At 38.6% G+C, this 57,671-nt stretch carries 39 protein-coding genes and 1 riboswitch (1 of these 40 running past the window's edge); of the genes, 20 read left to right on the top strand and 19 right to left on the bottom strand.

From position 1 onward, the window contains the following. Positions 1 to 294: the 5' end (the start) of an N-acetylmuramoyl-L-alanine amidase gene (locus tag ACEW8O_RS19650; protein WP_373496331.1), read on the bottom strand. 507 nt of this gene lie to the left of the window's left edge; the window shows 294 of its 801 coding nt (coding positions 1-294); the start codon lies at positions 292 to 294; the stop codon falls past the left edge of the window. Positions 295 to 410: 116 nt separating this feature from the next. On the opposite strand from ACEW8O_RS19650, the gene ACEW8O_RS19645 reads away from it, so the two are divergent. Next, a complete protein-coding gene (locus ACEW8O_RS19645) occupies positions 411 to 3,122 on the top strand; it encodes a putative LPS assembly protein LptD (protein WP_373496330.1) in 2,712 nt (903 codons plus the stop codon). A gap of 17 nt (positions 3,123 to 3,139) precedes the next feature. On the opposite strand, the gene ACEW8O_RS19640 is transcribed toward ACEW8O_RS19645, so the two are convergent. Beyond that, positions 3,140 to 4,765 carry a PQQ-dependent sugar dehydrogenase gene (locus ACEW8O_RS19640; RefSeq protein ID WP_373496329.1) on the bottom strand — a complete coding sequence of 542 codons (1,626 nt, stop codon included), beginning with the start codon at positions 4,763 to 4,765 and terminating at the stop codon, positions 3,140 to 3,142. Positions 4,766 to 4,903: 138 nt separating this feature from the next. On the opposite strand from ACEW8O_RS19640, the gene ACEW8O_RS19635 reads away from it, so the two are divergent. Both ACEW8O_RS19635 and ACEW8O_RS19630 read left to right on the top strand, forming a co-directional pair. Beyond that, positions 4,904 to 6,628, top strand: a complete 1,725-nt coding sequence (locus ACEW8O_RS19635) for a thiamine pyrophosphate-binding protein (protein WP_373496328.1) — start codon at positions 4,904 to 4,906, stop codon at positions 6,626 to 6,628. 93 nt (positions 6,629 to 6,721) lie between these two features. Then, the gene (locus tag ACEW8O_RS19630) at positions 6,722 to 8,242 is read left to right on the top strand and encodes a M20/M25/M40 family metallo-hydrolase (protein WP_373496327.1); all 1,521 of its coding nucleotides are present in this window, start codon (positions 6,722 to 6,724) and stop codon (positions 8,240 to 8,242) included. 377 nt (positions 8,243 to 8,619) lie between these two features. On the opposite strand, the gene ACEW8O_RS19625 is transcribed toward ACEW8O_RS19630, so the two are convergent. After that, positions 8,620 to 9,378 (bottom strand): YdcF family protein, encoded by a 759-nt coding sequence (locus ACEW8O_RS19625; protein ID WP_373496326.1) that lies wholly within the window; start codon positions 9,376 to 9,378, stop codon positions 8,620 to 8,622. A gap of 222 nt (positions 9,379 to 9,600) precedes the next feature. On the opposite strand from ACEW8O_RS19625, the gene ACEW8O_RS19620 reads away from it, so the two are divergent. Further along, positions 9,601 to 12,549, top strand: coding sequence for an FAD-binding and (Fe-S)-binding domain-containing protein (locus ACEW8O_RS19620; protein ID WP_373496325.1), 2,949 nt, complete (start codon positions 9,601 to 9,603; stop codon positions 12,547 to 12,549). 89 nt (positions 12,550 to 12,638) lie between these two features. On the opposite strand, the gene ACEW8O_RS19615 is transcribed toward ACEW8O_RS19620, so the two are convergent. The 3 genes from ACEW8O_RS19615 to ACEW8O_RS19605 form a co-directional block, all read right to left on the bottom strand. Further along, positions 12,639 to 12,953 carry a nucleotidyltransferase domain-containing protein gene (locus ACEW8O_RS19615; RefSeq protein ID WP_373496324.1) on the bottom strand — a complete coding sequence of 105 codons (315 nt, stop codon included), beginning with the start codon at positions 12,951 to 12,953 and terminating at the stop codon, positions 12,639 to 12,641. Beyond that, positions 12,926 to 13,333 (bottom strand): HEPN domain-containing protein, encoded by a 408-nt coding sequence (locus ACEW8O_RS19610; protein ID WP_373496323.1) that lies wholly within the window; start codon positions 13,331 to 13,333, stop codon positions 12,926 to 12,928. The genes ACEW8O_RS19615 and ACEW8O_RS19610 overlap by 28 nt, the downstream gene beginning before the upstream one ends. Positions 13,334 to 13,486: 153 nt before the next feature. Further along, entirely contained in the window at positions 13,487 to 14,998 is a 1,512-nt protein-coding gene (locus ACEW8O_RS19605) for a S8 family peptidase (RefSeq protein ID WP_373496322.1), read from the bottom strand. Here ACEW8O_RS19605 and ACEW8O_RS19600 point away from each other — a divergent pair. From ACEW8O_RS19600 to ACEW8O_RS19585, 4 genes are all read left to right on the top strand, one after another. After that, positions 14,997 to 15,173 (top strand): hypothetical protein, encoded by a 177-nt coding sequence (locus tag ACEW8O_RS19600; protein WP_373496321.1) that lies wholly within the window; start codon positions 14,997 to 14,999, stop codon positions 15,171 to 15,173. The two genes, ACEW8O_RS19605 and ACEW8O_RS19600, sit on opposite strands and share 2 nt — an antisense overlap. 147 nt (positions 15,174 to 15,320) lie before the next feature. Further along, the gene (locus tag ACEW8O_RS19595; protein WP_373496320.1) at positions 15,321 to 18,548 is read left to right on the top strand and encodes a UvrD-helicase domain-containing protein; all 3,228 of its coding nucleotides are present in this window, start codon (positions 15,321 to 15,323) and stop codon (positions 18,546 to 18,548) included. A gap of 433 nt (positions 18,549 to 18,981) precedes the next feature. After that, positions 18,982 to 21,840 (top strand): PD-(D/E)XK nuclease family protein, encoded by a 2,859-nt coding sequence (locus tag ACEW8O_RS19590; RefSeq protein ID WP_373496319.1) that lies wholly within the window; start codon positions 18,982 to 18,984, stop codon positions 21,838 to 21,840. A gap of 162 nt (positions 21,841 to 22,002) precedes the next feature. Next, positions 22,003 to 22,908 carry a hypothetical protein gene (locus ACEW8O_RS19585; protein WP_373496318.1) on the top strand — a complete coding sequence of 302 codons (906 nt, stop codon included), beginning with the start codon at positions 22,003 to 22,005 and terminating at the stop codon, positions 22,906 to 22,908. An 11-nt stretch (positions 22,909 to 22,919) separates the two neighbouring features. Here ACEW8O_RS19585 and ACEW8O_RS19580 read toward each other — a convergent pair whose 3' ends face one another. The 3 genes from ACEW8O_RS19580 to ACEW8O_RS19570 all read right to left on the bottom strand — a co-directional run bounded on the left by ACEW8O_RS19580 (position 22,920) and on the right by ACEW8O_RS19570 (position 27,882). Then, positions 22,920 to 24,422 (bottom strand): glycoside hydrolase family 32 protein, encoded by a 1,503-nt coding sequence (locus tag ACEW8O_RS19580; protein WP_373496317.1) that lies wholly within the window; start codon positions 24,420 to 24,422, stop codon positions 22,920 to 22,922. Positions 24,423 to 24,579: 157 nt separating this feature from the next. Beyond that, positions 24,580 to 26,718, bottom strand: coding sequence for a glycoside hydrolase family 97 protein (locus ACEW8O_RS19575; protein WP_373496316.1), 2,139 nt, complete (start codon positions 26,716 to 26,718; stop codon positions 24,580 to 24,582). Positions 26,719 to 26,802: 84 nt separating this feature from the next. After that, the gene (locus tag ACEW8O_RS19570; protein ID WP_373496315.1) at positions 26,803 to 27,882 is read right to left on the bottom strand and encodes a site-2 protease family protein; all 1,080 of its coding nucleotides are present in this window, start codon (positions 27,880 to 27,882) and stop codon (positions 26,803 to 26,805) included. Between the two features lie 345 nt (positions 27,883 to 28,227). Here ACEW8O_RS19570 and ACEW8O_RS19565 point away from each other — a divergent pair, with 345 nt between their 5' ends. The 5 genes from ACEW8O_RS19565 to ACEW8O_RS19545 all read left to right on the top strand — a co-directional run bounded on the left by ACEW8O_RS19565 (position 28,228) and on the right by ACEW8O_RS19545 (position 36,283). Next, a complete protein-coding gene (locus ACEW8O_RS19565) occupies positions 28,228 to 31,608 on the top strand; it encodes a methylmalonyl-CoA mutase family protein (protein WP_373496314.1) in 3,381 nt (1,126 codons plus the stop codon). A 99-nt stretch (positions 31,609 to 31,707) separates the two neighbouring features. Beyond that, the gene (locus tag ACEW8O_RS19560) at positions 31,708 to 32,124 is read left to right on the top strand and encodes an OsmC family protein (RefSeq protein WP_373496313.1); all 417 of its coding nucleotides are present in this window, start codon (positions 31,708 to 31,710) and stop codon (positions 32,122 to 32,124) included. After that, on the top strand, positions 32,121 to 32,360 hold the full coding sequence (locus ACEW8O_RS19555; protein WP_373496312.1) for a hypothetical protein: 240 nt from the start codon (positions 32,121 to 32,123) through the stop codon (positions 32,358 to 32,360). Before ACEW8O_RS19560 ends, ACEW8O_RS19555 begins: the two co-directional genes overlap by 4 nt. Positions 32,361 to 32,387: 27 nt before the next feature. After that, positions 32,388 to 33,392 (top strand): Cache sensor protein, encoded by a 1,005-nt coding sequence (locus ACEW8O_RS19550; RefSeq protein ID WP_373496311.1) that lies wholly within the window; start codon positions 32,388 to 32,390, stop codon positions 33,390 to 33,392. Further along, entirely contained in the window at positions 33,389 to 36,283 is a 2,895-nt protein-coding gene (locus ACEW8O_RS19545; RefSeq protein WP_373496310.1) for a response regulator, read from the top strand. Before ACEW8O_RS19550 ends, ACEW8O_RS19545 begins: the two co-directional genes overlap by 4 nt. A 9-nt stretch (positions 36,284 to 36,292) precedes the next feature. On the opposite strand, the gene ACEW8O_RS19540 is transcribed toward ACEW8O_RS19545, so the two are convergent. The 7 genes from ACEW8O_RS19540 to fmt form a co-directional block, all read right to left on the bottom strand. After that, positions 36,293 to 37,594, bottom strand: a complete 1,302-nt coding sequence (locus tag ACEW8O_RS19540) for a dihydrolipoamide acetyltransferase family protein (RefSeq protein ID WP_373496309.1) — start codon at positions 37,592 to 37,594, stop codon at positions 36,293 to 36,295. Between the two features lie 83 nt (positions 37,595 to 37,677). Then, on the bottom strand, positions 37,678 to 38,943 hold the full coding sequence (locus tag ACEW8O_RS19535; RefSeq protein ID WP_373496346.1) for a competence/damage-inducible protein A: 1,266 nt from the start codon (positions 38,941 to 38,943) through the stop codon (positions 37,678 to 37,680). Continuing rightward, complete coding sequence (locus ACEW8O_RS19530) at positions 38,930 to 39,433, bottom strand: dihydrofolate reductase (RefSeq protein ID WP_373496308.1); 504 nt, start codon at positions 39,431 to 39,433, stop codon at positions 38,930 to 38,932. The genes ACEW8O_RS19535 and ACEW8O_RS19530 overlap by 14 nt, the downstream gene beginning before the upstream one ends. Positions 39,434 to 39,662: 229 nt before the next feature. Continuing rightward, entirely contained in the window at positions 39,663 to 40,583 is a 921-nt protein-coding gene (locus ACEW8O_RS19525) for a DUF4412 domain-containing protein (RefSeq protein WP_373496307.1), read from the bottom strand. Between the two features lie 73 nt (positions 40,584 to 40,656). Next, positions 40,657 to 41,121: an RES family NAD+ phosphorylase gene (locus ACEW8O_RS19520; RefSeq protein WP_373496306.1), complete on the bottom strand. Its 465-nt coding sequence runs from the start codon at positions 41,119 to 41,121 to the stop codon at positions 40,657 to 40,659. Beyond that, positions 41,118 to 41,543, bottom strand: coding sequence for an antitoxin Xre/MbcA/ParS toxin-binding domain-containing protein (locus ACEW8O_RS19515; protein ID WP_373496305.1), 426 nt, complete (start codon positions 41,541 to 41,543; stop codon positions 41,118 to 41,120). Before ACEW8O_RS19515 ends, ACEW8O_RS19520 begins: the two co-directional genes overlap by 4 nt. A 126-nt stretch (positions 41,544 to 41,669) precedes the next feature. Beyond that, positions 41,670 to 42,593, bottom strand: coding sequence for a methionyl-tRNA formyltransferase (gene fmt / locus ACEW8O_RS19510; protein ID WP_373496304.1), 924 nt, complete (start codon positions 42,591 to 42,593; stop codon positions 41,670 to 41,672). A 427-nt stretch (positions 42,594 to 43,020) separates the two neighbouring features. On the opposite strand from fmt, the gene ACEW8O_RS19505 reads away from it, so the two are divergent. Beyond that, entirely contained in the window at positions 43,021 to 43,215 is a 195-nt protein-coding gene (locus tag ACEW8O_RS19505) for a hypothetical protein (protein WP_373496303.1), read from the top strand. Between the two features lie 507 nt (positions 43,216 to 43,722). Here ACEW8O_RS19505 and ACEW8O_RS19500 read toward each other — a convergent pair. Both ACEW8O_RS19500 and ACEW8O_RS19495 read right to left on the bottom strand, forming a co-directional pair. Further along, positions 43,723 to 44,793, bottom strand: a complete 1,071-nt coding sequence (locus tag ACEW8O_RS19500) for an alpha/beta hydrolase family protein (protein ID WP_373496302.1) — start codon at positions 44,791 to 44,793, stop codon at positions 43,723 to 43,725. A gap of 134 nt (positions 44,794 to 44,927) precedes the next feature. Next, positions 44,928 to 45,161 carry a hypothetical protein gene (locus ACEW8O_RS19495; RefSeq protein ID WP_373496301.1) on the bottom strand — a complete coding sequence of 78 codons (234 nt, stop codon included), beginning with the start codon at positions 45,159 to 45,161 and terminating at the stop codon, positions 44,928 to 44,930. A 122-nt stretch (positions 45,162 to 45,283) separates the two neighbouring features. Here ACEW8O_RS19495 and ACEW8O_RS19490 point away from each other — a divergent pair, with 122 nt between their 5' ends. Both ACEW8O_RS19490 and ACEW8O_RS19485 read left to right on the top strand, forming a co-directional pair. Further along, positions 45,284 to 49,612 carry a PAS domain S-box protein gene (locus tag ACEW8O_RS19490; RefSeq protein ID WP_373496300.1) on the top strand — a complete coding sequence of 1,443 codons (4,329 nt, stop codon included), beginning with the start codon at positions 45,284 to 45,286 and terminating at the stop codon, positions 49,610 to 49,612. A gap of 63 nt (positions 49,613 to 49,675) precedes the next feature. Beyond that, complete coding sequence (locus ACEW8O_RS19485) at positions 49,676 to 50,983, top strand: hypothetical protein (protein ID WP_373496299.1); 1,308 nt, start codon at positions 49,676 to 49,678, stop codon at positions 50,981 to 50,983. On the opposite strand, the gene ACEW8O_RS19480 is transcribed toward ACEW8O_RS19485, so the two are convergent. Continuing rightward, positions 50,980 to 51,537: a RidA family protein gene (locus ACEW8O_RS19480; protein WP_373496298.1), complete on the bottom strand. Its 558-nt coding sequence runs from the start codon at positions 51,535 to 51,537 to the stop codon at positions 50,980 to 50,982. The two genes, ACEW8O_RS19485 and ACEW8O_RS19480, sit on opposite strands and share 4 nt — an antisense overlap. 189 nt (positions 51,538 to 51,726) lie before the next feature. Beyond that, positions 51,727 to 51,828: riboswitch (SAM riboswitch) on the top strand. Positions 51,829 to 51,892: 64 nt separating this feature from the next. Here ACEW8O_RS19480 and ACEW8O_RS19475 point away from each other — a divergent pair. The 4 genes from ACEW8O_RS19475 (at position 51,893) to ACEW8O_RS19460 (ending at position 57,618) form a co-directional block, all read left to right on the top strand. Then, entirely contained in the window at positions 51,893 to 52,936 is a 1,044-nt protein-coding gene (locus ACEW8O_RS19475) for a homocysteine S-methyltransferase family protein (RefSeq protein ID WP_373496297.1), read from the top strand. Next, on the top strand, positions 52,929 to 55,637 hold the full coding sequence (metH, locus tag ACEW8O_RS19470) for a methionine synthase (protein WP_373496296.1): 2,709 nt from the start codon (positions 52,929 to 52,931) through the stop codon (positions 55,635 to 55,637). The genes ACEW8O_RS19475 and metH overlap by 8 nt, the downstream gene beginning before the upstream one ends. A gap of 3 nt (positions 55,638 to 55,640) precedes the next feature. Next, positions 55,641 to 56,594 (top strand): methylenetetrahydrofolate reductase, encoded by a 954-nt coding sequence (locus tag ACEW8O_RS19465; RefSeq protein WP_373496295.1) that lies wholly within the window; start codon positions 55,641 to 55,643, stop codon positions 56,592 to 56,594. A 175-nt stretch (positions 56,595 to 56,769) separates the two neighbouring features. Further along, a complete protein-coding gene (locus tag ACEW8O_RS19460) occupies positions 56,770 to 57,618 on the top strand; it encodes a hydroxymethylglutaryl-CoA lyase (RefSeq protein WP_373496294.1) in 849 nt (282 codons plus the stop codon). Positions 57,619 to 57,671 lie beyond the last annotated feature (53 nt).

Raw genomic sequence — 57,671 nt, 5'->3', positions numbered from 1 at the left:
CCTTTCTTTCAGATCAATAAAAACATCAGACTTTCGGGTATAAATTACTTCCACCCCGGGAAGCAACTCTTCCACGTATTTCCCGACCTGAAGCGCGACTTTGAGGGCCACATCTTTTTCGCGGGATATGTTTCCAACCGTCCCGGGGTCTTTGCCACCATGGCCTGCATCAATTACAATGCGTCTTAGTTTGAATTCCGGAGCCCTAGATCCTGTTGGCACAAATCCGGCAAATAGCATGGATATGGTCAACAATGAAAATAAGAGAATATTTTTAACTTTGAATCGTTTCATGCGTATTGAATCCTATTAACTTTGCCCGAGCAAATTTCATAAATTTTTGAACAAATCAATATTATTAAGTGCGGAATAACCGGTTCCATTTGATTGTCTTTATTCTACTTTGGGTTATGCCCCAATTTAGCTTTTCACAAATAAGGAGCCAAACAAATGTGGAGCAAAGAATTATTGCCCCTGATACTTTGCTGAACCGTCCCGAATTATTGATGCCTTCTTTGGATTCTCTTGCCATTTTGTCCAGAGACACCATCCCAAAGACTGACACTACCCAGGTGGCTCCCAAGAGTGATATTCAGACTACCATCAATTATTACGGTGAAGACAGTATAATAACTGACTTTGTGGCCAATAAAGTATATCTGCATAAAGAAGCTTGGTTTGAATATGGTAATATCCGTTTGGATGCAGACCTGATTATCATTGATTGGGAAAAAAGCGAGTTGTTTGCTTCAGGGGTTGCAGATACTTTGGGAAACATAGCTGGCAATCCGGTTTTTAAGGAAGGTGAATCAACTTATGAGATCCGCAAAGAAATGCGGTATAATTTCAAAACCCAAAAGGCCATTATCAAAGATGTGGTCACAGAACAGCAAGATGGTCTCTTGCGCGGACAGACCATTAAAAAAGACCAGGACGGTAGTATTTATATGGACCATGGTTATTATACTACCTGCAATTTGGCAGAACCACACTGGCATATCAGCGCAAACAAAATCAAGTCTATCCGGGGCAAACAGGTGGTGACGGGACCATTTAATATGTATTTCAACGATATTCCTCTTCCGGTTGGATTGCCATTTGGAATTATCCCCGATACTCCTGATGAAAAAGCTTCAGGTATAGTCTTTCCTTCTTATGGTCAAGAACAGATAAGGGGCTTTTTTCTCAGAAACTTTGGGTATTATTTTGCTTTCAATGATTATGTACATACCCGGGTGACAGGGGATATTTTCACAAATGGTGGATATGGGGGCAAAGCCGCGACTATTTATAAAAAGCGATATAGGTATAACGGGGGCTTTAATATTGATTACCAAAGGTTTAAAAGCCCTGAAACCGAGCTGAATCCTGTGGATTATAATACCATTTGGGTCAATTGGCAACATAGTCCCGAGTCTAGGGGCAATTCACGTTTCTCGGCCTCTGTCAATGCTGGTACCACCAATTACAATAACGTGGTGGTCAATCCCAACAGTTTTGTACAGAATGTCAATTCGGAATTTTCTTCCAACGTATCCTATAGCAAGACATTTACAGGTACACCATTTAGTATGTCGGCTAACCTGAGGCATTCCCAAAATGTGCAGACGGATGAGGTCAATTTGATTTTGCCTGACATTGCAGTCAACATGAACCGGCAGAACCCATTTCAAAATGTCAAATTCGAGCCTTTGAAGACCTTAAATATTGCCTGGAACTTTAACATGCAGAATTCAATCAATAACAGGATTACCCCTCCATTTGGTGTCCAAAATGAAGTGCTGCAGCAAGGACAGGGAATCAGTACGGATCAGAATATCATTCCTTTTAATTTGGCCAACCTTCCCCAATTACTTAGAGAAGCAGATAATGGTGCCAGAAATACAATCCCCCTTACTTCCAACTTTACCCTTTTCAAGTATTTCACAGGAACCGCCTCGATGAATTATACAGAGCTATGGTACACCGAAAAAATCAATTTCTTTTATAACCCGGTTGAACGGCGGGTTGACAGGATTTTGGAAAATGGATTCAACCGGGTCAGTTTTTACAATACTTCCTTCAACATGAACACTAACGTATATGGTTTTTACAATTTCAAAAGAAGCAAAAAAATTGAAGCTATCAGGCATCACATGCAGCCCTCTTTTGGTTTTAATTTCAATCCTGATTTCTCTAAATCAGTCTTTGGGTATTACCAACAGGTGCAGGTAGATGAAAGTGGCAGGACACAGTTTTTTTCCAGACATCAGGGTTTTATATTCCAAGGTGCACCACTTGGGGAATCCAGGGCGCTTAGCTTAAGTATCCGAAATGTAGTGGAAGCAAAACTAAAAAAACAAGATGACGATGAAGAAGCAACTACCAAGAAAATTCCTTTATTGCAGTCATTGAACATCTCAACCAATTACAATTTTGCTGCTGACTCATTCCAATTGTCGCAGATCAATTTCAATACAAGAACTTCATTTTTTGAAGACAAGTTGTCGATAAACCTTTCCGGTAACCTCGACCCATATGCCGAGTTGGTCCGGACTAATCCAGAAACGGGTGCAGTAACCGCTCGAAGACTTAACCGCTATGCATGGCAATCAGGGCAGGGCGCCGGAACCGTCAGAAGTATCCAAATGAACGTCAACGGAAGTCTAAATCCCAGAGGTGCAAGCAAATCTGCCGGAGAAATGAGAGAAGATATGACTAATGACTTTTTGCAGCAAGGTGGGCAATTGAATGAATTTGTCGAGGATGAAATCAACAGAGTCATCAACGACCCTACTCAATATATTGATTGGGAAATTCCATGGAATTTGGGTTTTGGCTATAACATCGCCTATAACAATCAGCCGGGAAGACCCTCCAACATTACCACCGCCATCAATATCAACGGTGATCTGAGTATTTCTGACAAGTGGAAAATCAATTTCAGTGGAGGATATGATTTTATCACTGCCCAGTTGACCCAGAGTATGATAGGAATTGCCAGGGACCTTCACTGTTGGCAGATGAATGTAAGCTGGATTCCATTTGGGAGGTTCACTTCCTATAACCTTGACATCCGTGTGAAATCATCGATTTTGCAGGATTTGAAGGTGTCCAGGAGAAGGAGTTTCTTTGATAGGTAGGAGTGGTTCCTGACTATTTAATCATTTAGACTCATCAAATAATCCAGCAAGGCATTGACCTGTATTTCAGAAAGGGATCTGGTAAGGCCTTCATACATCAATGATTTTTCCTCATCTTGTATTGCCATTATTTCATCACGGTTTATTTTTACCACATTGTTTCCTACCAACATCATTGAAATATCATTTTCATTTGAATTGACTATTCTGCCTACCATTACCTGTCCATTATTTTTTGTGATTTTTACTCCCTTCATACTGGGCTTGATGATTTGGGAGGGGTTTTCGATTTCATACAGAATTTCTTCTCTTGAAAATCTTATACCAACATCCTTTAGATTTGGTCCTAATAGTTCGGTGGTCCCGTCCACGGAATGACAGGCAAGGCAGGCATATTCAGCATATAATTGTTTGCCCATTTCAACTGAGCTGGCCGAATAGTCCTTAGCTTTTTCCAATCTTGATTCCATTGGTAGATATTTTGCGGAAGGATCATGGATAAGTTTATAAAAAGCACCCTCGTTTTCGTAAATCGCATTATACCAATAATCTGCTTTTCCATGTTGGGAAACATACAAGCTCCCATCCTTTCCAAAGGCCAATCCTGAGAGCTTGGGTATTTCTGCTATAGGGTATTCCCGAAAAATATATTCCCCATTGCCGGATGGCTCAATTTCCAGTCGCCCTATAGCACCTCGAGTCCATCTTTCACCCGGGCCATAATAGGCTATGAATAGATTTCCGGCTGAACCACCGAAATCATTATCATTTGGATTGAATACCATTCCAGAAGGTGCTATCTCAGTTTGTAATGAAAATATGGGATCAATTGCCTTGTCAAATTTATACTTTCTGGGATTGTGTCCATAATAACTATCACTGACCAAAATATTCAACTCTTCAGTTGGATTGCCTCCTCCCTCATTGTCCGTAAAAAACAGGTCTCCGTGGGGATTGAACTTCATTCCATAAACGGAACGGATTCCTGTTGCGACAACTTTTACTTCCTTACCGTCAGGGGAAATTTTCAATATTGACCCACGGTATCCTTTTGGGTCAGGGGAAGGTGCAGCATTCCATGAATCAGTCGCCAAGGCCAAATATAGACTGCCATCCGGCCCGAATTCCAATCCGGTAGACCATTCATAGGGATGACCGCTTTCCGGGATATCATCAAAATACACCCAACTTGTATCAGCTTTACCATCATTATCCAAATCAATGAAAACCCTGATCTGTTGGGCAGTTCCTATATAAACGGTGTCACCCCTGTAAGCAAAGCCGGCCGGAGACCTTAACCCAAAATCACTGACATTGCAATATAGAAGTGCTGTGTCCTCGATCCCATCTTCATCAGTATCCCTCAGGGTGTAGATTTCACCCGTTTGATTTGAGGCAAATATTAATCCGCCGGGTCCAAGAGAAACCTGGAGGGGATTAGAAATTACAACTCCATTTTTAATGGGCAACTTGATGGCTGTATATGGCCCGTAAACAGGGATATCGGGCTCGATGAATTGCGAGTAGGAGCGGTTGGTTTTTTTGGAATCGCAATTTGAGAAAAGTAGAAGCAAAACTACTAATGATAGGGACTGCAATCTTGTGAAAACAAACTTTTTGAGAAGTTTTTTATGTCTTGCCATTGGTGATTTTGTTAGTGGTTTATAAATTTATTCCTTTTTTCCTTTTAATCATCTTGGGATCAACAACTTAATTTTTTTAACTTAACAAGCATCAATTTTCAGTAATTGATCTTAAATCAAACCTCATTAATATAGTTTATGAACGGAGGAGAAATCATAGCCCAAGTACTCAGAAATCATGGAGTAAAAATCCTTTTTACGCTATGTGGTGGCCATATCTCACCGATTTTTGTTGGAGCAGAAAAGCTGGGAATAAAAGTCATAGACACCCGAAATGAAGCTACGGCGGTATTTGCCGCTGATGGAATTGGAAGGCTTACAGGGAAACCAGGAGTGGTGGCGGTGACAGCTGGTCCAGGATTGACCAATACTGTCACAGCCATTAAAAATGCCCAAATGGCCCAATCCCCTTTAATTTTGTTGGGAGGTGCTGCTGCAACTATGTTAAAGGGCAGGGGTGCTTTACAGGACATTGATCAATTGAGCATTATGAAGCCTATCGTCAAATGGGCTGTATCCATCAAAAAAGTTAAAGAAATTGGCCCAACATTGGAGAGGGCTTTTCAGGTTGCACAGGAAGGAGTGCCCGGCCCGGTTTTTATCGAATGCCCCATTGATACACTTTACCCCGAGGAGATGGTAAAGGAGTGGTATGGGACTAAAAGCAGTAAAAGCTCCAAATCCTTAAAGGATAAAGTCATTCAGTGGTATATACAAAGGCATGCCAGTAAGCTATTTAAAGACTCGGAGAAAACAGTTTTTAATTCGAATCCCCCCAAACCAACTTTTCCCAATTACAAAACCACTGATTTGGATAAAGCAATGAACATGATCAAAAAGGCCAAAAGACCTTTGATGATTTTGGGAAGTGGCGCGATGCTTCAACCTGAAAAATCCGATAGACTGGCAGCTTCTTTAGATAATTTGGGAATTCCATTGTACCTCAGTGGAACAGGGCGGGGCCTTCTGGGCAGAAACGGCATGTTACACATTCGCCACAAACGAAAAGAAGCCATCAAAGAAGCTGACCTTATCATCCTTGCAGGTGTCCCGAATGATTTTCGCTTGGATTACGGAAACCATATCGGTGGTAGGAAATTCATCTCCATCAATCGAAGCAAAACAGACCTTTTCCTCAATAAAAAACCCAGTCTTCCTATTCAAGGTGATCCCTGTGATTTTTTGATTGAACTTGCTTCCAAAACAAAAGTCAATCCTCAGGAATGGTTGGCACATCTATTGGAAAGGGACGAAAAGCGGGATATAGAAATCAAGAGTCAATCCAATGAAAAAACCGAAGGCTTGAATCCGGTTCAGTTGTTGTCAGAATTAGAAATTCTATTGGATGATAATACTGTTTTGGTGGCAGATGGAGGTGATTTTGTTGCGACTGCATCTTATGTTCTGAAAGCAAGGCAACCTCTGTCATGGTTGGATCCCGGGGCATATGGTACCTTGGGTGTTGGTGCGGGATTTGCGATGGCAGCAGCTTTGGTTTATCCGGACAGACCCATTTGGATTTTGTATGGTGATGGCAGTGCCGGATATTCTCTGATGGAATTTGATACCTTCCAAAGACATGGATTGGGCATTACAGCCCTGATCGGAAATGATGCCTGCTGGACGCAAATTGCACGGGATCAGGTGGAATTTTTGGGGTCTGATTGTGCAGTGATGTTGGAAACATCTGATTATGATAAAATTCCTTATGCATTTGGGGCGAAAGGGGAAAGAGTGGAGTCTATAGATGCATTTGTAAAATCAGTCCAAAAAGCCAAGGATTGTAACCTGCAAGGAAAAGCCTTTTTGATCAATGATGTGATTGGAAAAACCGATTTTAGAAAGGGGTCTATTTCAGTTTGAAATTCAATATCACCTACTTCAAATAAATCCGTTTTTTTTAATAGCCACTTTGACTTATCTTTTCCATATCATCTATTCCATCTATTTCCAGATATGAAAAATACACTATACCTCGTAGGATTTCTTTTATGTTCACCGTTCCTTGGTTTTGCCCAGAGTAAAAAACCCATCAATCTTGATGAGGTGACGGATAAGCACTTTCAAAACGGCATAGAAATCCTCAACAGTATCTTATCCATGCCCAATGATTCCAATGACCCGACACAGTTGGTGGCCAATATAGAATGGTGTGAGGAAAATTTCACCAAAAGGCAATGGAAAACAGAAAGATTAGGAACCGAAGGGTTTCCAATGCTTTTGGGAGAAAGGACAGTTCCTAAGGCCAAAAAAACCGTGCTTTTTTATTTCCATATAGACGGTCAGCCTGTGGATAGAAAGCGTTGGGAACAGGAAGATCCTTACAAGCCTGTTTTGAAAAAACAAAATGCCTCAGACAAGTGGGAGATCATTCCTATGGAAACCCTTCAAAATTCTTATGATCCTGAATGGCGGATTTTTGCACGTTCTTCCTCGGATGATAAAGGCCCTTTGGCTATGTTTCTGACCGCTTGGGATGCCATGATAGAAAACGGAAAAATGCCCAATTACAATGTGAAAGTGATTTTGGATTTTGAGGAAGAAATAGGTTCTCCCCATCTTCCTGCTGCAATTTTAAAACATAAGGAAAGACTCGCTGCAGATATGGTATTGATCATGGATGGGCCAAGACATTTGAGTAATGAACCGACATTGAGTTTTGGTGCTCGAGGAATTTCACAATTTACGCTGACAGTTTTTGGTCCAAGAGCCGCACAGCATTCAGGGCATTATGGAAACTATGCACCAAATCCTGCTTTCAGATTGTCCCAATTGTTGGCCTCAATGAAAGATGATGATGGGAGGGTGACGATTCCAGGTTTTTATGATGGGATAAAAATTACGGAAGAAGAGAAAAAGATCCTGGATCAAGTACCTGATGATGAGAATGAAATTAAAACTAAGCTGGGAATTGGTAGCACGGATAAAGTGGGCAATACCTATCAGGAATCATTGCAATATCCATCCCTGAATATCAGGGGTTTGTCTTCAGGCTGGGTCGGGGATGAGGTCAGGACCATTGTGCCGGCTGATGCCATTGCGGAGATTGATGTCAGGTTGGTGCCTGAAAGTGATCCGGAAAGGCTTTTTTCACTAATTCGAAGGCATATTGAAAATGAAGGCTACCATATTTTGGAAAATGATCCAACTGATGAAGAAAGAGCCAAATACCCAAAATTGGTCAAATGGGAAGGCAGTATTTCCTACAAAGCTTTTAGAACCCCCTTTGACTCAGAACCTGGAATTTGGTTGAATAAAGCCATGAACCGTGCATTTGGCAAAGATCCTATCAGAAAAAGAATCAGTGGAGGATCCTTACCCATTGCTCCATTTGTCGATGCTTTGAATGTGCCTGCGGTAACAGTGGTGACTGTCAATGCAGACAACAACCAACATGGCCCAAATGAAAACATCAGATTGGGAAATTACAAAGAGGGGATCAAGACGGCTTTGGCGATTTTGACGCAGGAGCTGTAAGGTTTGCTATTAATACCTATGATTTAATATACATTCAAGAAAACAGATAGGCTTGTCCTTGTCACCTCGAGTCCCCAACGTTTTGTAAATGTTCAGAAATGGTAATGACATTAAGTTACTTGCTAGGCAGCCATCATCCTGAGGCACGAAGGATCTCCAGAGGTTCTATTAATGTTTATTCTATCATTTACTGAACCTCGTGAGATGCTTCTCCCCCCGATAGCTATCGGGGCCATCGGGATCAGCATGAAGACTGCTCCGATTTATGTCATTGGTACGACAGGAGAGGTCTGTTTAACCTTAAGGCAGAATAGATTTCTCTCCCGATAGCCATCGGGATCGAAATGACAAAGGGAAACCCATTGACTCAATTGATCTCACATATACCCCATCACCCAATACACCCCAATCCCGATCCATTCTTTGAAAAGCTTTTGCCAGAGAAAAATAGAATACGGTTCCGGAGCGATGAGTTTTGGGATACTAAAGGTGATGTCTTCTGCATAATAATCAACAGGAAAGGTTTCTGTGTTGATTCCTGCTTTTTCAAAACAGCCTTTGGCCCTTTTCATATGAAAAGCTGAGGTGATCAATAGCTGTGTTTGATTTAAAGGAATTCCGTTTTCAATCAATATTTCCTTAGTAAGGATGGCATTTTGGTAGGTGTTGACAGCCTGGTTTTCGATCAGAATATCATCTTCAGGTACACCAGCCATGACCATAAAGTCCCGAAGCAATTCTGCTTCGGTATTTGTATTGGAGGGATTGAGTCCCTGTCCTCCTGTTATTAGGATTTTGTTGATTTTTCCCAGCTTATAAAGCTGTACAGTGTGGGTGGCACGATCTGCACCCTTGTTGAAAAAAGTCCTGTCGTAAGTGGTTTTGTTGAGATTTGTCACGCCAGTGAGGACTATTCCTATTTCGTAATTTTCAAGGCTATCAAAAGACTTAAATTCCGGTTCCCAGGAATTCATGGCGAGGTTGGAAAAAAACTGATTGGAGAAAAAAAACAGCAAAATCATCCCTGACCAAAATAAATTTTTTCTTTTCCAGATTGCTCCTGATAAAAGCAGGATGATGATAATCGTCAACGGCATGGCCAGAAAACTTAGAAATTGGGAGAGATAAAAGAACATCGGGTGAAAGAATTTTTCTTGAAAGGTAAGGAAGGGGATTTTAATATACCAAAAAAATAAAATGTTAAACATTGCATTTCAGTCATATTTCAACTGTATTTCGCAAAGCATATTTCAATGTATTTCCAATAACCACTATTACCACAGATATTTATTTTTTCTAAGATCACTTTATTTTTAAATGCCTGTTCCTACCTAGCATCAAATTCTTATTTTTGACCCATGACTTTGACCAAACCAAACCTATTGCCTTTATTACAGGATCTATCTGCCCAATTGGAGGGTGAACTGAAATATGATTCCCTTACCAAAACGCTTTATGCCACTGATGCTTCGGTGTATAGGGAAATCCCTTTGGCAGTAGCTTTTCCAAAATCCGAACAGGATATTCAAAAATTGATCCTTTTTGCCAAAGAGCACAAGACCTCTCTAATTCCCCGGACAGCAGGTACATCTTTGGCCGGGCAATGTGTCGGTAATGGTATAGTGGTGGATGTGTCCAAGCATTTTACCCAAATCCTGGAATTCAATAAAAAGGAAAGATGGATCCGAGTTCAGCCCGGAGTGGTAAGGGATGAATTAAACAGATATCTTAAGCCTCATGGTCTATTTTTCAGCCCCATCACTTCAACAGCGAATAGAGCTATGATAGGAGGTATGGTAGGAAATAATTCCTCAGGCACAACCTCCATTGTCTATGGTACTACAAGGGATAAAGTACTGGAACTGAAAACTTTTTTAAGCAATGGTACCCAAGTGGTATTTGGAGAAATCAGCAAAGAAGATTTTCAGGCCAAATGTGAACTGGATTCTTTGGAGGGTAATCTTTACCGACAAGTAAGTAATGAGTTGTCCAATCCGGAAAACAAAAGAAATATTATTGAGCAATTTCCAAAGAAATCAATCCATAGAAGAAATACAGGCTATGCTGTGGATTCCTTATTGGATTCGGAAATATTTACGGAAGATGGAGAGTCTTTTAATTTTTGCAAATTACTTAGTGGTTCCGAAGGAACATTGGCATTTACCACAGAAATCAAAATCTCTCTTGACCCATTACCTGACCCTCTTGAAATTGTAGTTGCAGCGCATTTTGACACCATCAATCAAAGTATGAGGGCGGCACAGGTCGCTATGAAGCACCCTGCTACTGCAGTGGAACTGATGGACAAAATCATCCTGGACTGTACCAAGGAGAGTATTGAATACAGTAAAAACAGGTATTTCGTAGAAGGTGACCCAATGGCCATGTTGATGGTAGAGTTCACAGGAAAAACGGAAGGGGAAGCAAGGGAAAAGGGAGAAAAATTAATTGATGACTTGAAGGCTGCAGGTTTGGGCTATGCCTATCCTGTCATCGGTCCCGACCTGACCAAGTCCGCCTGGGCCTTGCGTTCTGCCGGGTTGGGTTTGTTGGCAAATATTCCCGGTGATCGAAAAGCAGTGGCCTGTATTGAGGATACCGCTGTGGATATTGATGATTTGGCTGATTATATTGATGAGTTTGATAAGATGATGGAAGCCTACGGACAGAAACCGGTACACTATGCCCATGCCGGTGCCGGTGAAATCCATTTGCGCCCCATTTTGGATTTGAAGAAAAAAGAAGATCAGGAGGCGTTTTACAACATTTCATTGGATGTCGCCAAACTTGTCAAAAAATATAATGGTTCGCTTAGCGGTGAACATGGGGATGGACGGGTCCGTGCCCCATTTATTCCAATGATGGTCGGGGAAGAAAATTACCAACTTTTCCGAAGAATCAAATACACTTGGGATCCGGACAATATTTTCAACCCCGGCAAAATCGTAGATACTGCCTCAATGAATACCTCCCTAAGGTATGAACCGGACATGGTCACTCCGGCACAGGATACTTTGATGGATTTCAGTCATGTTGGGGGAATTCTTCGATTAGCTGAAAAATGCAACGGATCGGGAGATTGCCGAAAACTGCCGGAATCAGGTGGGACCATGTGTCCCAGTTTTCAGGCTACCAGAAACGAGCGGGATACTACAAGGGGTAGGGCAAATATCTTGAGAGAGTTTTTGACATTGGACAAAAAGGAAAATGCCTTTGACCACCCCGAAATCAAGGAAGCCTTGGATCTGTGTCTTTCCTGCAAAGGCTGTACCTCTGAATGCCCCTCTAATGTAGATATGGCTTCGATGAAAGCTGAGTTTCTCTACCAATACCAAAAAACACATGGAATACCCTTGCGCTCCAAAGCTTTTGCCCATATCAATGAACTGAATGGTCTTGGCTCGTTAATCCCCGGATTGGCCAATTTTTCATTATCAAATGGACTGACAGGAAGCCTGATGAAGTCTGTGTTGGGAGTTGCGCCAAAAAGAAACTTACCGGAAATATCCAAGATCAGTTTGAGAAAGTGGTACAAAAAAAATTATCATTCCCTACCCGGTAAGACTCCTACAATCAAATCCATTTATTTGTTTGTCGATGAGTTTACCAATCACAATGATACTCAAATTGGAATCACCGCCATCAAATTGCTGAAAAAACTTGGCTACGAAGTTAAAGTGGTTGACCATCAGGAAAGTGGACGGTCTGCACTTTCCAAAGGCCTGCTTGAAAAAGCCAAAAAACATGCTGAGGCCAATGTGAAGATTTTTCAGGAATTGATCGATGGCAACACAACTTTGGTTGGGATTGAACCTTCTGCAATTTTAAGTTTCAGGGATGAATATCCCCGATTGGTAGGAAAGGATCTGGTTGAAGGGGCTAAGAAGCTCAAGTTTCATACGTTGGTAATTGATGAGTTTATTGGGAGGGAAATAGTAGCTGGAAATATTTCTGCTGATTCATTTACAGATAAGGCTCAAAAAATTACACTCCATGGCCACTGTCACCAAAAGGCATTGTCTTCATTGACTTGGACGCAAAAATTGCTGAGTCTTCCCAAAAACTATTCTGTTGAGGTAATCCCTTCAGGTTGTTGTGGGATGGCGGGTTCATTTGGCTATGAAGCGGAGCATTATGAATTAAGTATGCAGATCGGAGAGATGGTCCTGTTTCCTGCTGTACGGAATGCCGAAGAAAGTACGATCATTGCTGCCCCTGGCACTTCCTGTCGACATCAGATAGCAGACGGCACAGGCAAAAAAGCCAAGCATCCGGTTGAGATTCTGTGGGATGGCCTCAACCTTTGATTCCGCAAGTGCGGAATCAAAGGTTTTAATTCATGCCATGACTTTGAGTCATGGCATGAATTTAAATCATCAAATGACTTTAAAATTATTTAGGCGGCCAATTCAATACCTGTTTTTTTTATTTCAACTACAAAGGGATCTCCGGAATCAAAATCCTCCTTGGAAATTGGATGAGGCTCAATTCTAGTATCAAATTTTGATGCCAAAAACATTAATTGAACCTGAACATCAAACCGCTTTGATCCTTCTAATTCAGAAAAAATTACAGCAAGATCAATATCGCTATCTTCTGTTGATTTTCCTTTTGCATAAGAGCCAAACAAGTAAGCACTTTCAATTCCCGGAAATTTCTTTTTTATCAATTTAAGATACTTAGTTATTGTGATATCAATATTTTCATCCATTGCCGTAGTTCTTTAATGATTTGAATCCACTCTGATGTAAACTCAAGAGTACATTGTTTCTTAAAACTCATTTTATAATCATCATATCTGGTATTAATATTGAACGCTGTAATTGCTAAAAGTTGCTTCTTTGTATCATCAGTCAAATCCAAATCACTTTTTTCAGCTAATCTTAAAAGATTATGAATAAAGGGTGGATAATCGGATTTATTTTTAACATAGTATGCTTTTAATAATTTTTCTATGGATAAGTGGCCGATAAATAATGACCAACTAAATCTACCCGAATTAAACATGGCCAACATAGTTTCAAAATCATCATCAGAGGTATCCATCCAATATCGAATGAGTTTCTCTTTATCGATTCCTTTACCGTCCATGTTCATAAAAGTACAAAAAAAATAGAAACCCGAGGTGGAATTTAGGAAGTAGGATTTTATTTTGAACTAACCGGAGGCCTGACTTTTCTAATAAATTTTTAAAACAAAGTTTTACAAACTTTCAATTCATGCCAAGACCTCGTTTAGAAATAATTACATTTTGACTTTTCCTCTCGAAACCTTTTCCGCCATGATCAATGCATTATAGGCATTGACTATTTTACCCGACCTTGAAAGTTGGTCGAAAGGTAATATCTTTTCCGGATCACCGGCTACCGTTACTTTCAGCTTTGGTTTTATCCCGGATTCCATGATGATTTTCTTGACCTGATTGGCAGTAAGCTGGGGATAGTGGGAACGGATCAGTGCTGCCAATCCGGAGACCATTGGTGCTGCCATGGAGGTTCCTCCCTGAAATTTGTATTCATTTTCCGGCATCGTAGAATAAATTTTATCACCGGGTGCAAAGATATCTACATTTTGGGCACCATAATTGGAAAAAACCGCAACCATGTTTTCTCCAAATTCACTGATCAGCGCACCGATGGTGATCACATTGTCAACAAATTCCTGCCCCTTTATGTATTTATGGTCATTTGGGTAATTAGGATTTTTGGGATCGTCAAGGTCATTCCCGTCATTACCGGCGGCCAAGACAAACAGGACATCTTTTGATGCTGCATATTTCAGGGCATCATACACCCATTCCGCATTTGGTGAAAAGGACTTCCCAAAACTGGCATTGATGATTTTAGCCCCGTTATCCACAGCATAGCGGATTCCCAATGCGATGTCTTTATCGTATTCATCACCATCAGGAACTGCCCGGATGGACATGATGGCAACATTGTCTGCAACCCCATTTATTCCCAAAGAATTGTCCCGATTTGCCGCTATAATACCCGCCACATGGGTTCCATGGCTTTCATCTTTCACAAGATTTTTCGGGTTGCCATTTCCGTAACCTACATCAGTGATATCGTACGGATTATCTCCCACTATTTTCCTGCCATCAAATTCGAGATTTAAATGATAATTCAAACGGCCATCCATTTGGGTGATTCCTTCTGCTACCATTTCTTTTAATTCTTCCATATCCTCTCCATAGGTCAGCATTTCCTTTAAAAAATATAGAATCTGCTCGGTCATCTCATTGTCAGGCTCAATCTTATTGAGATCAGCTGCTTCATAAGTGGATTTCCCCAATTCACGGATAATGAATTTATCTGCTTCTTCCAAGAAAAAAACCATTCCCTTCATCTGCATTGCTCCTTCCGCAATTTCACCAAATTCCTTCTCGTGAGCTTTTTTGGCTTTTTCCTGGTAGGCTTCATCTCCGATCCCCAATCTTAGGATTCTTGTATATTCAACCTGTTCGTGATAGGATTCACCCAGAAAATTATATCCATGGATATCATCCACGTATCCGTTATTGTCATTGTCTATGCCATTTCCCGGAATTTCGTTGGTGTTAGACCAAAGTACCTCGCGTAAATCCTCATGGTCTAAATCCATACCCGAATCCAAAACTGCCACTGTCACAGGTACACCTTTTTTGTCTTTGATGATCTCTCTATATGCACGGTCCAAACTCATCCCGGGTATAGTATCATTCAAAAGATCAAGGTGAAACCAGTTTTTTTTCTCCTCCTCGGTGAGTTCCATGGATTTGGAAATTGTTTTCCCTTTAAACTCAAGTGGCTTTGGAATGGGAGCGAGAGTGCTACAGGCAGTGGAGAATAAAACAAATATTACAAAAGTTGAAATACGCTTTGAAACCGATGTTTTAGGAATGTTGAAAGGGGTTATTGTCATAATCAGAACTGCATTATTAAAATAATAGATTTCAAAAATAGTATTTCTTACTACTAGTTTTCATGAAATCATGAGGTTTTATTTGAATGGAGTTATTTTAATTGACAATCAATGTCAGTCATTTTTTTATCTGTCGATTTTACCTTTGATTTGTTTAAATTGATTTTTGAATATGAAAAACAGACCTTTTATCATTTATAAATCCTCAGCAGGTTCGGGTAAGACATATACCCTGACCACAGAGTACCTCAAATTGGCGTTGATTTCCCCGAAAAGTTTCAGGAATATTTTGGCGGTGACTTTCACCAACAAAGCCACGCAGGAGATGAAAGAGCGGATTTTGAAGGAACTGAAGCGTTTGAAAACAGAGGTCAGACCCAATGATAAAATGGATACTGAAATCCTTGCTGCCTTAGGGGTGGGTGAGGAAGAACTGAAGGTCCGCGCTGCCCATTCCCTCACTGCCATACTTCATGATTATGGTCGGTTTTCCGTCAGTACCATCGATAGTTTTTTTCAGAAAGTGGTTAGGGCCTTTGCCCGGGAAATGGACCTGAATGCAAAGTTTGAGTTAGAGATGGATCAGGATGATGTGCTGGACAGGGTGGTGGACAGGGTTGTCGGTAAGGTCATGGAAGATGAATATTTACATAAATGGCTGGTAGATTACGCCGTCGAACAGATTCAAAACGGTAAATCATGGGACATCAGGAAAAATATCAAATCGCTGGGTAGGCAAATTTTTCAGGAAGACTTTAAAAAGTATGGATCGGAAATCAAGGAATTTTTAAAGGAGAAAGAAAATGTGGATTTTCTTCAAACCTACCTAAGAGAAAGAAAAATGGAAATCATTGAAATCACTCTGCAACTGAAAGAAGAAGCCAATAAAATCCGGATCAACAATGGTTTGCTATGGACTGATTTCTCAGGAGGCTCTAGGTCCTTTGCCCTTAAATTCGATAAACTGGGGGAAAAACGCCAACCTGTTCCGGAATTAAGTCCTACCCAGATAAATTTTCCCTATTCTGAAGAATGTTGGTATTCAAAAAGCTGTATGCAAATTCATGAAATTGTTACAGCTTATCATCAGGGACTGGGTAAAATTCTTGCCCAGTTTGATCCCTTATTATTCAAATGGAATACCCTTGAAGCGATTTCTAAAAACATCTTTGTTTATGGGATATTCAGGAATTTATTGGAGGAACTTACTCAGGTCAAAGATGAGGAAAACATGTTGCTCATCTCGGATGCCAATGAATTTCTCAAAGAGATCACCCGGGAAAATGATGCGCCTTTTATATATGAGAAAGTCGGAAACCAATATAAAAATTACCTGATTGATGAGTTTCAGGATACTTCAGGTTTTCAATGGGCTAGTTTCAAGCCCCTGTTGGAAAATTCCCTTGCGCAGGGAAATACCAATTTACTCGTTGGCGATGTCAAACAATCCATTTACCGTTGGCGTGGTGGAGAGATGAAATTACTTTTGGACCAAGTGGAAAGCGAAATAGGAAGTCACAATATCGAACAAAGAAATCTGGACACCAATTTCAGAAGTTTGCCAAATATCATTGCTTTTAACAATGCACTTTTCAAAAAGCTGCCACAATCATTTGAAAATGTGGTGACCCAATCGTATCACGCTGAAGATGCAAGTGTCATCTCCAAGGCGTATCAAGATGTCTTCCAGCATGTTTCTCCTCATAAAATTGACTCTGAATACAAAGGTAAAGTCAGGTTTGAATTTATAGATGTGAAGGAGAGTGAGGAAGAGGAGGGGAAGTTTGATGAACAAGTGTTGAGCCGGTTACCCCAAATGGTAATGGAATTGCAGGACAAAGGATATGGACTGAAAGACATCGCATATTTGGTCAGGCGAAAATCGGAGGGTGAGGCGATTGCGGATACCCTAATGGCTTTTGCTTCGGAAAATCCTGATTTGGAGTATCGGTTTGATGTGCTGTCGGATGAATCCATGTACCTGAATAAATCCGCCTCTGTAAAAGCAATGGTAGCTGGATTGAAATACTTAAATGATCCTGAAGACAAGGTGCAATTCAAAACCATGTGGTACTATCGGTCTGTATTGCGGAATGAACCAATAAACCACGAACTGTTTGCTTTGGACAGAATACCAATTCATATAAAAGAAAAAGTAAATGCCTTTCAGGCAAAGGAAAAATCACTGTTGCAATTGCCCTTGATGGAAGCCTTGGAGGAATTAATAGCAGAACTGGACTTACAGGAAACGGGAATGGAGAAGGCCTATTTATCAGGTTTCAAGGAAGCAGTTTTTGACTTTACATCGAATAATAGGGCTGATCTGCCGGGTTTTTTGGAATGGTGGGAGGAAATCCAAAACAAACGGACCGTAAAAATCCCCGAAGGCCATGATGCCATGCGGATACTTACCATTCATAAATCCAAAGGGCTACAGTTTAAGGTGGTGTTGATGCCATTCTTGAAGTGGACCATTTTTGACACTTCCAAGGGCAATGTAATATGGTCTCCTTTTGAAGATAAGGGCAAAGGGTTGAATGTCATTATTCCATTAAACCTGAATGCCAAACTGGCGAAGTCAGATTTCAAAGAAACCTATGCAGAAGAGGCCATTATGGCATATTTGGACAGTTTGAACATGATCTATGTGGCTTTGACTAGGGCTGAGGAGGTGATATGGGGTCTGTCTCCTTACAAACTGGAATTCAAGAAAGACACTTCTTTGAACTATATGGAAATTCATTTGCAACTGTTGTTAAGCAGCTCTTTAGACGGTCAGGATGGTCTGTCGCTATCTGAATATTTTGATTCCGAATCAAAAGTATTTGACTTTGGAGAGTGGCCCGAAAAAGTTGTCAAAGAAAAGGTCAATTATCAAGCTCCGGAACTTCGATGGGAATATCAGAACTGGACGGAACTACTTGAGGTCAAGCAATATGCCGTAGATTTCTCCAAAGAGGGATTGGATCAAAGGCAGAAGAGGAATTTTGGGTTGTTGGTTCATGAGCTATTGGAAAAATCACGTACCCCTTCCGATATCAGCATGCATTTAGAGGCATTCTATTTTGAAGGGAGATTGGATGAAGCAGAAAAGAAAGAGGTGAGTAAGCAACTGGATTTATTGTTTTCCAATCCAGTATTCGCATCCTGGTTCGAAGGAGAGGGGCAGTTGATGGCCGAGCAGGGCATTCTTCTTCCCGATGGCTCGCAAAAGCGTCCTGACAGGATTATTCTCAAAGAAAAAGAGGCTATCATCGTGGATTTTAAGACTGGAGAAGCATATGAAGAGCACCAAAAACAGGTCAAAGAATATATGGATTTGGTGGCGTCTTTAAGTCAAAGGAGCACCAAAGGTTATTTGTGCTATTTGGAGGATGGGAAGATTGTTGAGGTTGAATAAGAAGTTTTATTGTTTTTTGTAAAAAGCAAAATAAATTATTGTTTTATCTAAAAAACGTTTTTGATTTATTAAGAGACTGTCTCAAATGTCTGTTAATCGTATTGAAAACTAAATAAATTTTTTATTTCCAATTTTACCTGTTTGGTTTTTGCCCTTTATGTAAAATTTTATAGAACGCTGATGACACAGATCGAGCTGATTTTCACTGATTTATTTATCTGTGTGCATCAGGACAATCAGCTTCATCAGCGTTCCTTCAAATATTCTACTATGGAGTGTTTGAAAAATCAAAACTTTACTTTGTAGAATGGGGCTATGAACTTTTATGAGAGAAGATATGGATAGGGGATAAATTAATTCCGACATCCCTTGTCATTTGCTTTTATACCTGCCATAAAAAGCTTTGATTTGTTGATCATGAAAATTTGAGGAGATGCACAGTTTTTTAAGGAATACCGCTGAGGAAATTATTCAAACCTATCCGGAATTGCAGAATCTGGTAATAGTCCTTCCAAATAGGCGGGCAGGGCTATTTTTTACCAAACACTTGGGAATCTTGATCGATAAGCCAACGTGGATGCCTGAGATCAAAACCATTGAGGATGTCTTCTATCAATATGCCGGACAAAGGCCCCCTGATGACCTTACTTTGATTTTTGAACTCTATAAAGTCTATCAGACCCTTCATCCTGAACCGGAAACCTTTGATCGCTTTTACTTCTGGGGAGAGATGATTCTCAAGGATTTCAATGATGTGGATCAGTTTATGGCTGAGGCCAAAAAACTTTACCTTTACCTCTATGAGATCAAAGAAATAGAATCTGACCTAAGTTTTTTGACTGAGCAACAGATCGCTCTGATCAGGCAGTTTTGGGATTCTTTTAAAAATCAAGGAAGGGGACATCAGGACAAATTCCTTAAATTCTGGCAGATTCTATATCCATTATATGATGCTTTCAAAAGTTCTCTAAATGTTTCCGGAATGGCTTATTCAGGGATGTTGTACAGAAAAGTGGCTGAACAATTGGGACAGATCACTCCTCCTGAAAAACAATATGTTTTTATTGGGTTCAATGCCTTCACCAAGACTGAAGAAAAACTGATCAAACATTTTATTTCGGAATTCGGAGCGAAAATTTTTTGGGATGTGGATGCCTATTATTTGGAAGACAGAATTCAGGAGGCAGGTTTGTTTTTCAGGGAATATCGGATTGATTCCATCTTTGGGCCGACCTTTCCAAAAGAAATACCGGAACACATTGTAAACAGGAAAGCCACAATCCAAACCTACGCAACTCCCCTAAAAACCAATCAGGCCAATCTGGTAGGCTCCTTATTAGAAAAGGTTGACAAAAATGAAAACTGGGAGGAAACCGTCATCATCCTGCCGGATGAACAGTTGCTGTTTCCTGTTCTACACACCTTGCCGGAGAATATTGACAAAGTCAATGTCACCATGGGCTACCCCGTCAAAAATACCCCTGTATATGCTTTTTTGGAGGCGGTTCTTGAAATGCAACGATATATAAAAGTGGAAAATGGAATCGCCCTTTTTTATCATCAGCCTCTCAAAAGCCTGCTTTCATCTATTTACCTTCAATCAGTGAATTCAACTTTTGTGTTGGAACTCCTCAAGGAAATGAAAGAACAAAATCAAATCTACATCTCCCAAAAGAGGTTACATGAAGGTGGGGCGTTTTTTGAATTGATTTTCCGGCCGCTAAGTAGCGAACAGTTGTTTCCTTACCTTTCTACGTTGATGGAGGAATTGGCCAATCGATTGGGTGAAGAACCCTTGCAGCGGTCTTATCTATATCAGTGTTTTAAGCAATTGAACAGACTACGGGAGAACTTTGAAAAACAGGATGGACTTTCTGTAGACCGTGAATTTTTTATCAGATTGTTCAGACAGGTGTTTAGAGAGGTGAAATTGCCCTTCGAAGGGGAACCACTACAGGGATTGCAGATCATGGGTGTACTGGAATCCAGAAACCTGGATTTCAAACGGGTCATCATTTGTAACATGAACGAAAGCAGTTTTCCCCCTTCAGGAAATCTCAATTCCTTAATTCCATACAATATCCGCCGGGCTTTTGGATTGCCGGTCCAGGAGCAGAATGATGCGATTTATGCTTACACCTTCTATCGCTTGCTGCAAAGTGCTGAAGAGGTCCACATGATTTATACCACTGCTGCTGACCAAGGGAAAGCAGGAGAAAAGAGCCGATACATCCAACAAATGGATGTGGAAATGGGCTTGGATATGAAGGAGGAGGTGGTCTATGTACCTGTGGACCTCAAAGAACCTGGTTCGATTGTCATTGAAAAAGACGAACAGGTTTTCAAGTTACTGCAAAAGTATGTAGTGAATCAGGATGGTAAATCGAGGGCGACATTTTCACCTTCTGCGCTGAGTGTTTTTCTGGATTGTCGGTTCAAATTTTACCTCAGGTATCTAGCTGGGATCAAAGAAAAGGAGGAAGTGAAGGAAGAAATTGATGCCTCTGTATTTGGAAATATTGCCCATTACAGTATGGAGTTTTTGTATCAGGGTTTTTGGGAGAGGAAAAAACGATCTTTTCTGGAAAAGGAGGATTTTCCTGATTTACAGAAAAATTGGGTTTTTCCTGCCATAGAAAAAGGAGTGAGAAAATTCTATCATTTGGATGAAAATGCAGATACCAAGCTCAGCGGTCAGATGGCGATCGTCAGGGATGTTTTGCAGAAATATATCCAAAAGTTATTGGAGATTGATGAGGAATCGGCACCATTTCAAATCATATCTATGGAAAAAGCTCATCAGGCCAAATTTCAAATTGACACTGTAAATGGAAAAATTGAAGTCGGTTTGGAAGGATTTATTGATAGGGTGGATGAACAACTTGGTACCATCAGGCTGATTGATTACAAATCCGGTGGGGATAAAAAGACTTTTGTCAGCATTGAATCTCTTTTTGACAGAAAAGACAAAAACCGCAACAAAGCAGCCATGCAGACCATGTACTATGGATTGCTATACCAAGCCACCCATCCTGAAAACAGCAAACCTTTAAAACCCACGCTTTTTAATTTCAAGGAAATTTTTCAGGATGATTTTAATCCCTACCTACAACAAAAAGAACCGAGAGCCCAACCTGTCGAAATAGAAAACTACAGGGAGTATGCTCTTTTATATGAATATGGCTTAAAAGGATTATTGGAAGACATGTTTGACCCGAAAATACCCTTTACTCAGACTGAGGATCGGGACAAATGTAGGTACTGCGCCTACATGGAGATTTGCGGAAGATAATCTGTTATTTTTAATATTTATTTAATATTTATTGTAAAATTTTTGGTATAAAAATTGATTGTTTTCGTAAGTTGTTTGGGTACTTAAAGTTACCCAACAAGGTGACTTGAATAAGTCATTTAGTTCAATACTTTTAACTTTTCCACCATTACTCATTTATTTATGAAATATTACTTCAAACCGATCCATCTTGTGATGTTGATGTTAGTTTCTTTATCGATTTCATCTTGTTTGGAAGAAGTAGAGAAAGAAGAAAGTTTGATAACCTCAGAAGATTTTATCGATGGGGTGTTTTATGTAGAACATACCGATGAGGTCTATCAGATTAACATCGAGACAAATAAACCCGCAAAGTTTTATCCAAATACAGAGCTACAAACCTTTGAAATTGAAGAATCAGGTTTTGCTGAGTTAGAGCTTCCCGAAGGTGTTTACTGGATTGATTGTTCTTTTGATGAAAGCCCAAATATTATTCAAACAATTCCAATCCTGATCATGAAGCATAAGGCCAATGCAGTAAGGACAGTAGGCGCTTTGAGAAAGATGAAAGAAGACCATCAGGGAATTGCTTTGGTATTGAGACATACAGATGCCAGAACCGGAGATGATATAGTTGACTCACCTTTGCCGGAATGGTGGAAATCCTGTGACCCACAAGTCGCTAGGCAAATGGATGAAAACGGAAGGAGAAATGGAAAGAAGATCGGCGATGCAATCAAAAAACTCCAAATACCAATTGGGATTGCCCTTAGTAGTGAGTTTTGCAGGGCAGTTCAGACCATCGAGGCCATGGAACTCAATCACCCAATTATAACTGATTCAAGACTGAATCATGAAAATGCCAATCCGAATGAACTTATGTTTGAAGATGTTTTTGATATAATAAAAGAAAATCAAACAGCAGGATTTCAACTTTTGGTTGGTCATTTTAATATTTTGACTGGCAATCCTCACAGAGATTTATTTAGACCTTTCAATATGTCTGATGGGTTTTTGATGAAAGTAAATAGTCAGGGTCAATTGGAGTTTGTAGGCTCTGTTCCCTTGTATTTATGGTCTTTGTTTTGATTACCCGGATTTTACCATATTCCACTTAAATAGTGCAAGGAATTATTTTCAGAAAAACCTTCTAATTTAATCTTGGAATATGGTGAAGTTGGAAAGACCAAATCAGTCATTATAAGCTCACCATCATTAATAAATATCTCGATGGATGACCTATCAATAAACAACCTAACTTTTTCCACTCTTATCCCATTTAATGGAGCCGTATGCACTGCAGGAAATTCCGGACTGAAATCAATCTTTCCCGATTGTGTTCGGTCAATTTTCAATTCTTGACTTGATTTTTCAACAATCAACTTTTCACCTTTATCATTTGAGATATTTATTTTGAAATCTGATTGGTTTGGGGAAAGTTCAAGCTCAACCAACTCATTTTCCAATTCAAAAGAAGAACCTGAAACTGTTTTTGATTCCTTTCTTAATTTCTCAATTTCTTTCACGGGTCGAGAAGCGACTAAATATTCATCATTGATCTTGACCAATTCAAGTTTTCTTGGAATGGTCATGGCCGAGCGCCATGGGTGAGTAGGAACAATTTGGCCATATTGCCAATTGCTCATCCAACCGATAAACAGCGTTCTTCCATCTGATTCAGGTACGTTAGACCAAGTAACCCCTGCATAATTGTCTGCGCCATAATCAAGCCATAAAGTTTCTGTGCTTTCTGTAGTGAAAGTTTTTCCATCAAAATTCCCTACAAAATACTGTGTTGCTGATCCACCTTGTGGGCCACCGGGATTGATGCTGACAAACAAGATCCACTTTTTAGTGCCATCAGCAGCAGTCAAAGAAAAAAGGTCCGGGCATTCCCATACTCCACCATAGGCAGCCCATTCTGGATTGAAGTCACTTTCAAAGGTCCATTCCAAAAGATTTGGAGTGGAGTAGAAATCGATCTTGTCCAAAACAGCTAGGGACATAATCCATCTTCCATTTCCTTCTTTATCTTCATGCCACATCACTTTTGGGTCACGAAAATCCTTGATACCTGGGTTTTTCAACACTGGATTTTTTTCATAAACGGTCCAAGACCTTCCTTTGTCCAAACTATAAGCGATGCCTTGTGTCTGAAAATCATTTCTTCCTTCTTTTTCACCAACTGGCTCATGATAGGTGAAAATGGCAATCATGGCAGGATTTTGATCTGAGCCCAAACCACTTGTGTTGTTATGATCTATCACTGCCGAACCGGAAAAAATCCAACCGTTTTTATCCGGATAAATGGCAATGGGCAAATTCTCCCAATGCACCAAGTCTGTAGAAATAGCGTGTCCCCAATGCATAGGGCCCCAAACTGTGCTGTCAGGGTAATATTGATAAAACAAATGATACTCTCCATCCAGATACACCATCCCATTCGGGTCATTCATCCAATTGGCTTCAGGCGAAAAATGGAATTGTGGACGGAAGGGTTCGTTGTATAATGAGGTGTCCATTGGACTCGATTTCTCCTCTATTGTTTTACATGCAAAAAAAACAGAAAACAAAGAAATGATGATAAAAAGAGATTTATTCATGTTGATGGAAATTTTACATTTTTTAAAAATAGAGGAAAAATAATGAACCACAAAAGATACAAAAGAACACAAAAGACATTACTGAGAAGGAATGAAATGTAATTCCTTCATTATGACCTCAATCTTTTGTTTCTTTTGTGGTTTATAAAATTCCAATCTATAATTTCTTCAAGCCCTTAGCCTGTTCTTTAGTAGTCTCTATGATACTTATAGCGTAACCACCACCTGCCGCTGATTGCTGACTGAGTTTTGATTTATTGGTGACCACTACTTTTCTGATGGTATATGCTTGAGGATTGTTCCGGTAATGAGCATCCTTGGCATCAGCATAGATGGTGGCGATGTAAGTTTTGTCAGCATCGAGGAAATCAAATGAAATCGTGGAAGTTCTGATAGGTACACCATTTGCATTGCCTACAAACCAATTATTGCTGCCTTTTTCTTTTCTGGCTACAGTGATAAAATATCCGGGTTCTGCTTCCAAATACCTGCTTTCATCCCAATCAATAGCCACGTCCTTGATAAATTGGAAGGCGTCCATAAAACGCTCGTAATTCTTCGGTAGATCTGCAGCCATCTGAAGTGGGCTGTACATGGTGACATAGAGTGCCAATTGATTGGCCATGGTGCTGTTTACCCAAGAATTGTTATCAGGATTGATTTTGCTGATGTCCATTTCAAAAATGCCAGGAGTATAATCCATTGGCCCACCTATTTGTCTTGTAAATGGCAATACAGTCACGTGGTTTGGATTACTGCCACCAAAGGCTTGGTATTCTGTTCCTCTTGCGGACTCATTGGCAATGAGATTTGGCCATGTACGGGCAATCCCCGTTGGACGGACCGCTTCATGGGCATTAACCATGATTTGGTAGTCAGCAGCTTTTTCTATGGCATATTGATAATGATTTACTATCCATTGACTGTAATGATTTTCTCCTCTGGGCAGTATATCTCCAACATATCCGCTTTTAACAGCATTGTAGCCATTGTCCTTCATAAATTGGTAAGCACGATCCATATGTCTTTCATAATTTCTCACGGAAGAGGAGGTTTCATGGTGCATGACCATTTCCACACCTTTACGCTTCGCATAATCTCGTATGCCTTCCAAATCAAAATCAGGATAAGGGGTCAAAAAGTCAAATACAAAATCTTTGGAATTTCCAAACCAATCTTCCCAACCAATATTCCATCCTTCTACCAATACTCCACTAAATCCATGCTCTGCGGCGAAATCAATATACTGCTTGACATTAGGGGTGTTTGCACCATGTATGCCATTGGGTTTGGCTTTTGAAAAATCAGTTTCCCCTAACCTGACAGCCGGGAATTCATCCGTGTAGGCCCAAGAGCTTTTCCCAGTGATCATTTCCCACCAAACCCCGATATATTTCATGGGCTTGATCCAAGAAGTATCTTCGATTTTGGAAGGTTCATTGAGGTTGTAAGTCATCCTTGACGCCAAGATATCTCTTGCGTCATCACTGACAATCACTGTTCTCCAAGGAGTATTGAATGGGGTTTGGAGATATCCTTTGTCTCCATTGACATCAGGGGTCAGCCAAGACTTGAAGACGAAGTTTTTGTCATCCAAATTGAGGTGCATGGTTGAATAATCTATTAATGCTGCTTCATGAAGGTTGATGTACAAACCATCTTCAGATTTCATCATAAGGGAAGTCTGAACTCCTGTAGGTGAAAATGGTTTCTGGGAAAGATTGGCTGTAACTGCTTTTTCCATAAATCCCCTGATATCAGAAAGTTTGGATTCCGTGTAATCATATTCTTGAGTGTCATAATCTCCAGCAATCCAAAAGGCAGTATGGTCACCTGACATTGCAAACTGGGTTTTTTCTTCTTTAATGACAAAATGAGCCAAATTTGGTTGTGAAGGAAACTCATACCTAAAACCTAATCCATCATCATAAACCCTGAACCTGATCGCAATAATTCGCTCAGTATTGGGTTGGCTTAATTGGACATACAGTTCGTTATAATGGTTTCTTATTTTACTTTCTTCACCCCACACCGGATTCCAGGTTTCATCAAATGAAGATTCTTGTGTTTCCATTAATTGGAATCCATCCTCGAGAGTTGCTTGATTTTTGATTTCAAAGCCCAATTGACTTGGTGCGATTACAGGTTTTCCTTTAAAAGACAACTGATAAATAGCTTTGCCTTCAATAATTTCAAAATCAAGTTTTACATTTGTGTTAGGGGATTGTATTGATTGTGCAATTAAAAAAATTGACCAAAGACAAAGTATAAACGAAAGGGATATGGATTTTCTCATCTAATTGTATTTTTGAGTAAAGCTTTAGTAGTAGCTGTTTTTATGAAAATATAAATATAAGACTATTTAAGCTGGAAATATTAATCATTTGGTCAAGGCTGATTTTACCATTACAAACTCGCTGATATTTTCTTGGTCGAGGATGCCCAAAAAGTTACCGTCTTCAATGACAAAAGCAACCTTTTTATTTCCAGTGATCATGTTTCGCCACGCGTCATCAAGATCCTGTTCAGTTTCGATTTTCAACGGACTGAAATCAGCCACTTTTTCCACCAAAGTTGTTTCATTTCCTTCTTTTAGACCTTTAATGATTTCATTCCTGCTGAGGGTGCCGATTGCCACATCATCTTTGACGACTACAAAATGTGTTGCCTGAGAATTCAATAATTTTTCAATTGCTTTTGCCAATGGTGCGTCAAAACCAATAATTTGAAATTTCATCATCAGGGCGTCCTTAACCTTGAAGCCTTTCAAGAAGCTTTCCTGCTTTGTATGGCTTACCTCTGCACCTGCACCAAGAAAAATAAAAATTCCTATCAGAACCAATATGGGGTTGTTGAACAATCCGAAGAAAATAAAAAATATGGCCAAGAACTGACCAATTCCCCCAGCAATTTGAGTTGCCTTGGCTCGTGGAAGTCTAATTGCCAAAAATGCACGTAAAACTCTTCCACCATCCATTGGGAAGGCGGGAAGTAAATTGAACAGTGCCAATATCAAATTAGCTGAAGCCAAGTAAAGTACGATTGTATTGGGATTTATTTTGATTTCTTCCAGATTTTCAAGATCAAATCCAGTTATAATTAAAATGGCAGAAAGAATAAAAAATATGCCAATATTCACAAGTGGACCGGCTATTGCAACCCATAGTTCTTGTTTTGGGTCTTCAGGTAATTTTTCTAGCCTGGCAATTCCCCCGATTGGATACAGGACAATATCTTTTGTTTGAATTCCATACTTTTGAGCTGCCAATGAATGCCCAAATTCATGTAATACCACACAGAAGAATAAGGCAAAAACAAAAATTATGATCCAGAAAATATCAATTGCAGGCATTCCCTGACGCATATTGGATATGATGATCCATAGCAATAGCAGGGAAAATGTCCAATGTATAAAAACTTTTACATTTCTATATTTTCCTATAAATAAGGATAGTTTCATTTTAGTTTATTATATTCCAAATTTAAACTTTTATCAGTTCCTTTTTACAAAGAAAACCCAGTATTGCTGCGTAAAAGCTGATTTAAATCACCTGCAAATATGATTGTCTTTTGGTTGGAAGGATACATTAATTTTGGTTTCGATATAAATTCTTTAAACTATGTTCTGAAATATTAGATTTAACTTAATTTATCAAAATATTATTTTGATAAATCCTATAAACTATGGTTTTTGCGCTGTGATTTTTCTTATCTTCGCATGTAGAATATCCCAAATACTAAAAGTTAGAAGTTGAGTAAAACTTCCAATTTTGGTTTTGTGTTTGAGTATATAAACCCAATTGAAATGTCTTTTTCCCAGGAAATTTACAAACCAGAGAATCATATCAGAATTGTTACAGCCGCATCTCTTTTTGATGGGCACGATGCTGCTATTAATATTATGCGTCGCATCATCCAATCTACAGGCTGTGAAGTGATTCATTTAGGACATAACAGGTCTGTTCAGGAAATTGTGGATTGTGCGATTCAGGAGAATGTACAATCAATAGCCATTACATCTTATCAAGGAGGCCATGTAGAATTTTTCAAATACATGTATGACCTTCTTCAGGAAAAAGGAGCAAATCAAATAAAAATTTTTGGAGGTGGTGGTGGGACCATTTTGCCCGATGAGATCAAAGAACTACAAGAATATGGTATCACTAGGATATATTCACCTGACGATGGACGAGCGATGGGACTTCAGGGAATGATTAATGATCTAGTAAAAAAATCTGATTTTCCCGTTGGCAAAGATGTCAACCATGAGGGTATTTTTGATAAATCAGATGCAAAAACCATAGCAAGGGTTATTTCTGCTGCCGAAAATTTTCCTGAAGAAAGTAAATCAATGCTTCAGCAAATCAAGATCGCTGTAACAAAAAGCAAAGTACCTGTGCTTGGAATAACAGGGACAGGAGGGGCAGGAAAATCCTCTTTGGTGGATGAATTGGTCAGAAGGTTTTTGGTGGATTTCAAGGATAAAAACATTGCCATTGTTTCGGTTGATCCATCCAAAAGAAAAACAGGTGGAGCATTGTTGGGAGATAGAATCCGGATGAATGCCATCAACAATCCAAGAGTGTACATGCGCTCATTGGCGACAAGGCAATCCAATTTGGCACTTTCCAAATATGTTCAGGATGCAGTTGATATATTTAAAGCAGCAAATTTTGACCTGATCATCCTGGAAACTTCCGGGATAGGCCAATCAGACACTGAAATTGTAGAACATTCGGACATGTCACTCTATGTGATGACCCCGGAATATGGGGCTGCTACACAGTTGGAAAAAATTGACATGCTGGATTTTGCTGATATTATTGCGCTTAACAAATTTGACAAGAGAGGCGCGCAGGATGCCTTGAGGGATGTTAAAAAGCAGTATAAGCGAAATCATAATTTATGGGATATTGCCGACGAGGATATACCGGTTTATGGAACTATTGCTTCCCAGTTCAATGATCCGGGCATGAATAATCTCTATAAAGCTATTATTCATAAGTTGGTCGAAAAGACAGGTGTTGATTTGAATACTTTCTTTGAAGTCAGTAAAGAGATGTCTGAAAAGATTTTTATCATTCCACCAGCTAGGACTAGATATCTTTCAGAAATTTCTGAGAATAATCGAGGCTATGACAAATGGGTAGAAGACCAAAAAGAAGTTGCTCAAAAACTATACAGCATCAAAAAATCAATAGAAGCCATTAAATCGGTGAAATTAACTGATGAAGATAGATTGGTCAAGGAACTTGATGAAGTTTACGAACAAGTAGCTTTGGACCTTGATCCTAAAAATAAAAAGTGGCTGGAGGAATGGCCCGAAAAGAAACAGCGATATGCTGATGATTTTTATGTATTCAAAGTGAGAGATAAGGAAATCAAGGTTCAGACATATTATTCCTCTCTTTCCCAAACCAAAATCCCAAAAGTGTCTCTGCCAAAATATGAAGCATGGGGGGATATCCTTAAATGGGGATTGAAGGAAAATGTACCAGGTGAATTCCCCTACACAGCGGGAGTTTTTCCCTTCAAAAGAGAAGGTGAAGATCCTGCTAGGATGTTTGCCGGCGAAGGGGGACCTGAAAGAACAAACAAAAGGTTTCATTACGTTTCAAGAGGACTACCTGCAAAAAGGCTGTCAACAGCATTCGATTCCGTCACCCTATATGGGGAAGATCCGGATTATCGACCTGATATTTATGGTAAAGTCGGGAATTCCGGTGTTAATATCTGTTGCTTGGATGATGCCAAGAAACTCTATTCCGGTTTTAACCTTGCTGATCCCATGACCTCAGTTTCGATGACAATCAATGGACCTGCTGCAACCATGACAGCATTTTTTATGAATGCGGCCATAGATCAACAGTGCGAAATTTACATCAGGGAGAATGGGCTTGAAGAAGAAGTAAATTCCAAAATCAATGCTATGTACAGTACCAAAGGAACTCCAAGACCAACTTATAACGGTACAGTTCCGGAAGGAAATGATGGCTTGGGTATGATGTTATTGGGAGTTACAGGTGATGAAGTCCTGCCATCTGAAATCTATCAAACCATCAAAAAAGAAACCCTCAGAAAAGTTAGAGGAACTGTTCAGGCAGATATACTGAAAGAGGATCAAGCCCAGAATACCTGTATTTTTTCTACAGAATTCTCATTGCGTTTGATGGGAGATGTGCAGCAATATTTTATTGAAAACAAAATCAGGAATTTTTATTCTGTTTCGATATCCGGATATCACATAGCAGAAGCGGGCGCCAATCCCATCACCCAATTGGCTTTGACGCTATCCAATGGGTTTACTTACGTGGAATATTATGTGTCTAGAGGAATGGACATCAATAAATTTGCTCCAAATCTGTCTTTCTTTTTCTCCAACGGAATAGATCCGGAATATTCAGTAATTGGAAGGGTAGCAAGAAGAATCTGGGCAAAAGCAATGAAATTAAAATATAGGGCAAATGAGCGTTCCCAAATGCTGAAATATCATATTCAAACTTCAGGTCGCTCACTCCATGCCCAGGAAATAGATTTCAATGATATCAGGACTACACTTCAAGCATTATATGCAATTTATGACAATTGCAATTCATTGCATACCAATGCGTATGACGAGGCGATCACCACTCCTACGGAGGCTTCTGTGAGAAGGGCCATGGCAATACAATTGATCATCAACAAGGAACTCGGACTTGCCAAAAATGAAAACCCAATTCAAGGTGCTTTTATTATTGAAGAATTGACAGATTTGGTAGAAGAAGCTGTTTACAAAGAATTTGATAGGATTACTGAAAGAGGGGGTGTTTTGGGTGCTATGGAACCCATGTACCAAAGAGGTAAAATCCAAGAAGAGAGTCTATATTATGAAACCTTGAAACATACTGGAGAATACCCAATTATTGGAGTAAATACCTTTCTTTCTTCTGATGGTTCTCCTACTGTGACACCGGGTGAAGTTATTCGGGCGAATGAACAGGAAAAGATTAGCCAAATCAACACTTTGGAACTTCTCAAAGCAAGAAATAAAGACAATACCCATGCTATCCTGAACGAACTTCAAATGGCCGCTGTTCGCAATTATAATATTTTCGAAAAATTAATGGAGGCAGTGAAGTTCTGTTCGTTAGGTCAGATTACACAGGCTTTGTATGAAGTTGGCGGACAGTACAGGAGGAATATGTAGATTAAAAATTGAAAAATTATAAAATTGGAAAATTGTAGACCCGGGTTTTGATGTTATTCTTTCAATTTTTCAATTTTCGAATCTTTAAATTAAATAAAAATGAGCAAAAGAAACGTTACCGTCAGAATGAAGGGGGATTTTGAATATGAAGCTACAAACCTTCAAGGAAATAAGGTGGATATTGATATGTATGACGCACCGGAAAAAAAAGCCCAATCTCCCATGGACTTATTACTTTCGGCCTTAGGAGGGTGTTCTGCTGTGGACGCGGTCCTGATGATGAGAAAGAAAAGAAAAACCATTGATGATTTTTATATTGATATTGAAGGGACCAGAAATGATGGTGTTCCAGCATTTTATACAGATATTGTTTTGAATTTTGTTATTGTTTCTCCAGATGCAACAGAGGAAGAATTTAAAAAAGTAGTTGCCCTTTCTGTAGACAAATATTGCTCAGTTGCTAATTCATTGAAATCCAATATCACATTTACTACAAAAGTAAAACGACCTTTATGAGAGTAGTGAAAGAATTAACTAAAGAGGAGGTTCGTATTTCAGTTTTTTCATGGAACAATAAATACCTGATCAAATTTGAATTTGGTCCAATGGAACAGACCTTTAAAATCCCTGAAACTGACATCCATGAGGAGTCGGAATTAGAAGGGTTTTATGAGGGGGAATTTTTTAGAGGAGTAATCCAAAGATTTAAAGAAATGGGACAAACTTTTCAAAAAAAGCTTGAAAATCTTTAGCTTTAGGCCATTACCTAAAGTTCGATTATGAAGATTTCTGGATTTATAGTTTTATTTTCTGTGGTGGTAGTTTGTTCCTGCAATCGCACCGATTCTATAGAAAGTTCTCAACATTGGTTGGAGCTTGAAGCAATGGCTTCGCTTATGGACTATGACCTTAAAGAACTTGAAGATGAAATCATCAATTTGGGAAAGTTTACAGAGGAGTTATTTGAACATAAGGAGGAATGGATATCAAAAGCAGATAAATCAAAATACCTGATTAAAGGTGTCGCAGCAAATGCAGGTTCAGGTGCTGACTCATCTTTAAGTACCCTATACATACCGGAATTGGAACAGGACCTTGATATGGTGATGGAAATGATATATGTTACCAATCCACTTGATAGTATATTCAAAGATATTGTGCGGAAAAGGAGTGTGGTCTCACAAGTGTATTTTAATTCCTCTGCACAATTAAACAGACTTTATCCTCCTTATGATGTGTACAACATGCTGGAGCCGGATCTTGACCTTACTTCTTTCAATTTTTATTATGAAGCAGATGAAGCGCACAATCCCTCCAAAAGCACAGTATGGGTAAAAGATATCTATGTTGATCCAGTAGGTAGAGGATGGATGATTTCCCTTTTACAACCTGTTTACCATGAAAACAAATTGATGATGGTTATGGCATTTGATATAACTATCAATAACATAGTTGAATCATATATCAATAAATCAAATAAAATTTTGTTGATAGTGGATGCAACAGGAACTGTGGTTGCAGGAAAAAATAAAGCCATCGAGGCCCTTTCTCTACCTCCTTTAAAAAATCACACCTATACACAGACAATCACTTCTGATAGTTATAGGGTCGAAGATTTTAATTTGTTCAAAAGTAAAAGTAGAGAAGTTAGAAAAATGGCCTCAGACATTATATTGGCAGGAGAAAAGAAATATACGCTAGGTGATGACGTGGAAAAAATGATCATCAGGGCAAAAAGGATTGAACGCCTTAATTGGTTTATGCTTGATTTGGAACTACAATGAAATCAAATCTTTATTCTTCTTTTTCTTTAAGTAAAGCGTATTACAGGTGGTTTGTAGCCATTGGAATTGCTGTGATCTTTTTAGTGCTTTTTTTATCATATAGTTTTTTTAATGTTTTAAAAGAAAACCAAATCAACTCTAGAAAACAAACTTTTTCCAAGCAAGTGGAACTCGCCGCTAAGGATATCCAAAATGATTTCACTTTTATGTATGAGGACATGCTATTTTTAGTAAACAACCTTGAACCCTGGACTTACGAACGAACTTCAAATGAAGAGCTTGCTTTTGAAAAAAGAGCAAGAAGGATTTTCAATAACCATAGAGATGTATTGGATACGATTGTGGTTACATTCCCAAATAAGACAGTTTCTTTTCACTTTGACGATCAAAATAATTTTTTGAGAACTACGTTTGAAAATTATTCACAAGTTCCTCAAAACAAAAATGAACTGGTATTGTCAAATCCAAACAAAGGTGTTGGAATAACCGTCAAAACTAATTTAGATAGGTTTTTTGTATACAAATTAGCGAATTATTATTTGGGCAAGTCTGGGGATAAATTCATTTACAATGATGGGGAGTTTCTTACTCTAGGTTTAGAACAACAATTTGGGAACTACATTTTTGAAGGTGGGATACTATCAGATATTTCACGAAATGTTGATGAAGGTTTAAAAGGAGATTACATTGGTTTTATAAGTTCTATTGATTCACCTGAGAAATTAAAAGTACTTGTCCACCAATATCCTTTCAATCTTCCTACCAATGATAAAAAGTTCGCTGTTGTTTTTATCCAAGACATTACTTTTTTGGGATTTGTGGTTTATAGTGCTTATTTCTACCTACTCTTAGGGCTTCTGGTTTTATTGGCATTAGTGATTTTGATCCTGTTTAAGTTTATAAAAAATACCCAATATGCCAATGATTTACTATCTAAAAGCTCTGAGGAAATCGAGGAGCTTTTTAGAAGACAAACACTTTTATTGCAGGAATCCAAAGGATTTATCTATTTCCAGGATGCTAAGGGGGTGATGACCAAAGTGAGTGAGGAGGTTTTTAATGTTTTAGGCTATACAAAAAAAGATTTTGTAAGAAATTTTAAAGATTATATCCATAGTGATGATAAACTGATACTAAATAAAATCATCAAGGATTCAATTAGTGAAAAGAAAGAAGTAATTACAACAGAGATCAAATTCATAAAAAGCAATGGAGAGATAATTGTTGTCCGAGTATTTGAAAAGCTACTTTACAATGAAGGGGGTGAGTATTTGGGTAATGTAGGGATTTGTACAGATATCAATGAGAAATTCGAGTCTGAACAAAAATTGATAAAAAGCGAAAACCGACTTAGGGCAGTATTAAACAGTCTTCCAGACTTGATTTTTATTTATAATAATGAAGGTGTTTTTTTAGATTATTATGTTCAGGACGAAAGTTTGTTGCTTTATCCTGCTTCGGATTCCATGGGAAAAACCTTACTCAATGTGCTGCCTGATCCATTGAACAGAGAAATGATGGCGTTATTTACCAAAGTGGTTCAAACAGCAAAGTTGCAGACTATGGAGTTTGAGTTGATGCTAACCATTGGGAAAAGGATATTTGAAGTTAGAATATTCAAGCTTGACGAAGGCAGAATCATTTCGATGGCAAGAGATATCACTGCACAGAAATTGTGGGAAAAGGGCCTCCAAGAAGCAATGTTGTCCGCAGAGCAATCCAATAAAGCAAAATCAGAGTTTTTGGCAAACATGAGTCATGAAATCAGGACTCCCATGAATGGCCTTCTGGGAATTATTAATCTTTTGGAAGAAACAATACTCGATAAGATTCAAAAAGAATATGTGGAAATCATCAAGGATTCGGGAGAATCATTACTCAATATCATTAAAGATATTCTTGATTATTCCAAAATTGAAGCTGGAGAGATGTCCCTCAATACAAAAGTTTTCAATTTCAAAAATGAAATTGAAAAATCATTAAGGATATTTTCAGGATTGGTCAGTGAGAAAAATATCAGTTTCAGCTATCAATTTGAATCAATAATGCCTGAATATGTGGAATTGGATAAGGAAAAACTGATTCAGATTCTCATAAATATCTTAGGTAATGCCATAAAATTCACACCGGAAGGTGGTAAAGTCAACCTTAAAATATCAGGTGAAGAAATTTTAGAGAAAAGCATAATCCTTCATTTTGAAATAACTGATACGGGAATAGGCATTCCAAAAGATCAAATAAGTGATCTGACAAAGCCATTTGTTCAAGTCGATAGCAGTAATACCCGACAGCATCAAGGAACAGGTTTAGGTCTTGCGATTTCGAATAAGTTTATAGAATTGATGGGGGGGCAATTGAGTATAAAGAGTATTCTTGGTAGTGGATCAACATTTACATTTTCAGTCTTTGGAAAAATTTCGAATGACCAGAAAAGTATTTACAGTAAGGAAAGCTTTGAAGAGGATAGTTCCTTATTGGATTGGAAAAATATGGCGGAGAAATACCCGCTGAAAGTAATGATTGCTGAGGATAACAGGACTAACCTCAGGTTTATGGATATGCTGATGTCACAATTGGGATATACCTATCAAGTAGCTTCCAATGGTGAAGAAGCTGTAAATTTGGCTAATATCAATGATTTTGACCTGATTTTGATGGATATTCAAATGCCCGTCATGAATGGTCTTGATGCATGTAGGCATATAAAAAAAATGAGATCTACCTCAGTGGAAATTATAGGGCTTTCCGCAAACGCTTTTCAAGAAGATGTTGACAGAGCCATGGAAGCTGGAATGAATGATTACCTCACAAAGCCTGTGAAATTTAAAGAGTTAGCGGAAATTTTCAAGAGGTGTGCAGAAAAGAAGCTCAATAAAAAAGAGGCCGGTTGACCTCTTTTTTTATATCTCTGTATTCAAATCAAAAGCTTCAAGATAGTCAGCAACTCTTCTGACAAACATCCCTCCCAAAGACCCATCTACGACCCTGTGATCGTATGAATGCGAAAGAAACATCTTATGCCTTATTGCGATCATATCACCGGTTGGTGTTTCTACTACCGCAGGTTTCTTTTGAATGGCGCCAACTGCCAAGATTGCTACCTGTGGCTGCATGATAATGGGAGTACCCATGACATTACCAAATGATCCTACGTTGGAAACAGTGTAAGTTCCTCCAACAAGTTCGTCGGGTGAAAGTTTATTGACTCTTGCCCTGTTCGCCAAGTCATTTATTTTCTTGGATAAACCCGTTAGATTCAATTGGTCTGCATTTTTGATTACAGGCACTATTAAATTTCCGCTTGGCAAGGCTACTGCTACCCCAACATTGATGTTTTTTCTTTTGATGATTTTATCGCCATCCACAGAAATATTGATCATAGGAAAATCCCTGATGGCTCTTGCAACTGCCTGTATGAAAAATGGTGTAAATGTAATTGGTTCACCTTCCTTCTTTTTATAGCTGTCTTTAACTTTGTTTCTCCACAAAACAATATTTGTAACATCAGCTTCTACAAATGAAGTCACATGGGGCGAAATTCTTTTAGAATCCACCATTCTTTGTGCTATCATCTTGCGCATCCGATCCATTTCCAAGATTTCATCATGTGCAGAAATACTCATTTCGACTTTTTGAGGAATATATACTGCTTGAGATGTGGAAACTCCAACTGACTTTGGTTTTTCTCTTTCTTTAAGAAAAGTCAGCATGTCCTGTTTTGTGACCCGACCGTCTTTACCAGTTCCCGGTATAGAAACCAACTCCTCTTTGCTTATCTTTTCCTCTTTTGCGATACTTAAGACCAATGGGGAATAGAATCTATCATCAGCAATGTTTGAACTGCTGAAAATTTCAGTTGGGGAGATCAATGTTGCAGTTTTAGACGGCGCAGCTTCCATCAATTCTTCTTTAGAAGATACAGTAGTCAATTTGATTTGCTCAATTTGCCCGTTTTCTTGTCCTTCCGTTTCGATAAGGGCAATGGCTGAACCTACTGCTACTACCTCACCTTCCTGCGCAAGTATTTTTGTAAGAATTCCTCCATGAATAGCAGGGACTTCAGTGTCCACCTTATCAGTGGCTACCTCAAGAACAGATTCATCCTGTTCAATCTTATCACCTTCTTTTTTGAGCCAAGTGAGTATGGTGCCTTCTATGATACTCTCACCCATCTTGGGCATCAGCATTTCTACAGTAGCCATGTTACTTTTATTTAATTGGGTTTATTTCCAAGTTTTAAAATTAAATTTTATTTTTTCGAATACAAAACTCCCATTGAAAATTTTTATTCTGTTTTATTCAATAAACATAGTCTGAGTAAATTCAAAACTGCTACCCCTGTCAATTGAATATTTAGCATTCTGTCCTGGGTAAGTTGTAATTTTTTTGTGACAGTTTTCTCCTTCATGGCGCAAGCTATCCAAACAGTTCCTACGGGTTTTTCAACCCAACCTCCGCCAGGTCCTGCAATACCGCTACTTGCAAGTCCAACATCAGCCTCAAACATTTTTTGGATGTTTTGGGACATTTGAATTACTGTTTCTTCACTTACAGCACCAAACTCTTTCAAGGTTTCAGAATCCACATCAAGCAGTCTGTTTTTAAAATGATTGTGATAGGGGATTAGGCTGCCCTGAAAATAATCGCTGCTTCCGGCAATACTTGTCAACAAATGGGAAATATATCCACCTGAGCAGCTTTCGGCAATAGCGACTTTTTTATTTTGTTGTTTTAAGAGCCTCCCAACAGATTCTTCAAGGGTCTCTTTGTTATACCCGTAAATATACTTTTCAATGATTGGTTTGACCTTTTCAATTTCTTTTTCAACGTCATCGTGAAGTTTTGCATTGTCTTCCCCAAAAGCAGTCAAGCGAAGTTTTACCTGACCAAGAGATGGTAAATATGCCAGTTTGATGTGTATAGGAAGGTTTTTTTCCCAATCTTTGATCAAATCAGCCAACCAACTTTCCCCTATGCCAACAGTCTTGATTACTTTATGATAGATATTGGGGAGGGGAAAGATCTCTTTGATTTTCGGAATCACATGGTCAGTCATGAGTTTTTTCATTTCATGAGGGACACCGGGCATGGACATCCAGACTTTGCCGTTTTCATTGAACCACATGCCCGGGGCCGTTCCCAGCTCATTGGGTACATAGGTGCATTTAGTTGGTAAATATGCCTGAAGTTCATTGATCGGTGTAAGTTCCCTTCCTCTTTTTTCAAAAAATGTCCGGACTGCTTCTAAAGCTTCAGGTACCAATTCAACGCTGCAATTAAAGTATTCAGCCAATAAAGGTTTGGTCAAGTCGTCATTTGTGGGGCCTAATCCTCCTGTCATTAGAATGATATCAGCCCGTTTTTCTGCTTCTCCAAATGCAGTCAAAATTGAATCTCTAGAATCACCTACAGTACTTCTCCTAACTACCCGAACACCGATTTTGTCAAGTTCCTGACTTATCCAATGGCTGTTAGTATCTATGATTTGACCATAGAGTAATTCATCTCCAATCGCCAAAATCTCAGCTTTTATTTCTTTATAATTGATCATTTCGTTTGTAGATGACAAAGTCAAAATCATATTCGTTTTTTTCATCTCTTTGGAAACGTTCCCTGGAGATTTCTTGCCATTTATTTGGGTCAATTTCAGGGAAAAATACATCTCCTTGGGGATATGCATCTACTTCAGTCACAATGAGTTCATCACATAATGGTAAGGCTTGCCGGTAAATTTCTGCGCCACCTATAATATATAGCTGTTCTATTTTTTTGCTGATACATAGCTGAATTGCATCTTCGAAAGAATGAAAGACAAAATGACCTTCAGGTAGTTTCAAATCTCTGTTTCTGGTGATGACAATTGAAGTTCTATTGGGAAGGGGTTTGCCAACTGAATCATAAGTTTTTCGACCCATAATGATGTGGTGGCCGGTGGTCAGTTTTTTAAATAATCTAAGATCGGAACTGAGTTTCCAAATCAATTGGTTGTCCTTACCGATTACGTTATTCTTTGCTTTGGCTACGATGATTGAAATTTTCAAAATAATGGATTGTTTATCTGCGAAGTTATTAAGCTTTATCAAATCAAAAAATCTAATCTTTCTAAATAAACATCCCATTGTTCCAAACATCCAAAATGCTTTGGAAAATCTGTATCAATGGGATAGTATTTCAAACTATGGATCCGGGTGAGTAATATGATTCTTTGAAATTTATATTTATATTCAAACGGCTCGCTTTAAAACTCAATTCAAATCTTTATTTGTAAAATCACTTTGTGAAATTCACCATGCCTGGATATTCTTCCATTTGAAAACTTTTTGGTTGATCTTCCTTAAGGTCAGTCACTTTCATCTCCATAATGCTTTTGTCTTTTTTACTTTTCATGTAAGCTTCCATCATATTGCCTACAGGAAGATTATCAAATAGTCCAGGATTTACATCCTTCATTCTTGCGGTGAGAAATGGATTGTTTTGCCCCCAAAAGGAAGCCTGACCTGTGATAGGAGTTTTTGTCACCCAATAATTCGTGATGTTTTCATCTGTCTCAATCAGGTATTCTTCACAATCATAGCCCATAATATTTTTTGAATTTCCGGTTTTTTGGAAAGAAACATTTTGATCATCTTCTACCTCTTCTAAGTCTATTGACTTACTCATGGCAGCATAATCATATCCATAAGCCATCCTCATTTTTTGACCGTCATTTTCAAACAGAGTAATAGAAATACTCCTGTTAAAATCAAAAATCATGACATATGTATCATTGGTTTTCTTATTTTGTTCAGAAAATTCCATCCCTGTGATATTTGAATCTTCTGATAAATATGCCTTTAAAATTACAGGTTCGATAGGTTTACCCTTTTCATCTAACCCTGTCATTTCAAGTATAGAATAACCGGTAAAATTATAAGATTCGTCAACTTCAACATCATTCTCGATGGATTCCAGTATTTTTTTTATATCCATGCCTGGAATTTTTCCTGTATCCTCCGTGCCATAAACGTCCTTAAACACCTTATTAAGTTGTCTCATGGCAAGTTTTTCTATTTCAATTTCTACTTTTCTTTCGACAGCCCTGGCGACTCCTCTTTCTGCCGCTTTCTGAAGTTGTTTTGCAAACTGTGCGTGGGAATCAACGGAAGTGATTAGGAAAATGACCAATAATAAAAGTTTGATGGTGGTTTTCATGTTGTTATGGGTTTGTTTAAAGTTACAATTTAAAAAAAATATTGATGAACTTCCTGTTGTAAAGAAGATAGATTCATCCTTGTTTTAAAAAAATTCTGGAATCAAATCTGAAAGGTGAAAAATTGACCACTTTAATTTTTTGTATTTCAACATGTCTTGGATTGATCAAAAAGTTAAAATCCCCATTCACAACAGCAGAGGGCACCTTAAGTCCCAAAAACCTATTTTCTTTGATAAAGTCATCACCAAATTGCTGGGTTTGAATGGAGTAGGGAAACATTTCCCAATTATTTTTCAATTCTTGAAAAGGTAAGGAAGTAATTGAATCCGCTGGAAGGTATAACTCTACCATCATCATATCCTTAGGGATTTTTTGTATATGCAGGTGTACAGCTACTTCAGCCATGGCCAAGGCCCTTGAAGAGGCAGTGTAAATAATAGGAGTCCCTATGCTATTCCATCTCCCCCCATAAAGTTCTGCCCCTTTTCCGCTAAGGTCATTAGCATATCTATTGCTAGACAACCTGAAAACAATCATGCAAAAATGCCATGTTGGATTCTGCCTAATTCTTCTTTAACCAACACAATTCCAAATGAAGTGTCCAATAGTGAAAATGGAGTGGCATTACCTAAAGGGATACTTTGGTCATGAAGCCATGATTTAAAAGTGCTTTTATCACCAAACACATCCTCGCCAAATTTAAAAAGCATAAATAAATCTAAAATTCTTTCTGAATGAATGGATTCGAAGGACTTATTGTCTTTTTTGTATCGTTGAAGCGTCCGGTCTGATAAATGGAGTAAATATGCCCATTCTTCAAGATGAATCGGGCTCCTGTCCAAAAAATACTCAAACTCTCCAAAAGAAATACCATCCCTGCTTTTGATGATCAATTTCTGGGTAAGTCTTGGGGCTGTGGTATTGTAAGGGGATTCAAAATCACTCAATAGATTGTCCATTTTCTCTGATTGATTAGTTGTCAATAAATTTACGACAATTGTCATGATTTTAAAATTCTTTTATGACTTATTTTATATCATAATCATTTTTTTTTTACCTAATCAGCAATTTCCCCTTTGGAAAGTTCAAACTTTATTGCCTCTTAAAAATTCTTCTATCCCCATTCGCTTTTTGCCTTCTAATTGTAATTCAAGGATTTTAAGATTGCCTTTACCTGTTTGAAAAATTAGATTTGTCTTACCATCAGAAAGGAACTCTCCTGACTCTAGGTTTGATTGGTCCTTATTTAAGACTTCTGTTTTATAGATTTTGCAAATTTTTCCCTGAAATATGGTCCAGGCAGTTGGATAAGGGGAAAGCCCTCTGACAAGATTATGTATTTCCTCAGCAGACTTATTCCAGTCGATTTCACAAGTTTCTTTGAAAATTTTAGGGGCATGCCTGAGATTTGGAAATTCTTCTTGTGGTTTTGAAGTGATATTTCCTGAAGCCACAGCTTCAATAGTCTTCAAAACCAATCTTGCACCCTTTTGCATCAACCGTTCATAAAGAGTGCCCACATTGTCCTCAGGATAAATGGGTTCCCTTTCTTGAAAAATAATACTTCCTGTGTCTATTTCGTGCTTGAGAAAAAAGGTAGTAGCTCCAGTTTCGATTTCGCCATTGATTATGGCCCAATTGATAGGTGCTGCACCTCTATAATTGGGTAATAGAGAGGCGTGGAGATTAAAAGTTCCAAGAGGCGGCATATTCCAGACTACTTCGGGCAACATCCTGAAAGCTACTACCACTTGAATATCCGCACTGTATCCTTTGAGTTCTTCCCAAAAGTCTTCCGATTTAAGATTGGTGGGTTGTAGCACCGGAATTTGATACCTGAGAGCTGCTTCCTTGACAGACGAGGGGATAAGTTTTTGTCCTCTTCCTTTGGGTCTGTCAGGTGCAGTAATCACAGCAACCACATTCCAGCCTTCTGTCACCAATACCTCCAAAGAAGGAACTGCAAAATCCGGAGTTCCCATATATACAATTCTTAGGTCTTTATTCATTTGTTAAAATTAGCCTCAGTCTTCTTCTCTTCAAACTCTTTTGATTAAGAACATGGTCAGATCACAAAATAAATCAGTCAATCCTTTGAAAAGAAAAAGGGTAACTTCAATATCATGTTTACTGTACGTTATACCAATTATCTTGAGGTTTTAAATGCTCAAAGTAGGGCTTTATTTGCCAAGATAGAACTATTTGAACTAAAGATTAAAAAATTACAAACCAATTTAAAATTATACCAAGCTTTGGGAGGTGGATGGATTTAATACAATCCTGTTATTTAAAATTTATTAACCGATTGAATCAAAGGGACTTTGAAGTAACAAAATTTGAAAAATAAATATTCAGGAATACCATTTAAAATTAAAAACTGGCATAGATTTTATACATAAGTACCCGTCCGGTGAGGACTTTAAACAATCATCATTTATGAAAAATACCATCCTTGCGATGATGTTTGCTGCTACAGCCCTATTGGCATCTTGCGGCAACAAAACTTCCGAAGAATCTGAAGCGGAATTAATTCCTGTAGAGGAAAGTGCTCCAGAAGTAGAAGAAGTAGAAGTGATTGAAATCGAAGTTGATTCGACTTCAATAGAGGTAGAGGAAACTCCCTCAAATTAAAAAGTAAGAAAAATAAGAGGCCTGCCGAAATGCAGGCCTTTTTTAATAAAAAAAAGTCTCTGCAAGGAGCAGAGACCTTTAATTGTTGGGACTAACCCTTATTTGAACTTAAACACTTATGTAGAGAAACTCTACAAAGTATTCAAATGTACTTAATTAGATTACTTAAAAAAATACCCAATAGAGGGTATTTTTTAATTTTGATTGCTTATTTGTTCAATTTTATACTGATATAATTAAAGAATAGTTGATTTTTTATATCATCATTATTTTAATTTGAATCAAAAACCCTGTTTTCAAGGTGTTCATCAAGTTTTAATTTTTCTACTCCTGACACTATCCAATCAGGAGCATTTTCACCTTTTACTGATGATCAAAAAACTCCATCATCCGGACACTGTAGTCTTTTCTGTTTTCGAGCTTGGAAAGTCCATAGTTTTCTCCTTTATATTGAACCATAATGACAGGTTTTTTCAATCTTCTCAAAGCATTGTAATATTCTATCCCTTAGGTAAAATCTACAGCACCGTCTTTGTTATTGTGGAGCAATAGTAAAGGGGTTTTTACATTTTTGACATGATACACCGGAGAGTTTCTTTGGTATGAATCCCAGTTTTCCCACGGAGCACCACTAAACCTACCTTGGGAGGCTTCAAATATGGACATATTTCCACCACCTGAATTCCAATAAATCAGGTCATACATAGAGATCATATTGGTCAATGGAGCACCTGCGGCCGCGGCTTTGAACATATCTGTTTGGGTAATCAGAAAGGAAGTTTGATAACCTCCCCATGAATGTCCATGGAGCCCCATATTTTTAGGGTCAATTATCCCTGTTTTGATTGCTTCTTTTACAGCAGGAATGACACACCACACCGCGGACATTCCAGGGTCATCCATTTGATACACAATGTCAGGAATCAAAACTGCGTAGCCATTGCTTGTGTAAACATTAGGATTCCATCCTGTACCACTAAATCCGGGATTTGAGTAATTATGCAAAGTTTGGGATAGCTTTTCATAATAATAAATAATGGTAGGATATTCTTTTCCCTCCAAATAATTAGAAGGAAGGAATAATGCTGCCTGTAATGAATCCCCTTTATCTGATATATAATCAACCAATCTGACTCCAGACGACCAAATGTATTTGGAAGCATCAGGTGCATTTTCAGTAATTTTTACTGGATTATTAAGTGCGCCATCGGTGAGGAAAAAATCTGTAGGCTCATTGAATTTCTCTTTGCTGAACAAATATACCTCGGCATTTTTTGCCTTCATAAGTCTATTGATATTGACATCTTCCCAAATTAAAGGTTCCGGTCCTGCAGCTAAACCGGATTTTGCCGGATTAATTTTGACAATCCCACTTTTCTTGGATTTCTCCCCATACTTTCGAATAAAAACAGGTTTGCTTAAGTTAATCCCTTTTGCATCCCCATTAGAACCCTCTTTACCTAAATTAACAGCAAGATGTGTTGAGGTCTTACCATTGAAAGCAAAACTGGATGCATTTTCAATTTCAGTTTTTTTAAAATCATTGTTAAGGTCAAGAAAGATGAGTTTGTCCTTCAAATCTTTACCTCCATTTTTTGAACTTGCTTTTTTTGCAGCATCTTTGGGATATTCTTTGAAGGCAAGCCATCTGCTGTCTTCAGAAAATGAAATGCTTGGGGAAGTAGTTGATCCGATAAAGAATGATTTTTTTTTTATTCTGGTTCTGCCGCTTTTTGGATAAAAATTTCACCATCACCTTCCACAGGTAACATGGCGAATACGAGCCAATTCCCATCTGCTGATAGTTTTGTACTACTTGTATTGATCGATCGCCACTGTGGAATATCCTTCCAAGAAATAGGTTTAATTTTTTCTCCATCAGATTGGCCGATGACTGTGTGGGTGGCCAATAAAAGAAAAACCAGATAAAATTTAAATTTAATCATGTTGATTGATTTTGTTATTAATTTGATTATAATTTGGTTTGATTAATGGTATATTGTCTAAAATTATCGCCCAAGATAGAAGATGCAGGAATAAATTGCATCATAGTTTTTAACTACCGGTTATGAGTAGCGAAGAGAATTTTAATTTGGTTTCTTTTTTTGATCAATTAAAAGACCCTGTTTTGGTTCTTACCAAGGAGGGTATAGACTTTATTAATCAGTACCTCGGGGTCAATTTTATCAAGATACCGACACATTGGAAAGAAGTAATCAGGGAGACACAATCCCATAAATTGTTAGAATCATATTTCAAAAACGGGTCTTTACCCAAATCTGAAATTTTTTCTGAGCTGGAACATGTCAATGGAGGGAAATTAAAATATCAGTGGAACTTTATTGCCTTTCCCAATGAGAAGGAGAAATTAATCTGTATTGGAAAAATCACTAGGTTCGTCCCATTTCTGGAAACGCTTTTCAAAGAGAATATCAGTAGGGACCTGCCTATAAAAAGATTGCGTGATTTACATTTGGTGGACAGCATTCTTCAGCATAGTCATGATATGTTGGCAATTGTTGGGAAAGACGGAGATTTTAAATTTATAAGTTCAGCTATTATCGAAAAGCTAGGGGTCAGACCCAGCGAGGTAATTGGGAAAACCTACCATCATTTCATCAAAAAAGGTATAATTACAATTGAGAATGGAGATCTTGAAAAGGTATTTAAATCAAAAAGAAAAATAAAAATAGGATTTTGGATCAATCTTCCTAATCAAGAAAGAATACTGATTGAAAGTCATTGTAAAAATCTTTTGAACGATCCTTTGGTAGAAGGCATCCTATTCAGTGCCCATGACAATACCGAATATTACCGGGCTAAGAAATCTCTCCAAAAAAGATATGAACTTGAAAACCTGATCAACAGAATTTCCGCAAAATTTGTTAACGCAGATTTTGACGAAATTGATAATATTTTCAGGATATCTCTTAAAATGCTGGGTGAGTTTGAAAAAGCGGATCGAGCATATATTTTTCTTGTGCATCAGGGTCTTCATGAAATTGAGAATGTTTATGAATGGTCCGGAGAGGGTATTGAATCCCAAATATTGCATTTAAAAAACATTCCATTTAAGGAAGATGACCTTACCATCGAGAGTTTGACCAGAGGGGATATATTAGTTGTGCCTGATGTGGACCTTATGCCTGAGAAGTTTGCCAAAGAAAGAGAAGTCTATCAACAACAGGGGATAAAATCTTTTGTGCTGATTCCTATTTTTTCAGAAAACAGATTGATAGGTTTTTTTGGACTGGATGCAGTCAGGGAAAAAAGAGCATGGCATGAAAAAGATGAATATGTTCTTAGGCAACTAGGTGATATTTATGCGGGTAGTTTTATTAATAGGGCAATAAAGAGAAGTTTAGATAGAAATAAGAAGTTACTGGCCTCTACAGAGATTTTAGCCAAATCAGGTTCATGGAGATACAGTAATTCCAAAAAAAGAATCTTTTTTTCCAATGGTTTAAAGCGGATTTTTGAAATACAGGATGAAGTTGAATCTGCTACCTTTACTCAGTTTATCACCAAGATTTCCAAAAAAGATAGGATTGATTTTTTGCAAAACTTTCAAGAGGCCATCGAAGGACTAAGCTCTTCTACAGGTACATTTTCTATCATTGCCAATGAGAATAAAGAAAAGTATATCAACTACAGTATTCAGGTCAGGAAATCTACAGAAAGCGATGAAGTTGAAGTCTTTGGATATTGCACAGATATCACACATAAAAGAGATGCTGAAAACTACCTTAAACTTCAGTCCCAAATTTTGGCACAGGTCAACGACCCGATTTATGTAACAGACGATGCGTTTAACATTATTTATATTAATAAAGCAGGGCTTAAAGAATGTGAAATAAACGAAAATGATAAATTCGAGGGCAAAATCACAGACTTATTTGAATTTCTTATTCCAGGTGGAAATCGAATTGAGGAATCCCTAAAATCACTCGGCCCCGAAGAGAGTTTTAGAGAACAGATGGAACTCAGGTCACGGTCAGGAGAGGTGGAACTTCATGAGGTTTCTGTTCAATATTTCCTCAATGATGATCAGGATAAAATCGGATATTCTTTTGTCATTAGAAATCTTACCCTTCAGGTCAGACAGGAGGCAATGGCCAGAAAGGCCCAAATGATAGTGGAAAATAGTCCGGCTGTTCTTTTTACTGTTGATCCAAATGAAAATTTTAGGATACTTTATATTTCTGATAACATCAGGCAGTTTGGATTTAACGCCACCAAACTGATAGAATCAAAAACGAGTATTCTGGAACTGGTTCATCCAGATGATGTAAAAAGATTATTAAACTTTCATAGCTCCAAAAAGTCAGAAGATGGGATTCCGGCGTTTTCCGGGGAATACCGAATTCAAAAATTAGATGGGTCAGTTAGATGGGTGGAAGATAGAACCAGAGAGGTATATGATTCAGAAGGTAAAATATTGACACATGAAGGGATAATCCAGGATATTACTGAAAGGAAAAAGGATAGGGAAGAGATACTTAAAAGTCAAGAAAGATATAGGGTCTTGGCATCAAATATTCCTGGAACAAGTATTTTTTTAATTGATAGGGATCTAAGATACATCGTTGCACAGGGGACAAACTTTGCAGATTGGGGAATGACATCTGAGGATTTTGAAGGAAAAACGCTTACGGAAGTTCATACCAAAAATTTGAATGAAATTCAGCCGATTGTCACTAGGGCCTTACTGAAAAATGAGATTGTTCAAAAACACATCGTTTTCAGGAAGCGGGTATATGAAATTACCGTCAGACCAATTATTTACGGAGGTGAAGTAGAATATGCGCTTGGGATATTGAGAGATATCAATGATGAACATCAGGCCAAGGAAGACTTGAAAAAGAACGAGGAGAAATACAGGAGATTGGTCGAAGAATCCACTGAAATCATCTTTTCTTTAGCTCCAGACATGGCTATGACTTATATATCTCCCAATGTAAAACAGTTTTTGGGGTACCCCTCGGATAAGGTAATAGGTAAGAAGCTGACTGAATTTCTCCATGAGGATGATTTGGCCGCTTTCGCTGAAAAGAGTCTTAGTGAACCCGATTTCTTCCAAAAAACACAATACCATGAATTCAAACTCAGAAGCCTTGATGGATCCTACAAGATATTTAGTTCCAACGGCAAACTAGTATCTGACGAAGAAGGGAATCTCATCTACTATACGGGTATTGCAAGGGATATCACGAAATTGAAGGAGGCGCAAAAAGAGCTTTTTCTGGCAAAAGAAAAAGCCGAGCAAGCTTCTAATATCAAATCCCAGTTTTTATCCATCATGAGTCATGAGATCAGGACTCCAATGAATGCAGTGATTGGAATGGCCCATCTCCTGATAGAAGATAATCCTAGACATGATCAATTGGAAAATTTAAGGACGCTTCAATTTTCAGCTGAAAATCTTCTGGGATTGATCAATGATATTCTTGATTATAGTAAGATTGATTCTGGAAAGGTTGAATTGGAAAAGGTGAGTTTTGAGTTGAATAATGTGTTCAACAGAATCCTGCATTCCTATTCTTATCAGGCAAGAGAAAAATCATTGGAAATTTTATTTGAGTCCGATCCGAGTTTGCCAAAAAACCTGATCGGAGATCCTGTAAGATTGGGTCAGATTGTCAATAACCTTGTTTCCAATGCGGTCAAATTTACAGAACAGGGAAGTGTTAAAATCAGATTGACCAATGAAAATGAAGATGACGATTATATATCCATCAGATTTGATTTTGAAGATACAGGCATAGGGATTCCTCAGGAAAAACTCAATCTGGTTTTTGAGGCTTTCACTCAAGCAAGTGCCGCTACTACAAGAAAATATGGAGGTACAGGACTTGGATTGGCTATAGTCAAAAGACTAGTCGAGCTTTTTGGTTCAAAAATCCAAGCATACAACAGGCCTGAAGGTGGAACAAGGTTTACTTTCACCATCAATTTTGAAAAACCAAAGTCCAGTGATATCTTATCGCCAAAGAGCCATGCAGATGGATATAAAACCCTTCAGAATACCAGTATTTTGGTTGCGGAAGATAATCTGGTCAATCAGATCATGATCAAAAAATTCCTCAATAAATGGGGAGTAGGAAAAGTAGTGATTGCTAATGATGGAAATGAAGCCATCAGTGCTTTTGAAAAACAGGATTTTAATCTGATTTTACTTGATTTGCAAATGCCGGATAAGGATGGTTTTCAGGTAGCTGAATTTGTAAGGTCTTTTCCTGATCCAAAAAAGAAAAAAATTCCCATCATCGCCCTTACGGCATCATCATTGATTGAAGTCAAAGAACAACTGGAAAAAGTAGGAATGGATGATTATATACCCAAGCCATTCAATCCCGATAATCTTTATGCCAAAATTCTGAAAATTCTGGAGCCATAATTTTTAATGAAACTTAGATTCAATCTCGCTTTTAATAATAAATTTGGGGGAAAACTAAATTTCATGAGGGCCTATCTTCTAATTCTATTTTCCTTATCCTGTATTATTCCATTGCATGGTCAGTCTGAGAAGACTAACAGAACTACCATGTACATGACTTTTGGTAAAACAGGTGCAAATTTGAGGGAATTCAATCAAATGCTTGAGGATAAAGGTCTTACCTCAATGAGAAACAGCTATTCTAATTTGAGTTTTGGATATTTGACCCGCTTCAATGATTTTGTTTTAGGGGTTGAATTATTTCATAATAATGGACTTAAATCAGAATTCAACGATTATGTTATAGATTATCAGACAACAAGATTTTATGTAAATGTTGGTTTTGCATTTACAGAAGAAGGTAATTTTCAGTTAATCCATTACATGTCATTTGGATCAGGTTTTGTGAATTTTCAGATGTTAAGAGAGAATGAGGTCAATTCCCTGAACGGATTTTTGCAGAATCCCGAGCAAGGTTTTATTCTCAGAGAAGGCAATCTGCACAAAGGCACACTGAATATGTCAGGATTTCTAACGGAAATTGGTTTTCAGATGAGCTACGATCTTCCGATTCCCGGAAGAGAGGAGGCGTTTGAGCTTTTGGCACGATTTGGATATTCTTTCAGCCCTTTCGAAAATTCCTGGAAAATGAAAGATATCAGCTTCAGTAATATTCAGAGCGGTGCCTTTATGAGACTTGGTCTCGGGATTTCCCTTCCTGATCATAATTATTTTTACAAAGATGCTTCCCTTGGTGCACACTTTTTTTATGGTATGCATTTTACCAGACCAGATGCCTTCAATAGGAAATTGGAAGAAAATGGACTTCAGCCATTTAGTGGCAGACCTAATAATTGGGGGCTGAAAATATTAGGGGAATCTAAAGGATATTTGTACGGATTTGATTTTTATAACCTGGGATTATCTGGACAGGCCAATGAATCAAAAAGCCATACTTTAAATAGTTTAAGGCTTTATGGGAATTTGGGAAGGAAATTTTTTGAAAGGAGAAACCTTGAATTCGGAGGCTTAGGTGGTTTAGGATTTGCAAATATTAGATACAGTCTATTGTCAAATGGAAAGCCCGATTTTCCCAGGTTATTTGAGGAACCTCTTCATGATGGTTTTCTGAGAAATGCCGGACTAATGGCAAAGCCTGAAATCTATCTTTCTTATGGAATACCTATTTCCTCTACAAGCTCTTCCAAGATTATTTTGGGTGTGCATGGAGGTTATGAACTTCCGCTTTCAAATTATAGGCTGGAAGATTTTTCCATGTCTCAATATATGGCTAATCCCTATCTTCAGTTCAGTGTAGGAATCAGACCTTAATCTGCAATCTCGACGATCAGTTCAATCTCAACTGCTATATTGGAAGGTAAGGCGTTCATTCCGACAGCTGAACGGGCGTGTTTTCCTTTTTCTCCAAAAACCTCTACCATAAGATCAGAAAAACCATTGATGACTTGCGGCTGCTCCGTGAATTCCGGTCCACAATTGACCATACCCAAAACTTTCACCACCCTTTTGACCTTATTGAGGTCTCCCAGTTCTGCTTTTAAAACAGCCAATTGACTAATAGCAACCAATCTTGCTGCAGCCCTTCCTTCTTCAATCGTAAGATCTTGACCAACTTTTCCGGTAACATAACCACCTTCTGGAAGATTTGGGCCTTTCCCTGACAAAAACAGCAAATTTCCGGTCCTAACTGCATTTACATAATTGGCCACAGGAGAACTTGCTGTGGGTAGTTCTATTCCAAGTTCGACAAGTCTTTTTTCAGCATCCCAGGAATCTGTTATAGGACTTTCATTGTCGGAATTGTTTGAGGGCTGTGAACAGGATATCAAAAACAGCAAGAACGAAAGTGAAATGAGATGTTTCATAAAGGTTGAAATTTTCAGTTTTTTTTAAAGAATTGATAAATTAAGCGTACAATTTGGTAAATCAAATAGATGTTGATGTGATTTGTTGAAATGACAATCAAAAATGGGGTTCAATTGAAATTTAATAGGTTTATTGAAGAAAAATAGAAAAAGTTGACAAAATTGAAGAATTGGGTTTACCTTTGAAATTGCTTATCGAGAAAGACTGAGGGAAGGGCCCTATGACGTCTTAGCAACCTGAAAACGCAAGGTGCTAATTCCCATTCCGCAAATGGCGGAAGAAGATGAGCGGACGTAAAATATTCTTTTCCATCCGGTTCTTGCTCGCATAAGCTTTTATTATTCAAACATCAATATGAATAGAAGCGAGCTATTGATTTTCCTATCTAAGAAAAAAATTCTTATCCTTGACGGTGCCATGGGAACCATGATTCAGCGTTATAAATTGTCTGAGGAGGATTTTAGAACTCCTGAGTTGACTCAGCACCCCAAGCCCTTAAAAGGCAACAATGATTTACTTTCCCTTTCTAGGCCGGACATCATCAAAGCCATACATGCGGCTTATTTGGAAGTTGGTGCTGATATTATTGAGACAAATACTTTTAGCGGTACGGCTATTGCCCAGGAAGATTATGGGCTTTCATACCTTGCCTATGAGATCAATTACCAGTCCGCCAAAATTGCCAGGGAAGTGGCAGATCAATTTACAGCCAAAGATCCTGAACAGCCAAGATTTGTAGCGGGGGCCCTTGGACCTACCAATAGAACAGCCTCAATTTCTCCAGATGTCAATGATCCCGGATACAGAGCAATCACTTTTGATCAACTTGCGGAAGCTTATAAGGAACAAGTTAAGGGTTTATTAGATGGCGGATCTGATATATTATTGGTGGAGACAATTTTTGACACCCTCAATGCAAAGGCAGCTTTATTTGCCATACAGGAGGTATATGAAGAAAGAAATATTCCTTTGAATCCAGCGGAAGGTGGAATTCCCATTATGATATCAGGAACCATAACCGACGCTTCAGGAAGAACATTGTCAGGGCAGACTACGGAAGCCTTTTTAATTTCTGTATCGCATTTGCCTTTATTCAGTGTAGGATTAAACTGTGCTTTGGGCGCAAAAGAATTAAGACCATATTTAAAAGTATTGGCAGATAATGCTCCTTTTCTAGTCAGTGCCTATCCCAATGCGGGACTTCCAAATGAATTTGGACAATATGATCAAAACGCGTCTGAAATGGCAGCCCAATTGGAAGAATTTCTTAAAGATGGTTTGATCAATATTTTGGGCGGATGTTGTGGCACTACGCCGGAACATATTGAAGCAATTGCTCAAACAGCTCAAAACTATACTCCAAGAAAACTTGAATTTGTATCAACAATAGATGAGTAAAATCCAAAAACATAACGTAATGAAACTTTCAGGTTTGGAACCATTGGTTTTCACTCCTGAAATCAACTTTGTCAATATAGGTGAAAGGACCAATGTCACCGGCTCCAAGAAATTTGCACGTTTGATTCTGAACGGACTTTATGATGAGGCCTTGGAAGTGGCATTGGATCAGGTGAGGGGAGGAGCTCAGATTTTGGATGTGTGTATGGATGAAGGCATGCTTGATGGTGTCGCCGCTATGAAAAAATTCCTGAACCTAATAGCCTCTGAACCGGAAATCAGCCGAATTCCCATCATGATAGATAGCTCAAGGTGGGAGATAATTCTGGAAGGTTTGAAATGTGTTCAGGGTAAGGGAATAGTCAATTCCATCAGCTTGAAAAATGGAGAAAAGGAATTTATCCATCAGGCAAAGACCATCAAGAAATTTGGCGCAGCTGTGGTGGTAATGGCTTTTGATGAAGCCGGTCAGGCAGATACCTATCAGCGGAGAATTAACATTTGTAAAAGGAGCTATGACATCCTTGTCAATGAAGTAAGGTTCAATCCTTATGATATAATATTCGATCCTAATATTTTCCCCGTTGCTACAGGCATGGATGAGCACCGGAAAAATGCCTTGGACTTTTTTCATGCCACCCAATGGATCAAGCAGAACCTTCCCGGTGCCAAAGTGAGTGGGGGAGTAAGCAATGTAAGCTTTTCCTTTAGGGGCAATGACCCTGTGAGAGAGGCCATGCACGCTGCATTTCTTTACCACGCCATCCGTCATGGTATGGATATGGGGATTGTCAATCCTTCGATGTTGGAGGTATATGATGATATTCCAAAAGACTTATTGCAAAGAGTCGAAGATGTCCTTTTTGACAGAAATGAAGATGCTACTGAGGCATTGTTGACATTTGCCGAAACGGTAAAAGCTTCCGGCAAGAAGGAAATTGTAAGTGAAGAATGGAGGAATGGTCCTATCGAGAAAAGGATTGAACATGCTTTGGTCAAAGGTATCATTGACTATGTGATTGAAGATACAGAAGAAGCAAGAATTGCTTATAAAAGTCCCCTAAAAGTAATTGAAGGACCACTGATGGATGGGATGAATGTGGTCGGTGATTTGTTCGGTGAAGGTAAAATGTTCCTTCCCCAAGTGGTAAAGTCTGCCCGGGTAATGAAAAAAGCAGTAGCTTATTTGGAGCCTTTTATGCCTAAAGTGGGAGACCTAGATTACAATTCGGAACAGAGCAGCATCAAAAAAATCCTTTTGGCCACTGTCAAAGGTGATGTTCATGATATCGGTAAAAATATTGTAGGTGTTGTCTTGGCTTGTAACAGTTACCAAATCATCGATTTGGGTGTTATGGTGGATGCCCAAAAGATTATAGAAGAGGCTATCAAAAATCGAGTGGACATCATTGGTTTAAGCGGTTTGATTACTCCTTCTTTGGATGAAATGGTTTACGTGGCTTCAGAAATGGAAAGACAAGGATTGGATATTCCCTTGATGATCGGAGGAGCGACTACCTCTAGAATCCATACAGCGGTAAAAGTTGACCCGGTTTATAGTGGAATCGTGGTGCATGTTACTGATGCTTCCAAGTCAGTGCCGATTGCAGGAGAAGCGATCAGTGAAGAGACAAAGTCTGATTACAAAATCAAAATTAAAGAGACCTATAGACAGCTTAGAATAGAACATGAGGCAAAACAAATGGTCAAACAAATGGCCACCTTGGAAGAAGCCAAAGCTAATCCTGTTTACATTGATTGGGAGCATTATATACCATTGGTGCCCAGAAAACTTGGTGAAAAAATTTGGGAAGAGTTGGATTTGTCCATTCTCAGGAATTACATTGATTGGACACCATTTTTTAGCACATGGATGCTTTCCGGAAAGTATCCCAAGATCTTGGAGGACCCTGTAGTAGGCAAAGAAGCCAAAAAGCTCCTTGATGATGCAAATAGTATGTTGGATGAGATGATTGCAGAAAAATGGATCTCTGCAAGGGCTGTTGTCAGCTTATTCCCTGTGAATCGAGTTGAGGATGATGTCACAGTCCTGGATGGTGGAAAGGAAACATCCTTTAAATTCCATTTTCTACGTCAACAGGGCAAAAAGGGTAAAGGAGTGCCAAACCGGTCGCTTGCAGACTATATTCATCCTGATAAGATTGATTATATGGGTGGATTTGCAGTCACGGCAGGATGGGGGATTGAAGCCAAGTTAGCCCAATTTCAAGAAACCCATGATGATTACAATGATATCATGCTGAAAGCATTGGCAGATAGATTGGCGGAGGCAGGCGCTGAGTACCTGCATGAGGTTGTAAGAAAAGATCTTTGGGGTTATTCCAAAAACGAAAGCCTTAACAATGATTCTTTGATCAGGGAAGAGTATTTGGGAATTCGTCCTGCGCCCGGATATCCGGCATGTCCGGAACATTCCGAAAAGAGGACACTTTTTGACCTGCTTCAGGTGGAAAAGAAAACAGGAATTACTTTAACAGATAGCTATGCTATGTATCCCACATCTTCGGTGAGCGGATTTTATTTTGGACATCCTGAAAGCAAATATTTTGGATTGGGAAAAATAGGGGAGGATCAGGTAGAAGATTACGCCAAAAGAAAAGGAGTGAGCAAAGCGCAGGCAGAAAGATGGTTGTCACCAAATTTAGGGTACTCCCCTTCATTACAGATACAGGAAAAATAAAATATGAAAATAACAGAATATATCGATCAAGCTGAAAAAACACTTTTTTCATTTGAAATTTTACCTCCTTTAAAAGGTCAGAGCCTCAAGGAGTTATTGTTAGGTATTGAGCCTTTGATAGAATTTAAGCCTCCTTTTGTAGATGTAACTTACCATAGAGAAGAATTTATCTATAAAAAGCATCCAAATGGGCTTCTCGAAAAAGTCAGTACAAAAAAAAGACCCGGAACTGTTGGTATTTGTGCGGCCATCATGAACAGGTTTCATGTGGAGGCTGTTCCTCACATGCTTTGCGGGGGATTTACCAAAGAGGAAACTGAAAATGCGCTGATTGACCTCAATTTTATAGGTGTTCAAAATGTACTTGCGCTCAGGGGAGATGCACCAAAGAATGAGGGGAAATTTGTAGCCGAGCCGAATGGACATGAATACACAAAAGATCTTGTTACCCAAATCTATGGAATGAACCATGGGAGATATCTCCATGAAGAAACTGAAACAGGGTTTCATACTGACTTTTGCGTCGGAGTAGGAGGGTATCCTGAGAAGCATTTCGAAGCACCGAGTTTGAAGTTTGACTTAAAACATCTTAAAGAAAAAATAGAAGCTGGTGCAGAGTATATCGTGACACAGATGTTTTTTGACAATCAAAAATTCTTTGATTTTGAGAAAAAAGTCAGGGACTTGGGAATTACTGTGCCGATTATTCCTGGACTAAAACCTATCACGACATTGGGACAAATTTCCATGCTTCCAAGAACATTCTTTTTAGATCTTCCAGACCCATTAATGGACGAACTTGAAAAATGCAAGACCAATGCAGATGTCAAACAGGTTGGAATAGATTGGGCTATTCAACAAAGTAAAGAGTTGATTGCCAATGGTACCAAGGTTTTACACTATTATACTATGAGCAAGGCGGATGCAACTTATAGGATTGCTAAGGAGGTGTTTTAGGTCGGGGGCTGACATTACATGTTCATTATTCATCATTCGGTGTTCAGAATTCGATATTTAAAGATTGCAAGATTGCAAGATTTGAAAATTGGTGGACAGTCCTCTATGAATCCTTTTGATTCCAGACTTTTCCTTTCTATTTGTTCCTTCTCATACATATCCCTAATTTCAGCCCATGATTAAACTGATCGAATGCCCTAGGGATGCCATGCAAGGGAGGGGTGAATTTATAGATACGGCAATCAAAGCTGCTTACATCAACCAACTTTTGCAGGTTGGGTTTGATACCATCGACTTTGGTTCTTTTGTAAGCCCAAAGGCAATCCCTCAAATGCGCGATACGGAAGAGGTATTGTCACTGCTTGATTTGTTTGATGCCAAATCCAAACTTCTGGCCATTGTCGCAAATAGGAGAGGTGCGGAGGATGCCTTGCATTTTGAGGAGATTGATTATTTGGGTTTTCCGCTTTCTATATCTGAGACTTTTCAACAAAGAAATACCAATAAATCCATCAGTGAAGCTTTGGACACAGTAGAAGAAATCCAAAATCTATGTGAAATCAAGGGTAAAGTCTTGGTTACCTACCTGAGTATGGGTTTTGGCAATCCTTTTGGAGATCCTTTTTCGGCTGAGTTGGTTGCCATGTTTGTCAAACATTTAGATGAAATGGGTATTAAAATCATTTCATTTGCTGATACCATCGGATCTGCCACACCTGATTTGATATCCGAATTATTCACTTTCAATGCCAAGCAATACCCTAAAATTGAATTTGGCCTGCACTTACATACACTTCCCCAATTATTGGAACCAAAGATTGCCGCAGCAGTACAAGTGGGTTGTAAAAGATTTGATGGAGCCATCAAGGGTTACGGTGGATGTCCATTTGCAGAGGATAAATTGGTCGGAAATGTAGCAACCGAATCTCTGATTTCGATTTTGGAAGACCATGGATTTGACATTAACCTGAATAAAATTGAATTTGCAGAGTCCATGAAACTTGCCAATGTGGTTTTTAACTGATTAACCCATGATTATCACCACTGATAGTTTTGTTTTTTTTTACACTTCCAATT

This window comes from Aquiflexum sp., from assembly GCF_041749095.1.
Taxonomy (GTDB): Bacteria; Bacteroidota; Bacteroidia; order Cytophagales; family Cyclobacteriaceae; genus Aquiflexum.
Note: the sequence above shows the minus strand (reverse complement) of the source record. Positions and strands in the feature narration are given on the sequence as shown.

Coding starts and splice junctions, on each gene's coding strand:
- ACEW8O_RS19645 (WP_373496330.1), top strand. CDS start 411: ATGCCCCAATTTAGCTTTTCACAAATAAGGAGCCAAACAAATGTGGAG.
- ACEW8O_RS19640 (WP_373496329.1), bottom strand. CDS start 4,765: ATGGCAAGACATAAAAAACTTCTCAAAAAGTTTGTTTTCACAAGATTG.
- ACEW8O_RS19635 (WP_373496328.1), top strand. CDS start 4,904: ATGAACGGAGGAGAAATCATAGCCCAAGTACTCAGAAATCATGGAGTA.
- ACEW8O_RS19630 (WP_373496327.1), top strand. CDS start 6,722: ATGAAAAATACACTATACCTCGTAGGATTTCTTTTATGTTCACCGTTC.
- ACEW8O_RS19625 (WP_373496326.1), bottom strand. CDS start 9,378: ATGTTCTTTTATCTCTCCCAATTTCTAAGTTTTCTGGCCATGCCGTTG.
- ACEW8O_RS19620 (WP_373496325.1), top strand. CDS start 9,601: ATGACTTTGACCAAACCAAACCTATTGCCTTTATTACAGGATCTATCT.
- ACEW8O_RS19615 (WP_373496324.1), bottom strand. CDS start 12,953: ATGGATGAAAATATTGATATCACAATAACTAAGTATCTTAAATTGATA.
- ACEW8O_RS19610 (WP_373496323.1), bottom strand. CDS start 13,333: ATGGACGGTAAAGGAATCGATAAAGAGAAACTCATTCGATATTGGATG.
- ACEW8O_RS19600 (WP_373496321.1), top strand. CDS start 14,997: ATGGATTTGGAAATTGTTTTCCCTTTAAACTCAAGTGGCTTTGGAATG.
- ACEW8O_RS19605 (WP_373496322.1), bottom strand. CDS start 14,998: ATGGAACTCACCGAGGAGGAGAAAAAAAACTGGTTTCACCTTGATCTT.
- ACEW8O_RS19595 (WP_373496320.1), top strand. CDS start 15,321: ATGAAAAACAGACCTTTTATCATTTATAAATCCTCAGCAGGTTCGGGT.
- ACEW8O_RS19590 (WP_373496319.1), top strand. CDS start 18,982: ATGCACAGTTTTTTAAGGAATACCGCTGAGGAAATTATTCAAACCTAT.
- ACEW8O_RS19585 (WP_373496318.1), top strand. CDS start 22,003: ATGAAATATTACTTCAAACCGATCCATCTTGTGATGTTGATGTTAGTT.
- ACEW8O_RS19580 (WP_373496317.1), bottom strand. CDS start 24,422: ATGAATAAATCTCTTTTTATCATCATTTCTTTGTTTTCTGTTTTTTTT.
- ACEW8O_RS19575 (WP_373496316.1), bottom strand. CDS start 26,718: ATGAGAAAATCCATATCCCTTTCGTTTATACTTTGTCTTTGGTCAATT.
- ACEW8O_RS19570 (WP_373496315.1), bottom strand. CDS start 27,882: ATGAAACTATCCTTATTTATAGGAAAATATAGAAATGTAAAAGTTTTT.
- ACEW8O_RS19565 (WP_373496314.1), top strand. CDS start 28,228: ATGTCTTTTTCCCAGGAAATTTACAAACCAGAGAATCATATCAGAATT.
- ACEW8O_RS19560 (WP_373496313.1), top strand. CDS start 31,708: ATGAGCAAAAGAAACGTTACCGTCAGAATGAAGGGGGATTTTGAATAT.
- ACEW8O_RS19555 (WP_373496312.1), top strand. CDS start 32,121: ATGAGAGTAGTGAAAGAATTAACTAAAGAGGAGGTTCGTATTTCAGTT.
- ACEW8O_RS19550 (WP_373496311.1), top strand. CDS start 32,388: ATGAAGATTTCTGGATTTATAGTTTTATTTTCTGTGGTGGTAGTTTGT.
- ACEW8O_RS19545 (WP_373496310.1), top strand. CDS start 33,389: ATGAAATCAAATCTTTATTCTTCTTTTTCTTTAAGTAAAGCGTATTAC.
- ACEW8O_RS19540 (WP_373496309.1), bottom strand. CDS start 37,594: ATGGCTACTGTAGAAATGCTGATGCCCAAGATGGGTGAGAGTATCATA.
- ACEW8O_RS19535 (WP_373496346.1), bottom strand. CDS start 38,943: ATGATCAATTATAAAGAAATAAAAGCTGAGATTTTGGCGATTGGAGAT.
- ACEW8O_RS19525 (WP_373496307.1), bottom strand. CDS start 40,583: ATGAAAACCACCATCAAACTTTTATTATTGGTCATTTTCCTAATCACT.
- ACEW8O_RS19520 (WP_373496306.1), bottom strand. CDS start 41,121: ATGATTGTTTTCAGGTTGTCTAGCAATAGATATGCTAATGACCTTAGC.
- ACEW8O_RS19515 (WP_373496305.1), bottom strand. CDS start 41,543: ATGGACAATCTATTGAGTGATTTTGAATCCCCTTACAATACCACAGCC.
- fmt (WP_373496304.1), bottom strand. CDS start 42,593: ATGAATAAAGACCTAAGAATTGTATATATGGGAACTCCGGATTTTGCA.
- ACEW8O_RS19505 (WP_373496303.1), top strand. CDS start 43,021: ATGAAAAATACCATCCTTGCGATGATGTTTGCTGCTACAGCCCTATTG.
- ACEW8O_RS19495 (WP_373496301.1), bottom strand. CDS start 45,161: ATGATTAAATTTAAATTTTATCTGGTTTTTCTTTTATTGGCCACCCAC.
- ACEW8O_RS19490 (WP_373496300.1), top strand. CDS start 45,284: ATGAGTAGCGAAGAGAATTTTAATTTGGTTTCTTTTTTTGATCAATTA.
- ACEW8O_RS19485 (WP_373496299.1), top strand. CDS start 49,676: ATGAGGGCCTATCTTCTAATTCTATTTTCCTTATCCTGTATTATTCCA.
- ACEW8O_RS19480 (WP_373496298.1), bottom strand. CDS start 51,537: ATGAAACATCTCATTTCACTTTCGTTCTTGCTGTTTTTGATATCCTGT.
- ACEW8O_RS19475 (WP_373496297.1), top strand. CDS start 51,893: ATGAATAGAAGCGAGCTATTGATTTTCCTATCTAAGAAAAAAATTCTT.
- metH (WP_373496296.1), top strand. CDS start 52,929: ATGAGTAAAATCCAAAAACATAACGTAATGAAACTTTCAGGTTTGGAA.
- ACEW8O_RS19465 (WP_373496295.1), top strand. CDS start 55,641: ATGAAAATAACAGAATATATCGATCAAGCTGAAAAAACACTTTTTTCA.
- ACEW8O_RS19460 (WP_373496294.1), top strand. CDS start 56,770: ATGATTAAACTGATCGAATGCCCTAGGGATGCCATGCAAGGGAGGGGT.